54 protein-coding genes (2 of these 54 only partly in view) are annotated in these 57,671 nt (G+C 54.0%); 30 read left to right on the top strand and 24 right to left on the bottom strand.

Translation table 11 applies throughout. From position 1 onward, the window contains the following. A protein-coding gene (msrP, locus tag QNN88_RS15595) for a protein-methionine-sulfoxide reductase catalytic subunit MsrP (protein WP_414241003.1) crosses the window boundary here: on the bottom strand, positions 1–718 show its 5' portion. Its footprint begins 287 nt before the window's first position; only the first 718 of its 1,005 coding nucleotides appear in the window; its start codon is at positions 716–718; the stop codon falls past the left edge of the window. A gap of 105 nt (positions 719–823) precedes the next feature. Beyond that, positions 824–1,798 (bottom strand): MDR family oxidoreductase, encoded by a 975-nt coding sequence (locus QNN88_RS15590; protein ID WP_414241002.1) that lies wholly within the window; start codon positions 1,796–1,798, stop codon positions 824–826. A gap of 205 nt (positions 1,799–2,003) precedes the next feature. Here QNN88_RS15590 and csrD point away from each other — a divergent pair, with 205 nt between their 5' ends. From csrD to tldD, 8 genes are all read left to right on the top strand, one after another. Then, on the top strand, positions 2,004–3,944 hold the full coding sequence (gene csrD / locus QNN88_RS15585; protein ID WP_414241001.1) for an RNase E specificity factor CsrD: 1,941 nt from the start codon (positions 2,004–2,006) through the stop codon (positions 3,942–3,944). A 308-nt stretch (positions 3,945–4,252) separates the two neighbouring features. Next, positions 4,253–5,296 carry a rod shape-determining protein MreB gene (gene mreB, locus QNN88_RS15580; RefSeq protein WP_000913396.1) on the top strand — a complete coding sequence of 348 codons (1,044 nt, stop codon included), beginning with the start codon at positions 4,253–4,255 and terminating at the stop codon, positions 5,294–5,296. Positions 5,297–5,359: 63 nt separating this feature from the next. Next, positions 5,360–6,388 carry a rod shape-determining protein MreC gene (gene mreC / locus QNN88_RS15575; protein ID WP_414241000.1) on the top strand — a complete coding sequence of 343 codons (1,029 nt, stop codon included), beginning with the start codon at positions 5,360–5,362 and terminating at the stop codon, positions 6,386–6,388. After that, a complete protein-coding gene (gene mreD / locus QNN88_RS15570) occupies positions 6,388–6,876 on the top strand; it encodes a rod shape-determining protein MreD (protein ID WP_414240999.1) in 489 nt (162 codons plus the stop codon). Before mreC ends, mreD begins: the two co-directional genes overlap by 1 nt. A gap of 8 nt (positions 6,877–6,884) precedes the next feature. Further along, the gene (locus tag QNN88_RS15565) at positions 6,885–7,478 is read left to right on the top strand and encodes a Maf family protein (RefSeq protein WP_414240998.1); all 594 of its coding nucleotides are present in this window, start codon (positions 6,885–6,887) and stop codon (positions 7,476–7,478) included. Continuing rightward, positions 7,468–8,937: a ribonuclease G gene (gene rng, locus QNN88_RS15560; protein WP_414240997.1), complete on the top strand. Its 1,470-nt coding sequence runs from the start codon at positions 7,468–7,470 to the stop codon at positions 8,935–8,937. Before QNN88_RS15565 ends, rng begins: the two co-directional genes overlap by 11 nt. A gap of 56 nt (positions 8,938–8,993) precedes the next feature. Continuing rightward, positions 8,994–12,797: an AsmA2 domain-containing protein YhdP gene (yhdP, locus tag QNN88_RS15555; protein ID WP_414240996.1), complete on the top strand. Its 3,804-nt coding sequence runs from the start codon at positions 8,994–8,996 to the stop codon at positions 12,795–12,797. Between the two features lie 76 nt (positions 12,798–12,873). Continuing rightward, positions 12,874–14,319, top strand: a complete 1,446-nt coding sequence (gene tldD / locus QNN88_RS15550; protein WP_414240995.1) for a metalloprotease TldD — start codon at positions 12,874–12,876, stop codon at positions 14,317–14,319. Between the two features lie 69 nt (positions 14,320–14,388). Here the strand turns inward: tldD and aaeR are convergent, their stop codons facing one another. Continuing rightward, positions 14,389–15,318: an HTH-type transcriptional activator AaeR gene (aaeR, locus tag QNN88_RS15545; RefSeq protein WP_414240994.1), complete on the bottom strand. Its 930-nt coding sequence runs from the start codon at positions 15,316–15,318 to the stop codon at positions 14,389–14,391. 182 nt (positions 15,319–15,500) lie between these two features. On the opposite strand from aaeR, the gene aaeX reads away from it, so the two are divergent. From aaeX to QNN88_RS15520, 5 genes are all read left to right on the top strand, one after another. Beyond that, positions 15,501–15,704 (top strand): p-hydroxybenzoic acid efflux pump operon protein AaeX, encoded by a 204-nt coding sequence (gene aaeX, locus QNN88_RS15540; RefSeq protein ID WP_214140452.1) that lies wholly within the window; start codon positions 15,501–15,503, stop codon positions 15,702–15,704. A gap of 7 nt (positions 15,705–15,711) precedes the next feature. Then, complete coding sequence (aaeA, locus tag QNN88_RS15535) at positions 15,712–16,644, top strand: p-hydroxybenzoic acid efflux pump subunit AaeA (protein ID WP_414240993.1); 933 nt, start codon at positions 15,712–15,714, stop codon at positions 16,642–16,644. A gap of 5 nt (positions 16,645–16,649) precedes the next feature. Continuing rightward, positions 16,650–18,617, top strand: a complete 1,968-nt coding sequence (aaeB, locus tag QNN88_RS15530) for a p-hydroxybenzoic acid efflux pump subunit AaeB (RefSeq protein ID WP_414240992.1) — start codon at positions 16,650–16,652, stop codon at positions 18,615–18,617. Between the two features lie 90 nt (positions 18,618–18,707). Then, positions 18,708–20,156, top strand: coding sequence for an NAD-dependent succinate-semialdehyde dehydrogenase (locus QNN88_RS15525; RefSeq protein WP_414240991.1), 1,449 nt, complete (start codon positions 18,708–18,710; stop codon positions 20,154–20,156). Between the two features lie 29 nt (positions 20,157–20,185). Beyond that, positions 20,186–20,458 (top strand): hypothetical protein, encoded by a 273-nt coding sequence (locus tag QNN88_RS15520; protein WP_414240990.1) that lies wholly within the window; start codon positions 20,186–20,188, stop codon positions 20,456–20,458. Between the two features lie 59 nt (positions 20,459–20,517). On the opposite strand, the gene yhcN is transcribed toward QNN88_RS15520, so the two are convergent. Both yhcN and argR read right to left on the bottom strand, forming a co-directional pair. Further along, on the bottom strand, positions 20,518–20,781 hold the full coding sequence (gene yhcN / locus QNN88_RS15515) for a peroxide/acid stress response protein YhcN (protein ID WP_042998327.1): 264 nt from the start codon (positions 20,779–20,781) through the stop codon (positions 20,518–20,520). Positions 20,782–21,147: 366 nt separating this feature from the next. Further along, complete coding sequence (argR, locus tag QNN88_RS15510; RefSeq protein WP_042324992.1) at positions 21,148–21,618, bottom strand: transcriptional regulator ArgR; 471 nt, start codon at positions 21,616–21,618, stop codon at positions 21,148–21,150. Positions 21,619–22,033: 415 nt separating this feature from the next. Between argR and mdh the strand changes: the two genes are divergently transcribed. Further along, entirely contained in the window at positions 22,034–22,972 is a 939-nt protein-coding gene (gene mdh / locus QNN88_RS15505) for a malate dehydrogenase (protein WP_414240989.1), read from the top strand. A 74-nt stretch (positions 22,973–23,046) separates the two neighbouring features. On the opposite strand, the gene degS is transcribed toward mdh, so the two are convergent. From degS to zapG, 3 genes are all read right to left on the bottom strand, one after another. After that, positions 23,047–24,114, bottom strand: coding sequence for an outer membrane-stress sensor serine endopeptidase DegS (gene degS, locus QNN88_RS15500; protein WP_414240988.1), 1,068 nt, complete (start codon positions 24,112–24,114; stop codon positions 23,047–23,049). A gap of 90 nt (positions 24,115–24,204) precedes the next feature. After that, a complete protein-coding gene (degQ, locus tag QNN88_RS15495) occupies positions 24,205–25,572 on the bottom strand; it encodes a serine endoprotease DegQ (RefSeq protein WP_414240987.1) in 1,368 nt (455 codons plus the stop codon). Positions 25,573–25,740: 168 nt separating this feature from the next. After that, entirely contained in the window at positions 25,741–26,139 is a 399-nt protein-coding gene (gene zapG / locus QNN88_RS15490) for a Z-ring associated protein ZapG (RefSeq protein WP_042324999.1), read from the bottom strand. Positions 26,140–26,331: 192 nt separating this feature from the next. On the opposite strand from zapG, the gene zapE reads away from it, so the two are divergent. From zapE to rpsI, 3 genes are all read left to right on the top strand, one after another. Further along, positions 26,332–27,456, top strand: coding sequence for a cell division protein ZapE (gene zapE, locus QNN88_RS15485; protein WP_414240986.1), 1,125 nt, complete (start codon positions 26,332–26,334; stop codon positions 27,454–27,456). A 231-nt stretch (positions 27,457–27,687) separates the two neighbouring features. Then, positions 27,688–28,116 carry a 50S ribosomal protein L13 gene (gene rplM / locus QNN88_RS15480; RefSeq protein WP_042325003.1) on the top strand — a complete coding sequence of 143 codons (429 nt, stop codon included), beginning with the start codon at positions 27,688–27,690 and terminating at the stop codon, positions 28,114–28,116. A gap of 15 nt (positions 28,117–28,131) precedes the next feature. After that, the gene (gene rpsI, locus QNN88_RS15475) at positions 28,132–28,524 is read left to right on the top strand and encodes a 30S ribosomal protein S9 (protein WP_000829815.1); all 393 of its coding nucleotides are present in this window, start codon (positions 28,132–28,134) and stop codon (positions 28,522–28,524) included. Here the strand turns inward: rpsI and QNN88_RS15470 are convergent. After that, a complete protein-coding gene (locus QNN88_RS15470; RefSeq protein ID WP_414240985.1) occupies positions 28,521–28,715 on the bottom strand; it encodes a hypothetical protein in 195 nt (64 codons plus the stop codon). The genes rpsI and QNN88_RS15470 overlap by 4 nt on opposite strands. A 113-nt stretch (positions 28,716–28,828) precedes the next feature. Here QNN88_RS15470 and sspA point away from each other — a divergent pair, with 113 nt between their 5' ends. The 8 genes from sspA to nanQ all read left to right on the top strand — a co-directional run bounded on the left by sspA (position 28,829) and on the right by nanQ (position 35,588). Beyond that, positions 28,829–29,467, top strand: coding sequence for a stringent starvation protein SspA (gene sspA / locus QNN88_RS15465; protein ID WP_042998321.1), 639 nt, complete (start codon positions 28,829–28,831; stop codon positions 29,465–29,467). Positions 29,468–29,472: 5 nt separating this feature from the next. Continuing rightward, complete coding sequence (gene sspB / locus QNN88_RS15460; RefSeq protein WP_042998320.1) at positions 29,473–29,973, top strand: ClpXP protease specificity-enhancing factor; 501 nt, start codon at positions 29,473–29,475, stop codon at positions 29,971–29,973. A gap of 111 nt (positions 29,974–30,084) precedes the next feature. After that, complete coding sequence (gene nanR, locus QNN88_RS15455) at positions 30,085–30,876, top strand: transcriptional regulator NanR (protein ID WP_414241033.1); 792 nt, start codon at positions 30,085–30,087, stop codon at positions 30,874–30,876. A gap of 133 nt (positions 30,877–31,009) precedes the next feature. After that, the gene (nanA, locus tag QNN88_RS15450; protein ID WP_414240984.1) at positions 31,010–31,903 is read left to right on the top strand and encodes an N-acetylneuraminate lyase; all 894 of its coding nucleotides are present in this window, start codon (positions 31,010–31,012) and stop codon (positions 31,901–31,903) included. A gap of 122 nt (positions 31,904–32,025) precedes the next feature. Further along, on the top strand, positions 32,026–33,516 hold the full coding sequence (locus QNN88_RS15445) for an MFS transporter (protein WP_414240983.1): 1,491 nt from the start codon (positions 32,026–32,028) through the stop codon (positions 33,514–33,516). Positions 33,517–33,563: 47 nt separating this feature from the next. Then, complete coding sequence (locus QNN88_RS15440; RefSeq protein ID WP_414240982.1) at positions 33,564–34,253, top strand: N-acetylmannosamine-6-phosphate 2-epimerase; 690 nt, start codon at positions 33,564–33,566, stop codon at positions 34,251–34,253. After that, complete coding sequence (gene nanK, locus QNN88_RS15435; protein WP_414240981.1) at positions 34,250–35,134, top strand: N-acetylmannosamine kinase; 885 nt, start codon at positions 34,250–34,252, stop codon at positions 35,132–35,134. Before QNN88_RS15440 ends, nanK begins: the two co-directional genes overlap by 4 nt. Beyond that, positions 35,121–35,588 (top strand): N-acetylneuraminate anomerase, encoded by a 468-nt coding sequence (gene nanQ, locus QNN88_RS15430; RefSeq protein ID WP_414240980.1) that lies wholly within the window; start codon positions 35,121–35,123, stop codon positions 35,586–35,588. The genes nanK and nanQ overlap by 14 nt, the downstream gene beginning before the upstream one ends. Before the next feature lie 56 nt (positions 35,589–35,644). On the opposite strand, the gene QNN88_RS15425 is transcribed toward nanQ, so the two are convergent. From QNN88_RS15425 to gltB, 3 genes are all read right to left on the bottom strand, one after another. After that, positions 35,645–36,745 (bottom strand): PDDEXK nuclease domain-containing protein, encoded by a 1,101-nt coding sequence (locus tag QNN88_RS15425; RefSeq protein WP_414240979.1) that lies wholly within the window; start codon positions 36,743–36,745, stop codon positions 35,645–35,647. A 209-nt stretch (positions 36,746–36,954) separates the two neighbouring features. Next, complete coding sequence (gene gltD, locus QNN88_RS15420) at positions 36,955–38,373, bottom strand: glutamate synthase subunit GltD (RefSeq protein WP_414240978.1); 1,419 nt, start codon at positions 38,371–38,373, stop codon at positions 36,955–36,957. Positions 38,374–38,385: 12 nt separating this feature from the next. Continuing rightward, entirely contained in the window at positions 38,386–42,846 is a 4,461-nt protein-coding gene (gltB, locus tag QNN88_RS15415) for a glutamate synthase large subunit (RefSeq protein ID WP_414240977.1), read from the bottom strand. A gap of 688 nt (positions 42,847–43,534) precedes the next feature. On the opposite strand from gltB, the gene QNN88_RS15410 reads away from it, so the two are divergent. The 4 genes from QNN88_RS15410 (at position 43,535) to mtgA (ending at position 48,491) form a co-directional block, all read left to right on the top strand. Next, positions 43,535–44,464: a TIGR01212 family radical SAM protein gene (locus tag QNN88_RS15410; protein WP_414240976.1), complete on the top strand. Its 930-nt coding sequence runs from the start codon at positions 43,535–43,537 to the stop codon at positions 44,462–44,464. Between the two features lie 93 nt (positions 44,465–44,557). Next, positions 44,558–46,894, top strand: a complete 2,337-nt coding sequence (arcB, locus tag QNN88_RS15405) for an aerobic respiration two-component sensor histidine kinase ArcB (RefSeq protein ID WP_414240975.1) — start codon at positions 44,558–44,560, stop codon at positions 46,892–46,894. Between the two features lie 227 nt (positions 46,895–47,121). Further along, on the top strand, positions 47,122–47,775 hold the full coding sequence (gene elbB / locus QNN88_RS15400; RefSeq protein WP_414240974.1) for an isoprenoid biosynthesis glyoxalase ElbB: 654 nt from the start codon (positions 47,122–47,124) through the stop codon (positions 47,773–47,775). Next, on the top strand, positions 47,772–48,491 hold the full coding sequence (gene mtgA / locus QNN88_RS15395; protein ID WP_414240973.1) for a monofunctional biosynthetic peptidoglycan transglycosylase: 720 nt from the start codon (positions 47,772–47,774) through the stop codon (positions 48,489–48,491). Before elbB ends, mtgA begins: the two co-directional genes overlap by 4 nt. Here the strand turns inward: mtgA and yrbL are convergent. From yrbL to QNN88_RS15335, 12 genes are all read right to left on the bottom strand, one after another. Next, the gene (gene yrbL, locus QNN88_RS15390; protein ID WP_414240972.1) at positions 48,488–49,120 is read right to left on the bottom strand and encodes a PhoP regulatory network protein YrbL; all 633 of its coding nucleotides are present in this window, start codon (positions 49,118–49,120) and stop codon (positions 48,488–48,490) included. The two genes, mtgA and yrbL, sit on opposite strands and share 4 nt — an antisense overlap. A gap of 198 nt (positions 49,121–49,318) precedes the next feature. Continuing rightward, positions 49,319–49,591, bottom strand: a complete 273-nt coding sequence (gene npr, locus QNN88_RS15385; RefSeq protein ID WP_042325034.1) for a PTS phosphocarrier protein NPr — start codon at positions 49,589–49,591, stop codon at positions 49,319–49,321. Next, complete coding sequence (gene rapZ, locus QNN88_RS15380; RefSeq protein ID WP_012908509.1) at positions 49,588–50,442, bottom strand: RNase adapter RapZ; 855 nt, start codon at positions 50,440–50,442, stop codon at positions 49,588–49,590. Before rapZ ends, npr begins: the two co-directional genes overlap by 4 nt. A 33-nt stretch (positions 50,443–50,475) precedes the next feature. Further along, complete coding sequence (gene ptsN, locus QNN88_RS15375) at positions 50,476–50,967, bottom strand: PTS IIA-like nitrogen regulatory protein PtsN (protein WP_042325036.1); 492 nt, start codon at positions 50,965–50,967, stop codon at positions 50,476–50,478. A 115-nt stretch (positions 50,968–51,082) separates the two neighbouring features. Continuing rightward, positions 51,083–51,370 carry a ribosome hibernation promoting factor gene (gene hpf / locus QNN88_RS15370; protein WP_103779762.1) on the bottom strand — a complete coding sequence of 96 codons (288 nt, stop codon included), beginning with the start codon at positions 51,368–51,370 and terminating at the stop codon, positions 51,083–51,085. Between the two features lie 22 nt (positions 51,371–51,392). Then, the gene (gene rpoN / locus QNN88_RS15365; protein WP_414240971.1) at positions 51,393–52,826 is read right to left on the bottom strand and encodes an RNA polymerase factor sigma-54; all 1,434 of its coding nucleotides are present in this window, start codon (positions 52,824–52,826) and stop codon (positions 51,393–51,395) included. 47 nt (positions 52,827–52,873) lie between these two features. Next, a complete protein-coding gene (gene lptB, locus QNN88_RS15360) occupies positions 52,874–53,599 on the bottom strand; it encodes an LPS export ABC transporter ATP-binding protein (protein ID WP_042998305.1) in 726 nt (241 codons plus the stop codon). A 6-nt stretch (positions 53,600–53,605) separates the two neighbouring features. Beyond that, a complete protein-coding gene (gene lptA, locus QNN88_RS15355) occupies positions 53,606–54,154 on the bottom strand; it encodes a lipopolysaccharide ABC transporter substrate-binding protein LptA (protein ID WP_206163192.1) in 549 nt (182 codons plus the stop codon). Next, positions 54,123–54,698: an LPS export ABC transporter periplasmic protein LptC gene (gene lptC, locus QNN88_RS15350; protein ID WP_414240970.1), complete on the bottom strand. Its 576-nt coding sequence runs from the start codon at positions 54,696–54,698 to the stop codon at positions 54,123–54,125. Before lptC ends, lptA begins: the two co-directional genes overlap by 32 nt. Next, the gene (gene kdsC, locus QNN88_RS15345) at positions 54,695–55,261 is read right to left on the bottom strand and encodes a 3-deoxy-manno-octulosonate-8-phosphatase KdsC (RefSeq protein WP_414240969.1); all 567 of its coding nucleotides are present in this window, start codon (positions 55,259–55,261) and stop codon (positions 54,695–54,697) included. The genes lptC and kdsC overlap by 4 nt, the downstream gene beginning before the upstream one ends. Positions 55,262–55,281: 20 nt before the next feature. Then, positions 55,282–56,268: an arabinose-5-phosphate isomerase KdsD gene (gene kdsD, locus QNN88_RS15340; protein WP_414240968.1), complete on the bottom strand. Its 987-nt coding sequence runs from the start codon at positions 56,266–56,268 to the stop codon at positions 55,282–55,284. A gap of 14 nt (positions 56,269–56,282) precedes the next feature. Next, a complete protein-coding gene (locus QNN88_RS15335; protein WP_414240967.1) occupies positions 56,283–57,260 on the bottom strand; it encodes a calcium/sodium antiporter in 978 nt (325 codons plus the stop codon). A 208-nt stretch (positions 57,261–57,468) separates the two neighbouring features. Here QNN88_RS15335 and mlaF point away from each other — a divergent pair, with 208 nt between their 5' ends. Further along, positions 57,469–57,671 carry the start of a phospholipid ABC transporter ATP-binding protein MlaF gene (gene mlaF, locus QNN88_RS15330; RefSeq protein ID WP_414240966.1) on the top strand. It continues 610 nt past the right edge of the window, so only the first 203 of its 813 coding nucleotides appear in the window; the start codon lies at positions 57,469–57,471; its stop codon lies off the right edge, out of view.

Genomic DNA, 57,671 nt, shown 5'->3' with positions numbered 1-57,671 from the left:
TCAGGCGAATGGGTGCGCCGTTTTGTGGCGGCAACGCTTTACCATAAACGCCAACGGTCAGCAGCGTTAGCGGATGCATAGCCTCGTCCAGCCGTAATCCTTCGACGTAGGGATATTTTAATCCGCCGCCAATAAAGCGATCTTTTTGTCCTGGCATATCGTCTGGTGCATAGAGCGTCTCAAACGCCACATATTTTGCATTGCTGGTGGGCTCGACGAGCGCCAGCAGCTTATGTAAAGGAAAACCAATCCACGGCACCACCATCGACCAGGCTTCGACGCAGCGCATCCGGTATATGCGTTCTTCTAAAGGAAAGCGAGTGGTCAGCGCATCGTGATCCAGGGTTAATGGTTTGGCCACTTCGCCGCTGATTTTTAGCGTCCAGGGATCGGTTTTCAGGCTGCCGGCATTGGCGGCAGGATCGGCTTTATCCAGACCAAATTCATAGAAATTGTTATAGCCGGTGACCTTATCTTCTGGGGTTAACGGCAGTGTATTTTGCCACTCCTGCGGTTTGCTGAAGTCCAGTGGTTTTCCGGAGGGGGCGGGGGGACGATCGTTGCCTTTGAACCAGCTCAGGAGATCGGCCTGTGCGGATATCGGCAGCGACAGCGCGGCAGCCCCTATCCCCAGCGCTTTCAGCACCTGGCGGCGATGCATAAAGAAAGCCGATTCAGCAGTGACATCGGCTTCGGTAAGAGGATGTAATTTCTTCATAACAGACTCCCGGCGGACCTATAACGCGTAGTTACTATGGCAGGGAGTCTGTCAGCGCGCAGCGAAATTTCGTTAATTAAGTGTAAATTTCTGCGGCGTCTGCGTTTACTTCACTTTAACCAGCGTACGGCCCTGTATCTGGTTATTGATGATGGCATCGGCAAACTTCGGTGCATCGGCCAGCGAAATTTCCGTCGCCGCCTGCGCGTAGAACGATTCCGGCAAGTCATTCACCAGGCGCTGCCAGGCCTGAGCACGGCGCGCCGGTGGCGTCATGACGGAATCCACCCCTTGCAGGCGAACGTTGCGCAAAATGAATGGCATCACCGTCGTTGGCAGGGCAAAACCGCCCGCCAGGCCACAGGCGGCCACACAGCCACCGTAGTTCATTTGCGCAAGTACTTTTGCCAGCACTTTATCGCCCACGGTATCGATCGCCCCGGCCCACAGCTGTTTTTCCAGTGGACGAGATTCGGCGAACTCATCACGGCCCAGAATCCGGCTTGCGCCCAACTGACGGAGATATTCATGGGTACTTTCGCGTCCTGACACCGCAACAACCTGATAGCCCAGCTTATGTAACAGAGCGACCGCGGTGCTGCCTACGCCGCCGCTGGCGCCGGTGACCACGATTTCACCGTCTTGCGGACGAATGCCGGCCTCTTCAAGCGCCATCACGCACAGCATGGCGGTAAACCCTGCGGTGCCGATCACCATCGCTTTACGGCTGTCCAGCCCTTTTGGCAGCGCAACCAGCCAGTCCGCTTTCACACGTGCCTGTTCTGCCAGACCACCCCAATGATTTTCGCCAACGCCCCAACCGGTCAGCAACACTTCCTGACCTGCATGAAAACGCGGATCTTCGCTGGCCCGGACGGTGCCGGCAAAATCAATTCCAGGAATCATCGGAAAGTTGCGGATGATTTTTCCTTTTCCGGTGATGGCGAGCGCATCTTTATAGTTCAGACTGGACCAGTGGACATCCACCGTGACATTGCCTTCCGGCAACTGACTTTCTTCAAGCGTCTGCACGGATGCCAGGGTTTTACCGTCCTGCTGTTCTAAGATCAAAGCCTGCATAACCTGTCCTCAATTTTGCATGGTGGTTGGAAAATGACTTCTGAAGACTATACTCGCTAATTGAAACATGAAGCCGATGCAACGCAATAAATTGCCAGATACACCTGATTTGGTAGTATGCACTCACTCTTTGCGCAACCGGACGAATTTTGCGTTTGGTTAAGCAGTTTCGTGTCGCAATTCAACCGTCGGAGTTAACTCAAGGATGCGATTAACGACGAAATTCTCAGCTTTTGTCACGCTGCTCACCGGGTTAACAATCTTTGTGACCCTGATTGGCTGCTCGCTGAGCTTTTATAACGCCATCCAGTACAAGATGAACCATCGTGTCCAGGCGGTGGCGACAGCGATTGATACGCATCTTGTCTCACACGATTTCAAGCAGTTATCGTCGAAAATTGACGAGCTGATGGTGTCAGCGGACATCGTGCGCGTCGATTTGCTGCAGGGCGATAAGATCATTTATAGCCAAACCCGCAGCAGCAGCTATCGTCCGGTCGGTACCAGCAATCTGTTTCGCGAGCTCTCGGTTCCGCTGATAAAGCATCCGGGAACGACAATGCATCTGGTCTATCAGGATCCGATGGGCAACTATTTTCATTCACTGATGACCACTGCGCCACTGACGTTGGCCATTGGCTTTATTGTGCTGATGTTGTTTCTGTCGGTACGTTGGCTTCAGCGTCAACTTTCGGGTCAGGAACTGCTGGAGATTCGTTCGACGCGGATTTTGAATGGCGAACGCGGAGCCAGCGTGCGCGGTACTGTCTACGAATGGCCGGCGCGCACCAGTAGTGCGCTGGATATGCTACTGGCTGAAATCCAGAGCGCCCAGGAGCAGCGGAGTCGTCTCGATACGCTGATTCGCTCTTACGCCGCACAGGACACCAAAACCGGCCTTGGCAATCGACTCTTTTTTGATAACCAACTGGCGACGCTGCTGGACGATCAGGAAAAAGTGGGTGCGCATGGTGTGGTGATGATGATTCGTCTGCCGGACTTTAACCTGCTGCGTGACAGCTGGGGGCGTAACCTCGCCGAAGAAGAACTGTTCAGTCTGATTAATTTACTGTCCACCTTTATGATGCGTTATCCGGGGTCACTGCTGGCGCGCTACCATCGTAGTGATTTTGCTGTCCTGCTGCCGCATCGCACCCTGAAAGAGGCAGAAAGCGTGGCTGGACAACTGTTAAAAGCGGTTGATGCGCTTCCGACGAATAAAATCCTCGACCGTGACGATATGATACATATTGGCATTTGCGCCTGGCGTAGCGGGCAGTCGACCGAACAGGTGATGGAACATGCGGAAGCGGCGACCCGCAACGCCGTGCTCCAGGGCGGGAATAGCTGGGCGGTGTATGACGATTCGCTGCCGGAAAAAGGACGTGGCAACGTACGCTGGCGCACACTGATTGAACAGATGCTCAGCCGCGGCGGCCCACGAATTTATCAGAAACCCGCCGTCACCCGGGACGGGCATGTTCATCATCGGGAACTGATGTGTCGCATCTTTGACGGTAATGAAGAGGTCAGTTCGGCGGAATACATGCCGATGGTTTTACAATTCGGTTTATCAGAAGAATATGACCGTTTACAAATAAGCCGTGTCATACCGCTGTTGAACTACTGGCCAGAAGAGAATCTGGCCATGCAGGTGACGGTGGAGTCGCTCATTCGCCCGCGTTTTCAGCGTTGGCTGCGTGATACCTTGATGCAGTGTGAAAAATCGCAACGAAAACGCATAATTATTGAACTTGCAGAGGCGGATGTAGGTCAACACATCAGCCGGTTGCAGCCCGTCATCCGTTTAGTGAATGCATTGGGTGTTCGGGTTGCTGTCGCGCAGGCGGGTTTAACGCTGGTGAGTACCAGCTGGATTAAAGAACTCAATGTGGAACTGATTAAGCTCCATCCGAGCCTGGTCCGGAATATTGAGAAGCGAACGGAAAACCAGTTGCTGGTTCAAAGCCTGGTGGAGGCGTGCTCAGGCACCAGCACCCAGGTTTACGCAACAGGCGTGCGTTCGCGCGGTGAGTGGCAGACGCTGACAGCGCGTGGTGTTTCGGGTGGACAGGGGGATTTTTTTGCAGCCTCCCAGCCGCTGGATACCAATGTGAAAAAATATTCTCAAAGATACTCGGTTTAACCTGCCGTTTGTTCAGTTTTCACGTAGAATAACGCGCGCTGTGCCTTCTTGGGGGTGTGCTTGTCTGCTCGCCATTTTGTAACAGCACGCATGCAGGTGAATGACCTTAAACCGGTTGCAAATGAGGGCGAGGATTGCTGCTGAAGTGCTCAGCCCTGAGGGACTCAGGTAGAGATTTGTAACAGAGGAAACGAACTGCACTAATTTTCACCGTAGCAGATGATTTTTGCGCCTTGTCGCTGCTGCGTGTGGTTGGTAAAGTAAGCGGATTTTGTTTTCCGCCCCAGCTTTCAGGATTATCCCTTAGTATGTTGAAAAAATTTCGTGGCATGTTTTCCAATGACTTGTCCATTGACCTGGGTACCGCGAATACCCTCATTTATGTAAAAGGACAAGGCATCGTATTGAATGAGCCTTCCGTTGTGGCCATTCGTCAGGATCGTGCCGGTTCACCGAAAAGCGTGGCTGCAGTAGGTCATGATGCGAAGCAGATGCTGGGTCGTACGCCGGGCAACATTGCTGCTATTCGCCCAATGAAAGACGGCGTTATCGCTGACTTCTTCGTGACTGAAAAAATGCTTCAGCACTTCATCAAGCAAGTGCACAGCAACAGCTTTATGCGTCCTAGCCCGCGTGTGCTGGTGTGTGTACCGGTTGGTGCCACTCAGGTTGAGCGTCGTGCTATTCGTGAATCCGCACAGGGCGCTGGCGCCCGCGAAGTCTTCCTGATCGAAGAACCGATGGCTGCGGCAATTGGCGCTGGCCTGCCGGTTTCTGAGGCAACCGGTTCGATGGTGGTTGACATCGGTGGCGGTACGACGGAAGTCGCCGTAATCTCCCTGAACGGTGTGGTCTATTCTTCTTCTGTCCGTATCGGCGGCGATCGCTTCGATGAAGCTATCATTAATTATGTGCGCCGTAACTACGGTTCTCTGATCGGTGAAGCCACCGCAGAGCGTATCAAGCATGAAATCGGTTCTGCTTATCCGGGCGACGAAGTGCGTGAAATCGAAGTGCGCGGTCGTAACCTGGCAGAAGGTGTTCCTCGCGGCTTCACCCTGAACTCTAACGAGATTCTGGAAGCCCTGCAGGAGCCGCTGACCGGTATCGTTAGCGCGGTGATGGTTGCACTGGAACAGTGCCCGCCGGAACTGGCGTCTGATATCTCCGAGCGCGGTATGGTGCTCACTGGCGGCGGTGCGCTGTTGCGTAACCTTGATCGTCTGTTAATGGAAGAAACCGGCATTCCAGTTGTTGTGGCTGAAGACCCGCTGACCTGTGTGGCGCGTGGCGGCGGCAAAGCGCTGGAAATGATCGACATGCACGGCGGCGACCTGTTCAGCGAAGAGTAATCGGATACCGGCAGGAGAGCGTCACGCTGTCCTGCCGACTCTGATACGAGAATACGCAAACTTATGAAGCCAATTTTTAGCCGTGGCCCGTCGCTACAGATTCGCCTTATCCTGGCGGTGTTGGTGGCGCTCGGCGTGATTATTGCCGACAGCCGCCTGGGTACGTTCAGCCAGATCCGGACGTACATGGATACCGCCGTCAGTCCTTTCTACTTTATTTCCAATGGTCCACGAGAACTGCTTGATGGCGTCTCGCAAACGCTCGCAACACGCGACCAGCTTGAGCTTGAAAACCGGGCATTGCGCCAGGAACTGCTGCTGAAAAACAGTGAACTGTTGATGCTGGGGCAGTATAAACAGGAGAACGCGCGTCTGCGTGAGCTGCTGGGTTCGCCGCTGCGTCAGGATGAGCAAAAGATGGTGACGCAGGTCATCTCCACGGTTAACGATCCCTACAGCGACCAGGTGGTTATCGACAAAGGCAGCGTAAACGGCGTTTACGAAGGTCAGCCGGTGATCAGCGATAAAGGCGTTGTCGGCCAGGTTGTCGCGGTAGCGAAACTCACCAGCCGTGTTCTGCTGATTTGCGATGCCACTCATGCCTTGCCTATTCAGGTGTTGCGCAATGACATCCGGGTAATTGCGGCGGGTAACGGTTGCACTGACGATCTGCAACTCGAACATCTGCCGGCCAATACCGATATTCGTGTGGGCGACGTGCTGGTGACATCGGGTCTGGGGGGGCGTTTCCCGGAAGGTTATCCGGTTGGCGTGGTCTCTTCTGTTAAGCTGGATACTCAACGTGCTTATACGGTGATTCAGGCGCGTCCGACTGCGGGCTTGCAGCGTCTGCGCTATCTGCTGTTGCTGTGGGGGGCCGACCGTAACGGCGCCAACCCGATGACGCCGGAAGATGTGCATCGTGTGGCGAATGAACGACTGATGCAGATGATGCCGCAAGTGCTGCCATCTCCGGATATGATGGGGCCACCACCGCCTGTGCCTGCACCAGCGACCGGTGTCACATCATCACCTGCCGCTCAGCCAGCGGGCACGACGCCGCCTCCATCGCGTGCGCCGGGAGGCCAGTAGTGGCAAGCTATCGTAGCCAGGGCCGCTGGGTTATCTGGCTTTCGTTCTTTATCGCACTGTTGCTGCAAGTGATGCCCTGGCCGGAAGAGATCATTGTTTTCCGGCCAAACTGGGTACTGCTCATATTACTCTACTGGATCCTCGCTCTGCCTCATCGCGTCAATGTGGGCACAGGTTTCGTGATGGGTGCCATACTGGATCTTATTAGTGGTTCCACGCTTGGCGTGCGGGCGTTGTCGATGAGCATTATCGCCTATCTGGTGGCGCTAAAATTCCAGCTCTTTCGCAATCTGGCGCTCTGGCAGCAGGCGCTGGTGGTGATGTTGCTTTCGCTGGTGGTGGATATTATTGTTTTCTGGTCAGAGTTTTTAGTGATCAACGTCTCTTTCAGACCTGAAGTATTCTGGAGTAGTGTAGTCAACGGTGTGCTCTGGCCGTGGCTTTTCTTGCTGATGCGTAAAATCCGTCAGCAATTTGCCGTGCAATAAAGGTTTCTATGACGTCTCTATACTTAGCTTCCGGTTCGCCGCGCCGCCAGGAACTGCTTACGCAGTTAGGCGTTTCTTTCGAACGTATTGTCACGGGAATAGAAGAAACACGTGGCGAGGGAGAAAGCGCGCAACAGTATGTATCGCGTCTGGCGCGGGAAAAAGCCCAGGCCGGCGTGGCGCAGACGCCAGGCGATCTCCCCGTGCTGGGGGCGGATACCATCGTTATCCTCAACGGTGAAGTGTTAGAGAAACCGCGTGATGCCCATCATGCGGCGTTCATGCTGCGCAAATTGTCCGGCCAAACGCATCAGGTGATGACGGCCGTTGCGTTGGCGGATAGTCAGTATGTGCTCGACTGCCTGGTGATGACGGAGGTGACGTTCAGAGCGCTGACGGATGCGGATATCGCTGACTATATCGCCAGCGGTGAACCGATGGATAAAGCAGGTGCATACGGTATTCAGGGGCAAGGTGGTTGTTTTGTCAGGAAGATAAATGGCAGCTATCATGCCGTGGTCGGCTTACCGCTGGTTGAAACGTATGAGTTGCTGAGCAATTTTAACTCACTGCGTGAGAAAAGGGATAAACATGACGGCTGAATTGTTGGTAAACGTAACGCCATCGGAAACGCGCGTGGCGTACATTGATGGCGGTATTCTGCAGGAAATACATATCGAGCGCGAAGCGCGACGCGGGATCGTAGGCAATATCTACAAAGGTCGGGTCAGTCGCGTACTTCCGGGTATGCAGGCGGCTTTTGTAGATATTGGGCTGGATAAAGCCGCGTTTCTTCATGCTTCCGACATTATGCCGCACACCGAATGCGTGGCGGGCGAAGAGCAGAAGCAGTTTACCGTTCGCGATATTTCAGAGCTGGTGCGCCAGGGGCAAGATCTGATGGTGCAGGTGGTAAAAGATCCGCTGGGCACCAAAGGCGCGCGTCTGACCACCGACATCACCTTACCATCTCGTTATCTGGTCTTTATGCCCGGCGCCTCGCACGTGGGCGTTTCTCAGCGTATCGAAAGTGAAGCCGAGCGTGAGCGTCTGAAGAAAGTGGTCGCCGAGTACTGCGACGAGCAGGGTGGATTTATCATCCGCACGGCGGCAGAAGGGGTCTGTGAAGACGATCTGGCGTCAGATGCTGCGTACCTTAAGCGTGTCTGGACCAAAGTGATGGAGCGCAAAAAGCGCCCGCAGACCCGTTATCAGATGTATGGCGAACTGGCGTTGGCGCAGCGTGTGTTGCGTGATTTTGCGGATGCGCAGTTAGACCGCATCCGCGTGGATTCTCGCCTGACCTATGAAGCTCTGATGGAGTTTACTGCCGAATACATGCCGGAGATGACCAGCAAACTTGAGCATTACAGCGGTCGTCAACCGATCTTCGATCTCTTTGATGTCGAAAACGAAATTCAGCGCGCGCTGGAGCGCAAGGTCGAACTGAAATCCGGCGGCTATCTGGTTATCGATCAAACCGAAGCCATGACCACTGTTGATATCAACACCGGGGCATTTGTTGGCCATCGCAATCTCGATGACACCATCTTCAACACCAATATTGAAGCGACCCAGGCGATCGCCCGCCAGCTTCGACTGCGTAATCTCGGCGGCATCATTATTATCGATTTTATCGACATGAATAATGAGGATCACCGACGCCGGGTTCTGCATTCGCTTGAGCAGGCGCTGAGTAAAGATCGGGTGAAAACCAGTATTAATGGTTTTTCCCAGTTGGGTCTGGTGGAAATGACGCGCAAGCGCACGCGTGAGAGCGTGGAGCATGTGTTATGTAATGAGTGCCCGACCTGTCATGGACGCGGCACGGTGAAGACGGTAGAAACCGTCTGTTATGAGATCATGCGTGAAATTGTTCGCGTGCATCACGCCTACGACTCCGATCGCTTCCTGGTCTATGCTTCTGCGGCCGTCGCGGAAGCCCTGAAAGGGGAAGAATCACACGCTCTGGCGGAAGTGGAGATTTTTGTCGGCAAACAGGTCAAAGTACAAATCGAGCCGCTCTATAACCAGGAGCAGTTTGACGTCGTAATGATGTAAACCGATGCAGTGTCGCATGACCAGCGGCGCTTATTTTGGCAGACAAGGAGAGACGCGTGAGGCGATTGCCGGGGATATTACTGCTCACTGGAGCCGCGCTCGTCGTTGTCGTAGCGCTGCTGGTCAGTGGCTTGCGCCTGGCGTTACCCCATCTCGACAGTTGGCGACCGACGATCCTCAGCAAAATTGAGTCTGCAACGGGATTGCCGGTCAAGGCCAGCCAGATCTCAGCCAACTGGCAAAATTTCGGACCCACCCTCGAGGCGCGTGATATTCACGCTGAACTGAAAGACGGCGGTGAATTTTCGGTTAAACGCGTTACCCTTGCGCTGGATGTCTGGCAAAGTTTGTTGCACATGCGCTGGCAGTTTCGCGATCTCACCTTCTGGCAACTGAATTTCCGTACCAACACGCCGATTGAACGCAGCGAAAGCGGTGACGGGCTGGAAGCCAGCCGAATCAACGATCTTTTCCTGCGCCAGTTCGATCACTTCGATCTCCGCGACAGCCAAATCAGCTTTCTGACGCTTTCCGGCCAGCGCGCCGAACTGGCGATCCCACAACTCACCTGGGTTAACGGTAAAAATCGCCATCGTGCAGAAGGCCAGGTGAGCCTCTCCAGTCTGACCGGTCAACACGGCGTTATGCAGGTGCGTATGGATCTGCGTGACGATGACGGTCTGCTGAATAACGGCCGTGTCTGGCTACAGGCTGACGACATTGACGTCAAACCGTGGCTGGGCAAATGGATGCAGGACAACGTGGCGCTGGAGACTGCGCGCTTTAGCCTCGAAGCCTGGATGACGCTCAGCAAAGGGGACATCGCCGGCGGTGATGTCTGGCTGAAACAGGGCGGAGCGAGCTGGAAAGGCGACAATAACCTCCATACGCTCTCTGTCGACAATCTGACGGCGCATATCAGTCGTGAACAGCCGGGCTGGCAGTTTTCTATTCCCGATACCCGCATCACGATGGACGGCAAGGCCTGGCCGCGCGGGGCGTTACAACTGGCCTGGATCCCCGAGCAGGAAGTCGGCGGCGCAGACGGAAAACGCAGTGATGAACTGCGCATCCGCGCCAGCAATCTGGAATTGTCCGGGCTTGAGGGGCTGCGCCCGATGGCGTCGAAACTTTCGCCTGCGCTGGGTGATATCTGGCGCGCTACCCAGCCGAGTGGAAGTATCGATACCCTGGCGCTTGATATCCCGCTTCAGGCAACAGAGAAGACGCGTTTCGAGGCTTCATGGCGGGATCTGGCGTGGAAACAGTGGAAGCTGTTGCCGGGAGCCGAGCATTTCTCCGGTACGCTCTCCGGTAGCGTGGAAAACGGGTCGCTGACCGCCGCGATGAAAGAGGCAAAAATGCCCTATGAGACGGTTTTCCGCGCGCCGTTAGAAATTGAAGACGGCGTTGCCACACTGAACTGGCTGAAGAATGACAAAGGTTTTCAACTGGATGGCCGCAACATCGATGTGAAAGCGAAGGCCGTTCATGCGCGCGGCGGTTTCCGCTATCTGCAACCGGCTGGTGATGACCCCTGGCTGGGGATTCTGGCGGGCATCAGCACCAACGACGGCTCTCAGGCCTGGCGTTACTTCCCGGAAAACCTGATGGGCAAAGCGCTGGTGGATTATCTCAGCGGTGCGATTCAGGGCGGTGAAGCGGATAACGCGACGCTGGTCTACGGCGGCAATCCGCATTTGTTTCCGTATAAGCACAATGAAGGCCAGTTTGAAGTGCTGGTCCCGCTGCGTAATGCGAAATTTGCCTTCCAGCCGGACTGGCCGGCGCTGACCGATCTGAATATCGAGCTGGATTTTCTTAACGACGGCCTGTGGATGAAAACCGATGGCGTTAATTTGGGGGGCGTGAAGGCCACCAACCTGACGGCCATTATCCCGGATTACTCCAAAGAGAAGTTACTGATCGACGCCGATATTCAGGGACCAGGCAAGGCGGTAGGGCCGTATTTTGACGACACGCCGTTGAAGGATTCGCTGGGTGCCACGCTTGAGCAGCTGCAGATTGACGGCGATGTGAATGCTCGCTTACATCTGGATATTCCGCTGGACGGCGAACAGGTTACCGCCAAAGGCGATGTGTTGTTGCGCGATAACAGCCTGTTTATCAAGCCGCTCGACAGCACCCTGAAAAACCTCACCGGTCAATTCAGCTTCGTTAACGGTAATCTGAAAAGCGAACCGATGACGGCGAACTGGTTTAATCAGCCGCTAAACGTTGATTTCAGCACCACGGAAGGGGCAAAGGCGTATCAGGTGGCGGTGAATCTCAACGGTAACTGGCAGCCAGCCCGTACCGGCGTTTTGCCTGCACAGGTGAATGACGCACTCAAAGGCAGCGTGGCGTGGGATGGCAAAGTCGGTATCGACCTGCCGTATCATTCCGGCACGACCTACAACGTTGAGCTGAACGGCGATCTCCGGAATGTAAGCAGTCACTTACCTTCTCCACTGGATAAAAGAGCGGGTGAGGCATTACCCGTTAAAATTAAAGCCGCGGGCGACCTGCGTAGCTTTACGCTGACCGGCAGTGCCGGGCAGGAAAATCATTTTAACAGCCGCTGGTTACTGAATCAGAAGCTGACGCTGGATCGTGCAATCTGGACGGCGGAAAGCCGGACGACGCCACCTTTGCCGGAACGCGAAGGCATTGAGCTGAATCTGCCTGCGATGGATGGTGCGCAATGGCTGGCATTATTCCAGAAAGGCGCGGCGGACAACGTCGGTGCTAACGCGAATTTCCCACAACATGTCACGCTGCGTACCCCCGCGTTAACGCTGGGAGGACAACAGTGGAACAACCTGAGTCTCGTTTCTGAAGCCGCGTCGAATGGGACAAAAATCGAGGCGCAGGGGCGTGAAATCAACGCCACGCTGGCCATGCGCAATAACGCCCCGTGGCTGGCGAACATAAAATACCTCTATTACAACCCCTCCGCCGCCAAAAAAACAGATAACCGTGAGGCGCCAGCCTCCCCATTCGCATCGGTAGAACGCGTGAGTTTCCGCGGCTGGCCTGACGTGCAGTTGCGCTGTGAAGAGTGCTGGATGTGGGGCCAAAAATACGGACGTATCGATGCGGATGTGGCCATTCAGGGCGACACGCTGAACCTGAGCAACGGCTTGCTGGATACCGGCTTCACCCGACTGACGGCGGACGGACAATGGGTTAACACCCCCGGCAGCGAACGTACTTCCTTAAAAGGGAAACTGCGGGGTAATAAGATTGATGCAGCAGCAGGATTTTTTGGCTTCTCAACTCCTATACGCGATGCCTCGTTTAACGTTGATTACGATCTGCACTGGCGCAACCCGCCGTGGCGGCCGGAGGAAGCCTCGCTGAACGGTATTATCCGTACCCGGCTGGGCAAAGGGGAGATCACCGAGCTAAGCACCGGGCACGCGGGGCAGTTGCTGCGTCTGCTGAGCTTCGACGCGCTGCTGCGTAAACTGCGTTTTGATTTCAGTGATACGTTTAATGAAGGATTTTACTTCGACTCCATTCGCAGCACCGCCTGGATTAAGGACGGCAAGTTGCATACGGACGATACGCTGGTGGACGGACTGGAAGCGGATATTGCCATGAAAGGGTCGGTTAATCTGGTACGCCGCGAACTGAATATCGAAGCGGTTGTGGCACCGGAAATCTCCACCACGGTGGGCGTCGCGGCCGCGTTTGCGGTGAACCCAATTGTGGGTGCGGCGGTCTTTGCCGCCAGTAAAGTGCTTGGGCCGCTGTGGAGTAAAGTCTCGATCCTGCGCTATCGGATCACCGGCCCGATCGACAAACCACAGATTAATGAAGTCCTGCGCCAGCCGCGGAAAGAAAAATCGCAATGATTTGACGGGGGCAAGGAATTGCCCCACTCTCAGTACATAGATCCTCTATCGCAGTCATTAACGAGTAGCAATAACGATGAGTCTGAACCTGGTAAGTGAACAATTGCTAGCGGCGAACGGCCTGAAACATCAGGATCTGTTTGCCATTCTGGGCCAACTGGCCGAACGCCGTCTTGACTACGGCGATCTCTATTTTCAGTCGAGCTATCACGAATCCTGGGTTTTAGAAGACCGCATTATTAAAGATGGTTCTTACAATATCGATCAGGGCGTGGGCGTTCGCGCAGTGAGCGGTGAAAAAACCGGGTTTGCCTATGCTGATCAGATTAGCTTGCAGGCGCTGGAACAGAGCGCACGCGCTGCGCGGACCATCGTGCGTGACAGCGGCGACGGAAAAGTGAAGACTCTCGGTGCCGTGGAGTATCCGGCGCTGTACACCGCTGTCGATCCGCTGCAAAGCATGAGCCGCGAAGAAAAGCTCGATATCCTGCGCCGTGTGGATAAAGTTGCCCGCGAAGCGGATAAACGAGTGCAGGAAGTGTCGGCGAGCCTGACCGGCGTATATGAATTGATCCTCGTTGCGGCTACCGACGGAACGCTGGCCGCTGATGTGCGTCCGCTGGTGCGTTTGTCGGTCAGCGTGCAGGTGGAAGAAGACGGTAAACGTGAACGCGGCGCCAGCGGTGGCGGCGGGCGTTTTGGCTACGATTATTTCCTTGCAGATCTGGATGGTGACGTCCGCGCCGACGCCTGGGCGAAAGAGGCCGTGCGTATGGCACTGGTGAACCTGTCCGCCGTTGCGGCGCCAGCCGGGACGCTGCCCGTGGTATTAGGTGCTGGCTGGCCGGGCGTGCTGCTGCATGAAGCCGTGGGGCATGGTCTGGAAGGAGACTTTAACCGTCGTGGTACGTCAGTATTCAGCGGTCATATGGGCGAACTGGTCGCCTCTGAACTGTGCACCGTGGTGGACGATGGCACGATGGCGGACCGCCGGGGTTCTGTGGCCATTGACGATGAAGGCACGCCGGGTCAGTACAACGTGCTGATCGAAAACGGTATTCTGAAAGGTTATATGCAGGACAAACTGAATGCGCGCCTGATGGGTGTTGCGCCGACCGGAAACGGCCGCCGGGAGTCTTACGCACATCTGCCGATGCCGCGCATGACTAACACCTATATGCTGCCGGGTAAATCCACGCCGCAGGAGATCATTGAGTCCGTAGAGTATGGCATCTACGCGCCAAACTTTGGCGGTGGTCAGGTGGATATCACTTCCGGCAAATTTGTCTTCTCGACCTCGGAAGCCTGGCTTATCGAGAACGGTAAAGTGACAAAGCCGGTGAAAGGGGCGACGCTAATTGGTTCAGGTATCGAAGCGATGCAGCAGATCTCAATGGTGGGCAACGATCTGAAGCTGGATAACGGCGTTGGCGTCTGCGGTAAAGAAGGCCAGAGCTTGCCAGTTGGTGTGGGTCAGCCGACGCTAAAAGTGGATAACCTGACGGTCGGCGGCACGGCCTGATTGTCAGTTGTCGAATGACCACTGATGTATCCGTAGGCCCGGTAAGCGGTAGCGCTACCGGGCAATTTGTTACTTCTCTTTTCCTCGCCCATGCATTCCCTGGAACAACTGCGCCACGTCGATGAAATAGTCGGTCAGATAGTTAATCACCACCTGCACCTTCAGCGGCAGCTTGTCTTTTTCGGTGTACAGCGCATAAACCGGACGCGGATCGGACTGATAACGCGGCAGTAAGATCTCCAGTTCTCCCCGATTGATCTCATTGATGACCCACATCAACGGGACGTAGGCGATACCCGCACCCGCAGTGAGCCAGCGGTTGAGGGTCATGGGATCGTTGGTCACAAACCGTCCCTGCGGGATCAGGCGTGTGGAGATCCCTTCCGGCGCGATCAGTTCGAACTCATTATCCGGGCGCACGCTGTATTCCAGCCATGAGTGGTTGGTAAGATCGGCTGGCTTTTCCGGCATACCGTACTGGGTAAGATAGCTTTTCGCCGCACATACCACCATCGGCATTGCCCCCAGGCGGCGGGAAAACAGACTGGAATCCTGCAGGGCACCCACGCGGATGACCACGTCCAGACCATCCGCGATCAGATCGGGCGCCGGGATGCCGGTGACCAGATTGACCGTCAGGCCAGGGTGTTCTTTGAGCATCTTCGCGGTGATCCCGGCGAGAACATTTTGTGCCATGGTTGAAGAACAGCCAATACGTAGCGTACCGATAGGCGTGTTGTTAAAGGCATAAAGCTGTTCGTGAACATCCTGCACTTCATGCAGCATCCGCCGACAGCCCTGATAATAAATTCTACCGGCTTCGGTCAGCCCGATGCTGCGTGTGCTGCGGTTTAACAGCTTGACCTGTAACTCGTCTTCCAGTTTCGATACCGTCTGACTGATGGACGAAACACTCATTTGTAGCTGGCGGGCGGCGGCGGTGAAGGAACCAAATTCCACCACTTTTGCAAACACCGACATGCGTTTTAGTCGTTCCATTATTCACTCTGGCTTAAAAGTGATTTAGATCACATATTATAGATAACAGCATAACAGTTACGGTAATATATTATTATTCATATAAAGGCCGTGTCGCTCTCGCCTGGCTTTCCTTGCCCTTCATGGCGTCGACACTGGCTGAAAACCGTATCGCCTGCACTCTCTTTATAATCAAGGTCAACATGAGTCTGTTTCCCGTTATCGTGGTGTTTGGTCTCTCCTTCCCACCGATATTCTTTGAATTGCTTCTTTCACTGGCGATTTTCTGGCTGGTACGCCGGGTGCTGGCGCCTACAGGCATCTATGATTTTGTCTGGCATCCGGCTCTGTTTAATACTGCGCTGTATTGCTGTCTCTTTTACTTGATATCGCGCCTGTTCGTTTGAGGTTGAAGTGAAAACACTAACAAGAAAAATCTCCCGTACGGCCATTACCCTCGTTCTGGTCATCCTGGCGTTCATCGCAATCTTCCGCGCCTGGGTCTATTACACCGAATCGCCGTGGACGCGTGACGCCCGCTTTAGCGCCGACGTTGTGGCGATCGCGCCGGATGTCGCTGGGCTTATCACCGACGTTAACGTGCGCGATAACGAACTGGTGAAAAAAGATCAGGTGCTGTTCACCATCGACCAGCCGCGTTACAAAAAAGCGCTGGAAGAGGCCGAAGCTGATGTTGCGTATTACCAGGTGCTGGCGCAAGAAAAACGTCAGGAAGCCGGGCGTCGTAACCGTCTTGGCGTGCAGGCGATGTCCCGCGAAGAGATTGACCAGGCTAATAACGTCCTGCAAACCGTATTGCATCAGCTTGCCAAAGCGCAGGCAACCCGCGATCTCGCAAAGTTGGATCTCGAACGTACCGTTATTCGCGCTCCAGCGGATGGCTGGGTGACCAACCTGAACGTCTATACCGGTGAGTTTATTACGCGCGGCTCTACTGCAGTGGCGTTGGTGAAACAAAATACGTTTTACGTACTGGCCTATATGGAAGAGACCAAACTGGAAGGCGTTCGCCCAGGCTATCGTGCAGAAATTACCCCGCTGGGTAGCAACAAGGTATTAAAAGGGAGGGTCGATAGCATCGCGGCAGGGGTCACTAACGCCAGCAGTACCCGCGACGACAAAGGCATGGCGACGATCGATTCGAATCTGGAGTGGGTACGTCTCGCGCAACGCGTTCCGGTGCGTATCCAGCTTGACGATCAGCGGGAAAATCTGTGGCCTGCCGGTACCACGGCGACGGTAGTGATCACCGGCAAGCAGGATCGTGATGAAAATAACGACTCGTTCTTCCGTAAAATGGCGCACCGTCTGCGCGAGTTTGGTTAATCGCGATGGGCATTTTTTCCATTGCCAACCAGCACATTCGCTTTGCGGTCAAACTGGCCAGTGCGATTGTCCTCGCGCTGTTTGTTGGCTTTCACTTTCAGCTTGAAACACCGCGCTGGGCGGTGCTGACGGCGGCGATAGTCGCGGCAGGCCCGGCTTTTGCGGCGGGGGGCGAACCGTACTCCGGCGCAATCCGCTATCGCGGGATGCTGCGTATTGTTGGCACCTTCATTGGCTGCATTGCGGCGCTGATCATTATCATTGCAATGATTCGCGCACCGCTACTGATGATTCTGGTGTGCTGTATCTGGGCGGGGTTTTGTACCTGGATCTCCTCGCTGGTACGCGTTGAGAATTCCTATGCGTGGGGCTTATCGGGCTATACCGCGTTGATTATCGTCATTACCATTCAGACTGAACCGCTGTTGACGCCGCAATTTGCCGTAGAACGCTGTAGCGAGATTGTCATTGGTATTGTCTGCGCCATTATGGCGGATCTGCTTTTTTCTCCGCGATCGATCAAACAAGAGGTGGATCGCGAACTGGATAGCCTGCTGGTGGCGCAGTACCAACTGATGCAGTTGTGTATTAAACATGGTGATAGTGAAGAAGTGGACAAGGCCTGGGGCGATCTGGTGCGTCGGGCCACGGCGCTGGAAGGAATGCGCAGCAACCTGAACATGGAGTCCTCCCGTTGGGCGCGCGCCAATCGTCGTCTTAAAGCGATCAATACCCTGTCACTGACCATGATTACGCAATCCTGCGAAACCTATCTGATCCAGAACACGCGTCCGGAGTTGATCACTGATACCTTCCGTGAGTTCTTCGCTATGCCGGTTGAAACCGCGCAGGATGTGCATAAACAGCTTAAGCGTCTGCGCCGGGTGATTGCCTGGACCGGCGAGCGTGAAACGCCCGTCACGCTGTATACCTGGGCCGGCGCGGCAACGCGCTATCTACTGCTAAAGCGCGGCGTGATCAGCAATACCAAAATCAGCGCCACGGAAGAAGAGGTGCTGCAGGATGAACCGGTGGTGAAAGTTGAATCCGCCGAGCGCCACCATGCCATGGTGAATTTCTGGCGCACCACGATCTCTTGTGTGCTGGGGGCGCTGTTCTGGCTGTGGACCGGCTGGACTTCCGGCAACGGCGCGATGGTGATGATTGCGGTGGTCACCTCTCTGGCGATGCGTCTGCCGAACCCACGCATGGTCGCTATCGACTTTATCTACGGTACGCTTGCCGCGCTGCCGCTGGGAGCGCTCTATTTTCTGGTGATCCTCCCCAATACCCAGCAGAGTATGCTGTTGCTCTGTCTGAGCCTTGCGGTGCTTGGGTTCTTTCTGGGGATCGAAGTACAGAAGCGGCGACTGGGCTCTATGGGGGCGCTGGCCAGTACCATTAACATTATCGTGCTGGATAACCCGATGACCTTCCACTTCAGCCAGTTTCTGGATAGTGCATTAGGGCAGATTGTAGGTTGTATGCTGGCTTTCCTGGTTATCGTCACCGTGCGCGATAATTCACGCGATCGTACGGGGCGCGTGCTGCTCAATCAGTTTGTCTCGGCGGCCGTCTCGGCGATGACCACCAATGTGGTGCGGCGTAAAGAAAACCATCTTCCCGCGCTTTATCAGCAATTGTTCCTGTTGATGAACAAATTCCCCGGTGATTTGCCGAAGTTCCGCCTGGCGCTGACGATGATCATCGCACACCAGCGTCTTCGGGATGCGCCGATTCCGGTTAACCACGACCTCTCCGCGTTCCACCAGCAGTTGCGTCGTACGGCGGACCATGTCATTTCAGCCGTGAATGACGACAAGCGCCGGCGTTACTTTGGTCAGCTACTGGATGAGCTGGACGTGTATCAGGAAAAGCTGCGGGTCTGGGAAGCGCCACCACAGGTCACCGAACCGGTGAAACGGTTGACCGGCATGCTGCACAAGTACCAGCATGCGCTGACCGATAGCTAACCTTGAGAAACCGATGCCAAAAGCGTCGGTTTTTTTATGGCTATACTTATTCGATGTGCGCAACTCAGGACATCAGAAGGAGAAAACACCATGCAAACGCTTCAGGACAACGAACTTTTTCAGACAGGATATCTGGTTGATGGGCTGTGGAAAACGCTGGACACCACATTTGATGTGCTGAATCCGGCGACCGGTGAAACGATCGCAAAGGTAGCAAAAGCAGGAAAACAACAGACGGAAGACGCCATTGCGGCGGCGAGTAAAGCGTTTCCTGCGTGGCGGGCGAAAACGGCAAAAGAGCGTTCGGCGATCTTGTACCGCTGGTATGAACTGATTATCGAAAACAAAAGCTGGCTGGGAAGGCTAATGACCGCCGAACAGGGAAAGCCGCTGAAAGAAGCCGAGGGAGAAGTCGAGTACGCTGCCAGCTTTATTCAATGGTTTGCCGAACAGGCGAAACGCGCCAACGGTGAAATCATCCCCCCGATCAAACCCGGCTCCCGCATTCTGGCTACCCGTGAACCGATAGGCGTGGTGGCGGCAATCACGCCGTGGAATTTCCCGATGGCGATGTTGACGCGTAAGCTTGGTCCGGCACTGGCAGCAGGCTGTACCGGGGTGATAAAACCGGCCAACAACACGCCGCTGAGTGCCTTTGCGCTGCTCACGCTGGCGAAGAAGGCGGGGGTGCCCGATGGCGTGCTCAACGCCGTAGCGGGTAATACGCAGGAAATCAGCGACGCCATCATGGCAAGCCATGCGGTGCGAAAAATTTCATTCACTGGTTCAACGGCGGTGGGTAAAACGTTGGTGCGCAACGCCGCAGAAACCATGAAGAAAGTGTCGATGGAACTGGGTGGTAATGCCCCTTATATCGTATTTGACGATGCTGACATCGATGCGGCGGTAAAAGGCGCTATTGCCAATAAGTTCCGAAATGCCGGACAGGTCTGCGTCAGTGTGAACCGGTTTTATATTCATGAGTCCGTTTATGACGATTTCACTTACAAACTGGCAGAGGCGGTTCAGGCGCTGAAAGTCGGGAATGGTATGGAGGATGGTGTCGTCGTCGGGCCGCTGATTGAGCCTTCTGCGGTCGATAAAGTGCGTGAGCATGTTGAAGATGCCGTTGCGAAAGGGGCGAAAGTGCTGGCTGGCGGGAAACCGCACGCGCTCGGTGGGAACTTCTGGCAGCCTACGGTGCTGGGGGAATGCAGCGACGGCATGAAACTGGCGAGTGAGGAGACATTCGGGCCTGTGGCGGCGTGCTTCCGCTTTACCAGCGAAGAAGAGGTGATTCAGCGCGCGAACAACACACCGTTTGGCCTGGCTGCTTACTTCTATACGCAAAACCTACAGAGGGTATTCCGTGTCTCCCAGGCCATTGAAAGCGGCATGATTGGGATAAACGAATGCGCGGTATCCACCGAACTGGGACCGTTTGGCGGGGTGAAAGAGTCTGGACTGGGCCGTGAGGGATCCGTGCTGGGGTTAGACGAATTTCTGGAAGTGAAAACCCTACATCTTGGCGGCCTGTAGCCAGCCCGGTACCGGGAAGGTGGCGATAGATGAATATCTATACATTTGATTTTGATGAAATTGAGGATCAGGACGACTTCTACCGTGAGTTTGCACGGATGTTCAGTCTGGCTAAAGAGCAAGTGAGTGATCTCGATTCCCTGTGGGACATCATCATGAAGGACGTGTTGCCGCTACCGCTGGAGATCGAGTTTGTACATTTACCCGACAAGTCACGCCGACGCTATGGCGCATTGATTTTATTGTTTGAGGAGGCGGAGGAAGAACTGGAAGGTCAACTGCGTTTTAATGTCCGTCATTGAGAGATAAAAAAAAGCCCCCGACAGTCGGGGGCAATGTCGTCGGACTAGACGACGAGGGTTTATTTGTACAATTCGGCAGTGGCATGCCAGGTGTCACCGCTACGGGCTTCGGTGATCTGATACGCTGATGCGCCTTTTTCCTGGGCTTTTTTGTTCAGCATTTCATGCATGTCCATTGGGCTTGAGCCGATTGCACTTACGGAGACAGAGCCAATCGCTTCGCGATTTTGCGCTTGTTCTGCGTTGATAGAATCTGCGGCGAATGCGCCGAAAGAAAGAACAGAAAGAACGCTTAACGCAGCAACAGTTGTTTTGATTTTCATGATAAGTACCTCGTCGAATTTATTATTGGGGGTCTTCGTTTCGTGACCCTCATCACAAAATCAAGTATACACTAATAACGCTATAAATTAATACCACGCTAATTGTTTCTGATGGTTTTAGGGACTAAAAAAATTTTTTTTATTCAGTTCAGGAATTAAAAATCAAGGTTTTTTATTTTATTATCATTAAAATCATAAAGTTATAGGTTTTTGCGATTTGTGCGGTTTTAGCTTTGGTTATTCACCATGTGAATGTTTTTTGGCAGATAAACGCACTAATTGTTAAAGGATAAGCAGTGATATTCACGGCGAATGCGCGAAAAGGCAGGGTTATCCCCCGCCACGTTTGCGGCGGGGTGGAAGGGGTCAGAGCTCTTGTTCGAACAGTTCCAGAATAGCTTCGTAGAGATCTTTCACCGTAAAGCCATTAGCTGGGGTCGTAAAGATGGTGTCATCTCCGGCGATGGTGCCGAGAATACCTTCTGCTTTACCCAGGGAGTCCAGCAGGCGAGCGATCAATTGTGCTGCACCTGGGCTTGTGTGGATAACCACCACCGCATCATTAAAGTCGATATCAAGAACCAGGTTCTTCAGCGGGCTGGAGGTGGTGGGAACGCCCAGTTCAGCCGGAAGGCAGTAGACCATCTCCATTTTCGCGTTGCGGGTACGGACGGCACCAAACTTTGTCAGCATGCGTGAGACTTTGGACTGATTGATGTTATCAAAACCCTGATCCTGCAATGCGAGGACAATTTCGCCCTGAGAGCTGAATTTTTCTTCTTTAAGTAGCGCTTTGAACGCCTTTACTAATTCTTCTTGCTTAGCTGAGCTTCGCATAAGTCACCCGTAATATGAGAGCGGAAACAACATTATTATGCATACAGATGAATTTTTATGCAAATAGTCTGCCCAAATGAAGGCTGAAATAATGTTATGAAAGAGCGGAATTTTATCAAATTTCGTTATCAAGAAACATGCCTGTGTCACGCCTCGCAAATAAGCTTAAAAGTAAATTAATTGTTATCAAATTGATGTTGTTTTGGGCCGACAGTAGGGTATATTGTCACCACCTGTTGGAAAGTTGCTCTACTGCACAGACATCTTCGTATTACGTCAATTAAATGCATAAAAGCTAAATTCGCGTGACAACACAGAAATGAATACGCGTGATTGTATTCATAGAAATTGTGGTTTAACGTCGCCGCCGCGGAGCAACAAACACTTAGTTTATCAATATAATAAGGAGTTTAGGATGAAAGTCGCAGTCCTCGGCGCTGCTGGCGGTATCGGCCAGGCGCTTGCACTACTGTTAAAAACCCAACTGCCTTCAGGTTCAGAACTCTCCCTGTACGACATCGCTCCAGTGACTCCCGGTGTGGCCGTTGATCTGAGCCATATCCCAACTGCTGTGAAAATCAAAGGCTTCTCCGGTGAAGACGCGACCCCGGCACTGCACGGTGCTGACGTGGTGCTGATCTCCGCGGGCGTGGCGCGTAAACCGGGTATGGACCGTTCCGATCTGTTTAATGTCAACGCAGGTATCGTGAAGAACCTGGTACAGCAGATCGCGACGACCTGTCCGAAAGCCTGCATCGGTATCATCACCAACCCGGTGAACACCACCGTCGCCATTGCAGCAGAAGTACTGAAAAAAGCCGGCGTTTACGACAAAAATAAACTGTTTGGCGTGACCACGCTGGACATCATCCGCTCCAACACCTTTGTGGCGGAACTGAAAGGTAAACTGCCGACTGACGTTGAAGTGCCGGTTATTGGCGGACACTCTGGCGTGACTATTCTGCCACTGCTGTCGCAGATCCCGGGCGTGAGCTTCACTGACCAGGAAGTGGCTGACCTGACCAAACGTATCCAGAATGCGGGTACCGAAGTGGTTGAAGCGAAGGCGGGTGGCGGATCCGCAACCCTGTCTATGGGCCAGGCGGCTGCACGTTTTGGTCTTTCACTGGTTCGCGCACTGCAGGGCGAAAAAGGCGTTGTAGAATGTGCCTACGTTGAAGGCGACGGCCAGTACGCACGTTTCTTCTCGCAGCCGCTGCTGTTGGGTAAAAACGGCGTGGAAGAGCGTCAGTCTATCGGCAAACTGAGTGCATTCGAGCAGAACGCGCTGGAAGGCATGCTGGATACCCTGAAGAAAGATATCCAACTGGGTGAAGAGTTCGTTAACAAGTAAGCGAACCGTGAAGCCGTAAAAAAACCGGAGCCAGTTCATCTGCCTCCGGTTTTTTATTGTCTGGCTACCGAAAACTAGTTAGTTGCCGGGTATTCCTGAATGGTAACCTGCAGTGTCAGCTGCTTATCATCACGCATGACAATCACCGGAATTACCGAGCCAGGTCGAATCTCAGCCACCTGGTCCATCGTTTCCAGCGCGGAGACGGCGGGTTTGCTGTTCACAGAGATAATCAGGTCGTTAACCTGAATACCTGCCTGCGCAGCAGGGCCATCTGGTGCCACTTCATTCACGACGATCCCCTGGATTTGGTCCATGCCGCCACCCTGGGCGTGCAGCGGCGCGATTTCACGACCGCCAATCCCAATGTAACCACGGATGACACGACCATCGCGGATGAGCTTATCCATAATTTTGGTCGCCAACTGGAACGGAATGGCAAAGCCGATCCCTTCTGGCGTTTCACCGTCATTGCTTTTATCAAACGACAGAGTGTTGATACCCATGAGCTCGCCCAGCGAGTTCACCAGCGCACCGCCGGAGTTACCGTGGTTGATAGAGGCATCTGTTTGCAGAAAGTTCTGCCGTCCGGTTGGGTTCAACCCGATACGCCCCGTGGCGCTGATAATACCCTGAGTGATGGTCTGTCCGAGGTTATAGGGGTTACCGATCGCCAGCACCACGTCGCCGATATGCGGAGAACGCTTGTTATTGATCGGAATCGTGGGCAGACCGCTGGTGGCGTTAATTTTCAGAACGGCCAGATCGGTCAACGTATCGGAGCCAACCAGCAGCGCTTCAAAGACACGCCCGTCCTGCAAGGCAACGATAATCTGATCGGCATCGTTGATTACATGCTTGTTGGTAATGATATAACCGCGTTGATCCATAATTACGCCGGAACCCAGGGTGCGGATTTCCAGTTGATTATGCGCGGTGCTGTTCATACTGCGGTTATAGACGTTGACCACAGCAGGGGCCGCGCGACGTACTGCAGAGTTATAGCTGGCGGGCGTCTCGTCGGCACTGTCATATTGCGGTGCAGAAAGCGTGTTGATTTTGCGAAGCGAAGGCATGGCAGCCAGAAGAATGGCGCCAACAATCAAACCTATTGCAACCGAACGTAAGAGCTTCACTAACATGATGGAGGCGTCATTAATAAAGGGAACGGCAGCAGCATATCACGAGTTAACCGGACATCACACGCGAGGCTGATGTCCGGGATCCTGGATTTAGCGCAGGAGCAAATAAATGCTCTCGTTTCCGCGAATAATTTGTAACGCGATAATGGACGGTTTGGCTTCCAGCACTTTACGCATTTCGGCGATAGAGTTTACCCGGTCACGGTTAACCCCGATGATCACATCATCCTTCTGCAGGCCAGCCTGTGCGGCAGGACTGCTCTTTTCAACGCTGTCAATTTTGATGCCTTTGCTGCCGTCTTTGAGCTGACCGTCGCTCAGCGTCGCTCCTTGCAATGCCGGCGCAATCATCTCTGCGCTGGCAGAAGAGGAGGTGCTGGTATCGAGCGTGACTTCCACTTCCTGTGGTTTGCCGTTACGTAACAGACCCAGCTTCACTTTGGTGCCAGGTTCTGTGGTGGCGATACGGGAGCGTAGCTCAGCAAAACTATTGAGCGGTTTACCGTTGAGGCTGGTGATCACATCGCCGGACTTAATACCCGCTTTGGCGGAACCGGAGTTTGGCAGCACTTCGCTGACAAAGGCACCGCGCTGCACGTCCATTTTGAACGCTTTGGCGATGTCGGCGGTCATTTCGGTCCCTTTAATGCCCAGAAGGCCGCGCTTGATTTCACCAAACTGAATCAACTGCTGTGCCAGAATGCGGGCCATATTGCTGGGGATAGCAAAACCGATCCCGACGCTACCGCCGCCAGGCGCCAGGATGGCGGTGTTAATACCGATCAACTCACCGTTGAGGTTAAGCAGCGCGCCGCCGGAATTCCCGCGGTTAATTGAGGCATCGGTTTGAATAAAGTTTTCCAGCCCTTCCAGGTTCAACCCGCTGCGTCCCAGCGCCGAGACGATACCTGAGGTGGCCGTTTGCCCCAGGCCAAACGGGTTACCGACCGCCACAGCGAAATCACCCACGCGCAGTTTATCCGAGTCGGCGATGGCGATTTGCGTAAGCTTGCTGGCGTTTTGAATTTGCAGCAGGGCGATGTCGCTTTGATCGTCGCTGCCAATCAGTTTGGCCTCAAATTCACGCCCGTCATTCAACTGAACGCTGATCTTTTGCGCCTGATTAATCACGTGGTTATTGGTCAGCACATAGCCTTTTGCGGCATCGATAATGACCCCGGAACCCAGCCCTTCAAACGGTTGTGCCTGTTGATCCGGCAGGTCATCGCCGAAGAATTTTTTAAATTCTTCGGGGACTTTCTGTGTCTGAGTGGCGGTGCCTTCAACCTTCACGCTGACAACGGCAGGTAGCACTTTTTCGAGCATTGGGGCAAGACTGGGAAGCGCGGGTTGGCCAGGGACCTGGCCGGGAATCGACGCAATGGCCTGAAACGGCGCCGAGAGAGTTAACCCGACACTTAACGCTAATGCACTCAACAGCTGGGTTTGTATTTTCATTGATCCTGCTCTCGTACCTTGAGTAAAGGGAAAGACGATTCAAAACAGTTTGATGTTATTGAATTTTCAATCAGCTAACAATGCGGATAATGATTAAATGATAGTCGGGACGGGAGAGAAGAGGTGGGCGCAATCGCTGCGCCCAGAAAAAATATTAACGGTGTGCGGTTAGTCGCGCTTTGCGCCACTGCGCAGTAGGCCGGAGGCGCCTTCGGAATAGTCACGCGGCATTTGTACCGGCGCCTGATCGTTGCTGGCTTCAGACTCGGCCAGACGGTTACGGAACGGGTTAGATTCGGCTGACAGTTCCGGCAGCAGGCTGCTGGAGCTTTTCGCCATGTGCTGATACAGCTGGCGGTAATCGTGGGCCATGGTGTCCAGCAACTCGGCGCTGCGGGCAAAATGGCTGACCAACTCTTCGCGGTACTCTTCCAGCTCTGCTTTGTTCTTTTCCAGCTCGTATTGCAACGCCTGTTGCTGACGTAACTTCCGGTTGCCAAAACGCATGGCTACAGCACCGACGATGATGCCGACGACTAACCCAATTAGCGCGTATTCCCAGGTCATGAACATCTCCCGTTGTCTTGTGTTTCCGTAGGGTGTTGGCTTGAGGCTTCATGCCTTCGCCTGATACTGCCACTATAACCGCTAATCCCGCAGAAGTGGAATCCCGTCTTTATATCGCGTAGTGTAGAACAGCCTTTTTTTCGTCAACCGTGAACGACGGCACATCGATTTTCAAGGAATAACAAGAACATCATGCAGAGCTTTACCCCCACATCGCGTTATCTGAAAGCCATTAACGATGGCACTCACCAACCCGACGACGTGCAAAAAGAGGCGGTCAATCGTCTGGAGAAGATTTACCAGGCGTTGATATCGGATAAAACCTCTGCCGCTGAAACAAAAGGGTTTATGGCCCGCGTTGGTAAGCTACTGGGAAAAAAAGAAGACGCGCACAGCGTTCCGGTACGTGGCTTATATATGTGGGGAGGCGTAGGGCGGGGGAAAACCTGGCTCATGGATCTGTTCTACCACAGCCTGCCCGGCGTTCGTAAGCAGCGTCTGCATTTTCATCGCTTTATGCTGCGTGTGCATGAGGAGTTGACCGCATTGCAGGGGCAGACCGACCCGCTTGAAACTCTGGCGGACCGCTTTAAGGCCGAAACGGATGTGCTGTGCTTTGACGAGTTTTTTGTGTCTGATATTACCGATGCCATGCTGCTCGGCGGCCTGATGAAGGCGCTCTTTGCGCGCGGCATCACGCTGGTGGCGACCTCGAATATTCCCCCTGATGAGCTGTATCGCAACGGTTTACAGCGTGCGCGTTTTCTTCCTGCTATCGATGCGATTAAACAACATTGCGACATCATGAACGTAGATGCCGGCGTGGATTATCGTCTGCGGACGTTGACCCAGGCGCATTTGTGGCTCTCACCGCTGAACATTGAAACGCAGCAGCAGATGGACAACCTCTGGCTGGCGCTGGCGGGTGTCAAACGTGAACAGGGCCCGGTTCTGGAGATTAATCACCGGCCCCTTCCCACGCTTGGCGTGGAAAACCAGACGCTGGCAGTCTCATTCCACACGCTGTGCGTTGATGCCCGCAGCCAGCATGACTATATTGCGTTGTCGCGTCTCTACCACACGGTCATGCTGTTTGATGTACCCGTGATGACGCCGCTGATGGAAAGCGAAGCGCGCCGTTTCATCGCACTGGTGGATGAATTTTATGAACGTCACGTCAAGCTGGTGGTCAGCGCTGCCGTGCCTTTATATGAGGTGTATCAGGGGGAGCGACTGAAGTTCGAATTCCAGCGCTGCCTGTCGCGTTTGCAGGAGATGCAGAGCGAGGAATATCTCAAGCAAGAACACATGCCCTGACCGCGGCCAATAAACTGTTGTGCAAATCACATAAAGGGGTCGATCTTTGACCCCGACTTCTCTATAATCTTGCGACCCCACGTTACAAGAAAGTTTTTTTCCCAAAACTTTTTGTGTGCTGGCATTGGCTATTCGAAGGGGTAGGTTTGCCGGACTTTGTCGTGTGAACCTCAACTGACATAACGTTTGGGTGTTCACCAACGTGTAACTTATTTATTGGGTAAGCTTTTAATGAAAACTTTTACAGCTAAACCAGAAACCGTAAAACGCGACTGGTACGTTGTTGACGCGACCGGTAAAACTCTGGGCCGTCTGGCTACTGAACTGGCTCGTCGCCTGCGCGGTAAGCATAAAGCGGAATACACTCCGCACGTAGATACCGGTGATTACATCATCGTTCTGAACGCTGACAAAGTTGCTGTAACCGGCAACAAGCGTACTGACAAAGTGTACTATCACCACACCGGTCACATCGGTGGTATCAAAGAAGCGACCTTTGAAGAGATGATTGCTCGCCGTCCTGAGCGTGTGATTGAAATCGCGGTTAAAGGCATGCTGCCAAAAGGCCCGCTGGGTCGTGCTATGTTCCGTAAACTGAAAGTTTACGCTGGTAACGAGCACAACCACGCGGCACAGCAACCGCAAGTTCTTGACATCTAATCGGGATTATAGGCAATGGCTGAAAATCAATACTACGGCACTGGTCGCCGCAAAAGTTCCGCAGCTCGCGTTTTCATCAAACCGGGCAACGGCAAAATCGTTATCAACCAACGTTCTCTGGAACAGTACTTCGGTCGTGAAACTGCCCGCATGGTAGTTCGTCAGCCGCTGGAACTGGTCGACATGGTTGAGAAACTGGATCTGTACATCACTGTTAAAGGTGGTGGTATCTCTGGTCAGGCTGGTGCGATCCGTCACGGTATCACCCGCGCTCTGATGGAGTACGATGAGTCCCTGCGTGGCGAACTGCGTAAAGCAGGCTTCGTTACTCGTGATGCTCGTCAGGTTGAACGTAAGAAAGTCGGTCTGCGTAAAGCACGTCGTCGTCCGCAGTTCTCCAAACGTTAATTGTTTTCTGCCTCTGGCAGATTACTGTTGGCGAAAAAACCCGCTTCGGCGGGTTTTTTTATGGATAAATCTGGCGTAATCCTCTGACAAAACCCTCTTTTTCCCCATTTCCAGAATCGACTCACCACAAAGGTCACAAAATCTGGTAAACTATCATCCAATTTTCTGCCCAAATATCGGGTATTGCTCATTTTTTGTTTGCTTTTTGAACGATGATGACATTTCCGAAGCGGGTGACATCACTTCTGACTGGCCATGCGATGGCCGGTAGCAGTAAAAATTCTGAATATACCTGGAGGTTTTCATGGCTGTCGCTGCCAACAAACGTTCGGTAATGACGCTGTTTTCTGGTCCTACTGACATCTATAGCCATCAGGTCCGCATTGTGCTGGCTGAGAAAGGTGTAAGTTTTGAGATCGAGCATGTGGAAAAGGACAATCCGCCTCAGGATCTGATTGACCTCAACCCGAATCAGAGCGTCCCGACACTGGTGGATCGTGAGCTGACCCTATGGGAATCTCGCATCATTATGGAATACCTGGATGAGCGTTTCCCACATCCACCGCTGATGCCGGTTTATCCGGTTGCTCGTGGCGAAAGCCGCCTGTACATGCACCGTATCGAAAAAGACTGGTACACGCTGATGAACGTCATCGTGAACGGGTCTGCTTCAGAAGCTGACGTTGCCCGCAAACAGCTGCGTGAAGAACTGCAAGCTATTGCGCCGGTATTCGGTCAGAAACCGTATTTCCTGAGCGATGAATTCAGCCTGGTAGATTGCTACCTGGCGCCGCTGCTGTGGCGTCTGCCGCAACTGGGTATTGAGTTCAGCGGTGCGGGAGCGAAAGAGCTGAAAGGGTATATGACTCGCGTCTTCGAGCGTGATTCTTTCCTGGCGTCCTTAACCGAAGCTGAACGCGAAATGCGTCTTGGCCGGGGATAATAAGGATGGATTTGTCACAGCTAACACCGCGCCGTCCTTATCTGCTGCGTGCTTTCTATGAGTGGTTGCTCGACAACCAGCTCACGCCGCACCTGGTGGTGGATGTGACGTTGCCTGGCGTGCATGTTCCAATGGAATATGCCCGTGACGGGCAAATTGTCCTGAACATTGCACCGCGTGCGGTAGGGAATCTGGAGCTGGCTAACGACGAAGTGCGTTTTAACGCGCGTTTCGGCGGCGTTCCGCGCCAGGTTTCTGTGCCGTTAGCGGCGGTGCTGGCGATTTATGCACGTGAAAACGGTGCCGGAACGATGTTCGAACCGGAAGCCGCTTATGACGAAGATGTGGCTAGTCTCAATGATGATGACGCGACCTCAGGCGCAGAGAGCGAAACCGTTATGTCAGTTATTGACGGTGATAAGCCGGATCATGACGATGACAACAATCCGGATGACGATCCGCCGCCGCCACGCGGTGGACGACCAGCATTACGTGTTGTTAAATAGATAAAAACAGGCCCCACAGGGCCTGTTTTTGATCGCGCCGACCGTGGTTTCACCCTCCTTCCGATCCTGTGTTACGATGAGCCTGCTGTTGTTTGTCACCGTGACTCGCAAATAGGTCCTATGAACACATTCGATCCGCAAGCAGAAGATTCTCCAGCAACCATTGGGCGTAGCCTTCGTCGTCGTCCGTTGGCACGTAAAAAGCTGTCGGAAATGGTTGAAGAAGAATTAGAGCAGATGATCCGTCGCCGTGAGTTTGGCGAGGGGGAACAGTTGCCATCCGAACGGGAGCTGATGGCTTTTTTCAACGTTGGTCGCCCCTCCGTGCGTGAAGCGCTGGCGGCGCTGAAGCGTAAAGGTCTGGTGCAAATCAATAACGGTGAACGCGCCCGCGTTTCGCGCCCTTCGGCGGACACCATCATTGGCGAGCTCTCCGGCATGGCGAAAGATTTCCTCGCGCATCCCGGCGGCATTGCTCATTTTGAGCAGCTACGCCTGTTCTTTGAATCCAGCCTTGTGCGCTATGCGGCGGAGAACGCCACGGATGAACAAATCGATCGACTGGCAAAAGCGCTAGAGATCAACAGCCAGTCGCTGGATGACAATACCCTGTTTATCCGCTCGGACGTGGATTTCCACCGCGTACTGGCGGAGATCCCTGGCAATCCTATCTTTATGGCGATCCACGTCGCGCTGCTGGACTGGCTGATCGCCGCACGCCCGACCGTGCCGGATCGCGAGCTTTACGAGCATAATAACGTGAGTTATCAGCAGCATATTGCCATTGTGGAGGCCATCCGCCAGCACGATCCCGACGAGGCCGATCGCGCCCTGCAATCTCATCTCAACAGCGTTTCCGCCACCTGGCACGCTCTCGGGAAACATTCAAAAATGCGCAAGTGATCGCGATCCTGACGATCGTTTAGTGAAGCAGATCGCACTATAAGCGTTCTGTATTGTATTGCTGCTTATTTGATCTGGTATAACAGGTATAAAGGTATGCAGTCAGATAACACTAATCAAGACAGAGGTCGTTATGGCAAAAGATTTACGAGGCGTAATGCCAGCGTTGTTAACCCCTTTCGATAACCAACAGAAACTGGATATTGAGAGCCTGCGCCGACTGGTGCGTTTCAATATCGCGCAGGGAATCGATGGGTTGTACGTGGGCGGCTCCACCGGTGAAGCCTTTGTGCAGAGCTGTGCGGAAAGGGAGCAGGTGCTGGAAGTGGTCGCGGAAGAGGCGAAGGGCAAGGTCACGCTGATCGCTCATGTTGGAACAGTCAGCACCCACGAGAGCCAGCAGCTCGCCCGTGCAGCGCATCGTTGCGGTTTTGACGCCGTCTCAGCGGTGACGCCGTTCTACTATCCGTTCAGCTTTGAAGAGCACTGCGATCATTACCGGGCCATTATTGATTCGGCGGATGGTTTGCCGATGGTGGTCTATAACATTCCGGCGTTAAGCGGCGTGAAGTTAACGCTGGATCAGATCAACACGCTGGTGACGTTGCCTGGCGTAGGCGCACTGAAGCAAACATCGGGCGATCTGTTCCAGATGGAGCAGATCCGTCGCGAGCATCCGGATCTGGTGCTTTATAACGGTTATGACGAAATTTTCGCTTCAGGCCTGTTGGCGGGAGCAGATGGCGGTATCGGCAGCACTTACAACATCATGGGCTGGCGCTATCTGGGAATTGTGAAAGCGCTCAAAGAAGGTGACATCCGGACTGCGCAAAAGCTGCAAACAGAGTGCAATAAGGTTATCGATCTCCTCATTAAGGCTGGCGTGTTCCGCGGGCTGAAAACGGTTCTGCACTATATGGACGTGGTTTCTGTCCCGCTGTGCCGCAAACCGTTTGCCCCCGTGGATGAAAAATACGTGCCTGCATTGAAAGCACTGGCGGAACAATTGCTGGCGGAACGTTCCTGACGGGGTGCCGGATGGCGCTGACGCTTATCCGGCCAACAAAACACAACAGAATACGATACGTAGGCCGGATAAGGCGAAGCCGCCATCCGGCAATACAATAAAGAAATCGTCGGGAGAGTAAAATGAGTATTTCTACCCAAAGCATCCCGTGGTATCGCCATCTCAACCGGGCTCAATGGCGGGCATTTTCTGCCGCATGGCTGGGATATTTGTTGGATGGTTTTGATTTTGTGTTGATTGCTCTTGTGCTGACGGAAGTGCAAGGAGAGTTCGGGCTGACGACGGTTCAGGCGGCGAGCCTGATTTCGGCAGCCTTTATTTCCCGCTGGTTTGGCGGGTTAATGCTGGGCGCAATGGGCGACCGTTATGGGCGTCGACTGGCGATGGTCACCAGTATTATTCTGTTCTCCATGGGGACGCTGGCCTGTGGTTTTGCGCCGGGTTACACCACCATGTTTATCGCCCGACTGGTGATTGGCATGGGGATGGCAGGCGAATACGGCTCCAGTGCGACCTATGTTATTGAAAGCTGGCCGAAACACCTGCGCAATAAAGCCAGTGGTTTTCTGATCTCAGGCTTCTCCGTTGGCGCCGTCATCGCAGCTCAGGTGTACAGCCTGGTGGTGCCGGTCTGGGGCTGGCGCGCGCTGTTCTTCATTGGCATTCTGCCGATTATTTTTGCCCTCTGGCTGCGCAAAAACATACCAGAAGCTGAGGACTGGAAAGAGAAGCATGCAGGCAAAGCGCCGGTACGTACGATGGTCGATATTCTTTACCGGGGTGATCATCGCGTCGTCAATATTCTGATGACGATGGCGGCCGCGACGGCACTGTGGTTCTGCTTTGCCGGTGACCTGCAAAATGCAGCGATTGTCGCGGTGCTGGGTTTGTTGTGTGCGGTGATCTTTATCAGCTTTATGGTGCAAAGCAGCGGCAAGCGCTGGCCAACGGGCGTGATGCTCATGATCGTTGTCCTGTTCGCTTTCCTCTACTCGTGGCCGATTCAGGCATTGCTGCCTACTTATCTGAAAACGGAACTGGCATACGATCCTTCCACCGTGGCGCGGGTGCTGTTCTTTAGCGGTTTTGGCGCGGCGGTCGGCTGCTGCGTGGGGGGCTTCCTCGGTGACTGGCTGGGGACCCGCAAAGCTTATGTATGTAGCCTGCTGGCCTCGCAGGTGCTAATCATTCCGGTGTTTGCGATTGGCGGTACCAACGTCTGGGTACTTGGTTTGCTTCTGTTTTTCCAGCAGATGTTGGGGCAAGGGATTTCGGGGATTTTACCGAAACTGATTGGCGGTTATTTCGATACCGATCAACGTGCCGCCGGTCTGGGCTTCACCTATAACGTCGGGGCGCTCGGCGGAGCGCTGGCACCGATTCTGGGGGCGCTGATTGCCCAGCGACTGGATCTGGGTACTGCGCTGGGCTCGCTCTCTTTCAGCCTGACCTTTGTGGTTATCCTGTTGATTGGTCTGGATATGCCGTCCCGCGTCCAGCGCTGGCTGCGACCAGAGGCGCTGCGTACGCATGATGCTATCGACGGTAAACCGTTTAGCGGCGCCATCCCATTTGGCGGTGATAAAAGCCCCTTAGTCAAAAGCAAAAGTTAATCCATTTGCCCGGTCATGCACCGGGCAATATACGTAAGGGAAGAAGCATGTCGTTACTTACACAACTGGATAAAAGCATTGCCGCGCGTGGTGGTCTGATAGTTTCCTGCCAGCCGGTTCCCGGCAGCCCGCTGGATAAACCTAAGATTGTGGCGGCGATGGCGCTGGCAGCTGAGCAGGCGGGGGCCGTCGCGTTACGTATTGAAGGCGTTGAGAATCTTAAGGCGACGCGTGCCGTGGTTTCCGTACCGATAATCGGCATTCTCAAGCGCGATCTCGCGGATTCACCGGTGCGCATCACCGCGTTTCTGGAAGATGTCGATGCCCTGGCGCAGGCCGGCGCTGACATTATCGCAATAGATGGCACCGACCGCGTGCGCCCGGTTCCGGTAGCGTCGCTGCTGGCCCGTATCCATCATCACCAGCTGTTGGCAATGGCCGATTGCTCGACGCGGGAGGACGGCCTGGCCTGTCAGGCACTCGGTGCGGAAATTATTGGCACCACGCTTTCGGGTTACACCACGGCAGAAACGCCTGAAGAGCCGGATCTGGCGCTGGTGAAAGCGCTGAGCGAAGCGGGTTGTCGCGTGATTGCTGAAGGCCGCTACAACACCCCGACGCAGGCTGGCGAAGCGATGCGCCACGGTGCCTGGGCGGTGACGGTGGGATCTGCGATTACCCGTCTGGAGCACATTTGTGAGTGGTATAACACGGCGCTGAAAAAGGCGGTTTTATGACGACGCTGGCCATTGATATTGGCGGTACGAAGCTTGCCGCCGCACTGGTGGGGGAAGATTTGCAGATTCGCGAACGTCGCGAGCTGTCTACGCCCGCCAGTAAAACGTCGCAGGCGCTGAGGGAGGCGCTGAAAACGCTGGTGGAACCGTTGCAGTCGCAAGCGCATCGGGTGGCGATAGCCTCGACGGGGATTATCCGCGAAGGCAACCTGTTGGCGATAAACCCGAGAAATTTGGGCGGGTTGCTTCACTTTCCGCTGGTGCAAACGTTAGAAGATCTCACCGGTTTGCCAACGCTGGCAATCAATGATGCTCAGGCTGCGGCATGGGCGGAATACCACGCACTGAACGAGGATACGCGGGATATGGTGTTTATCACCGTTTCAACTGGCGTAGGCGGCGGTGTGGTCAGCGACGGTAAGCTCGTCACCGGTATGGGGGGTCTGGCCGGACACTTGGGTCATACCCTCGCGGACCCAAATGGGCCGGTGTGTGGCTGTGGACGAGTAGGATGCGTCGAGGCTATCGCATCGGGACGCGGTATTGCTGCTGCGGCGCAAGGTTCGCTTGCCGGATGCGATGCAAAAACCATTTTTTCCCACGCGGCAGAGGGTGATGAACAGGCCAGTCGCCTGATCGCTGACTCCGCACAGGTGCTGGCGCGGCTGATTGCCGATACGAAAGCGATCACGGATTGCCAGCGGGTGGTTGTTGGCGGCAGCGTTGGGCTGGCGCAGGGGTATCTCGCGCAAGTCCGCGCCTGTCTCGAACGCATGCCCCCGGTTTATCACGTAGAATTAAGCACAGCATACTACCGCCACGACGCGGGACTGCTGGGCGCGGCATTGTTAGCGCAAGGAGAGAAGGATGATATTAGGTGAAGTTCGTTCGTTGTCTGCTGCCGGTTTACATCCCGTGCTGGAAGAGGCGCTGACGCTGGCGTTAACCGCCAGACCCCAGGAGCAAGCCCCTGGTCGCGTTGAGCTACGTGGGGACGATATCTTTATGAATGTCATGCAGTTTGCCACGCAATCGGCCACAGAGAAAAAGGCCGAACTGCACGAGCAATACATCGATATCCAGCTACTGCTGGCTGGAGAGGAGCGCATTCAGTTCGGCGTGGCGGACTCCGCGCGCCAGTGTGAAAAGTGTCATGTTGAGGAGGATTATCAACTTTGCCGTGAGATTGCTGGCCGTCAGAGCATTACCCTACAACCAGGCATGTTCGCGGTGTTTATGCCAGGTGAGCCGCACAAACCGGGATGCAGTGTGGGAGAACCGAAAGAGATTAAGAAAGTAGTCGTCAAGGTTCGCGCCAGCCTGTTAGTCGCATGATAATGCCGGATGGTTTTTACCATCCGGTCTTACGCTTTACACATCTATCCCGTTCATTATTTCGTCAACGATGTTTCTGGGGATTCAGCTTTTCGCGCTGTCAGGGCCAATTGCGAACGAATGAGTTCATCTGCCAGTAATTTTTCGTCAGGCAATTGCACTTTGTATTCGCTTGCCATCACGGTATTCGGTAAACCGTTCAATGCGTAGTGTGCTTCTCCAGCCCCTTTTCCCGCGCACAGGATTAGCCCAACCGGCGGATTTTCGCCCGGCATAGTCCAGTGCTCTTTGGCGTAGTTCAGGTACATGTTCATTTGTCCTGCATCGGCATAGCTGAATTTGCCCACTTTCAGATCAACAACTAACAGACAGCGCAAGCGGCGATGGAAGAAAAGCAGGTCGACGCGAAACCAGCTGTCGTCAATGCGTAACCGGCGCTGTCGGCTGACAAACGCAAAATCGTCTCCGAGTTCAAGCATAAACTCCATCAGATGGTTAATTAGCGCTTCTTCCAGATCGGATTCCGAATACTCATCTTTCAGATCGAGGAATTCGAGAATAAAGGGATCGCGTATTGCGTGTTCTGGTAAGACTTCGGGCGCGGTGGGCGCAGCCTGTTGCAGCAAGGCGGGTTTATCATGAGAAAGCAGTGTCCGTTCGTAAAACTGAGACGCGATTTGCCGATCGAGTTGTCGTACCGACCAACCGTTGCGTAATGTCTCTTTCTCGTAAAAGGTGCGGGCATCGGGTTTTTTAACTGACAGGAGACGGACATAAGCTGACCAGGGCAGCGGGAATATCCTGGCGAGTTGTTTGAGATTTAAAGATTCGCCAGACAGTGTCTGGTGAATTTCAATATACTGAAAATAAAGATAAAAAGCTCTAATTTGCCGCAGATTTCCGGTTGAGAATCCACGTTTATAGCGCCGGGTTAAATCTACGGACAGTTGCTCAATCAGTTGAGCACCATAAGCTGCCCGCGCTTCACCGCCCTGCTCAAACTCGACAATGCGTCGGCCAATTTCCCAGTACGTTGCCGTCATAATCGCGTTGATGTTGCGGACGGTCTCTGTCCTTGCAGTATCCAGAAGATAGATTATGCCGTCGTGGATTTGCTGATAATCGCCTGCGTGTTGTGCTGATGTTGTTGCCATCATATTATCCCTGACATGATAGTTACAGATTGAAAATATATCGCTATCAGTACACTTAAGTGGATATACGGTCAATTCTTCTCAGCCCATTACATTTACTTACGGCGAAATTTGCGAGCCGCTTTCGAAGAATGAAGGTGGGATAGTGCGAAGAGTAAGAGTGACTCCCCTCTCTGATCGCGTACTCAGAGCAGGGGAGTCAGAAAGGTTTATTACACTTCCAGCCAGTTCATAATCCCGTCGGCGGCTTTGCGACCTTCGGCAATGGCGGTAACTACCAGATCTGAACCACGCACAATGTCACCACCGGCGAAGATTTTCGGGTTGCTGGTCTGGAAGGCGTTATCGCTGCCTTCCGGGGCGATAATGCGCCCCTGAGAGTCCAGCTCGACGCTGTGTTTTGCCAGCCACTCCATGCTGTGAGGGCGGAAACCAAATGCCATCACCACGGCATCCGCCGGAACGATATGCTCGGAACCCGGGACGATTTCCGCACGACGGCGGCCTTTTGCATCCGGCGCGCCCATTTCGGTACGGGCCATTTTCACACCGCTGACTTTACCATTCGCATTGATTTCAATACCCAGCGGCTGCACGTTGAACTGGAACTCCACACCTTCTTCACGCGCGTTTTTCACTTCGCGTCGGGAACCCGGCATGTTTTCTTCGTCACGGCGATAGGCACAGGTGACGTGCGTTGCGCCCTGGCGAACGGAGGTCCGCACGCAGTCCATAGCGGTATCGCCACCGCCCAGCACCACTACGCGTTTACCTTCCATATTGACGTACGGTTCGTCGGTCGTTTCACCAAAGCCCATGATCTGCTTCGTATTGGCGATCAGGAACGGCAGGGCATCGAATACGCCATCTGCGTCTTCGTTTTCCAGCCCGCCGCGCATGGACTGATAGGTACCTACGCCGAGGAATACCGCATCGTAATCTTTCAGCAGGTCGTCGAGCTGGACGTCACGTCCCACTTCCACATTCAGTTTGAACTCGATTCCCATGCCGGTGAAAATTTCACGGCGGCGGGTCATCACCTCTTTTTCCAGCTTGAAGGCCGGAATGCCAAAGGTCAGCAGGCCGCCAATCTCCGGGTGACGGTCAAACACCACAGCCTTCACGCCATTGCGGGTCAACACGTCGGCACAAGCCAGCCCGGCTGGACCGGCACCGATGATCGCGACCCGCTTGTCAGTCTGGCGAACGCCGGTCATATCCGGACGCCAGCCCATTTCGAACGCTTTATCATTGATATAACGCTCGATGTTGCCGATGGTCACGGCGCCGAACTCATCGTTTAGCGTGCAGGAACCTTCGCACAGACGATCCTGCGGGCACACGCGGCCGCACACTTCCGGCAGCGTATTGGTCTGGTGAGACAGTTCCGCGGCTTCAAAAATGCGCCCTTCGTTGGCGAGCTTTAGCCAGTTCGGAATGTAGTTATGAACCGGGCATTTCCACTCACAGTACGGGTTGCCGCAGGAAAGACAACGGTCCGCCTGCGCTTTTGCCTGACCTTCCGAAAACGGTTCGTAGATTTCAATAAACTCGATTTTGCGGATCTTCAGCGGTTTCTTCGGCGGATCAACACGCTGCAGGTCGATAAATTGGTATACGTTCTGACTCATTGCTGCTACCCCTTACTGCGCCTGCACGCGCAGCTCTGCTGCGCTACGACTACGGTGACCCAACAGTGCTTTTACATCACTGGACTTCGGTTTAACCAGTGCGAATTTGTTAGCGAAGGCTGACCAGTTAGCCAGAATCTCTTCCCCGCGCTGTGAACCGGTATGCTGCACGTGTTCGGTGATCAGGCCACGCAGATGCTCTTCGTGGATAGCCAGTTCGTCAACGCCCAGCACTTCGACCAGTTCCGGGTTTACGCGTTTACGGAACTCACCATCTTCGTCCAGCACATAGGCGAACCCGCCCGTCATACCCGCGCCGAAGTTCACCCCGGTTTTGCCGAGGATACAGACGATCCCGCCGGTCATGTATTCACACCCGTTGTCGCCAATCCCTTCTACCACGGTAATTGCGCCAGAGTTACGCACGGCAAAACGTTCGCCCGCCCGCCCTGCGGCATACAGACGACCACCGGTCGCGCCATACAGGCAGGTGTTACCGATGATGCTGGCTTCATGGCTGCGGAAAGCGGAACCGACCGGTGGACGCACCGCCAGCAAACCACCCGCCATGCCTTTACCGACATAGTCGTTAGCATCGCCGGTCAGGTACAGCTCCACGCCGCCCGCGTTCCAGACGCCAAAGCTCTGGCCTGCCGTGCCGTTGAAGTACGCTTTAATCGGGTCAGAGGCCAGCCCCTGGTCACCATGTGTCTGGGCAATGTACCCAGAGAGCGACGCGCCAACGGAACGATCGGTGTTGCGAATATCGAACCAGAAGGTTTTGCTCTGGCGCTCATCGACATACGGTTTCGCCTGTTGCAGTAACTGCGCGTTCAGCACGCCATTATCAAACGGCGGATTGTTTTCGGTGCAGTGCAACGCTTTGCCGGGGTGCGGCTCCGCGGTTTCCAGCAGTCGGGACAGTTCCAGCTTTTGCTGTTTGGCGGTAAACCCGTCCAGCTCTTTGAGCAGGTCGGTACGGCCAATCAGGTCCACAAGACGCGTCACGCCAAGCTGCGCCATCAGTTCGCGCGTTTCGCGAGCGATAAACTCAAAGTAGTTGGTCACTTTGAACGGCAGACCGTGATAATGGTTCTTGCGCAGTTTGTCGTCCTGGGTTGCCACACCGGTTGCACAGTTGTTGAGATGGCAAATACGCAGGTATTTACAGCCCAGCGCCACCATCGGGCCGGTACCGAAGCCGAAGCTTTCAGCACCGAGGATCGCCGCTTTGATGATATCTACGCCGGTTTTCAGACCACCATCGACCTGCAAACGAATCTTATGACGCAGGCCGTTGGCGACCAGCGCCTGCTGAGTTTCCACCAGCCCCAGTTCCCACGGACAACCCGCGTATTTCACCGAGGAGAGCGGACTTGCGCCCGTACCGCCGTCATAACCGGCGATGGTGATCAGGTCAGCGTAGGCTTTCGCCACGCCGGTAGCGATGGTACCGACGCCCGGTTCGGACACCAGCTTCACGGAGATCATCGCCTTCGGGTTCACCTGTTTCAGGTCGAAAATGAGCTGCGCTAAATCCTCGATAGAGTAGATATCGTGGTGCGGCGGCGGGGAGATCAGCGTCACGCCCGGCACCGAGTAGCGCAGTTTGGCGATGTACGGCGTGACTTTATCACCCGGTAGCTGACCGCCTTCGCCCGGTTTCGCGCCCTGCGCGACTTTAATCTGAATCACGTCGGCGTTGACCAGATATGCTGGCGTTACGCCAAAGCGACCGGAAGCCACCTGTTTGATGCGGGAGACTTTGTTGGTGCCGTAGCGTGCCGGGTCTTCGCCGCCTTCGCCGGAGTTTGAGTTCCCGCCGATACTGTTCATCGCTTCCGCCAGCGCTTCGTGCGCTTCCGGGCTCAGTGCGCCGATAGACATCGCCGCGGTATCGAACCGTTTGAACAGTTCGCTCGCCGGTTCAACGTCATCAATGCTGACCGCGTTGTCGCCAGGATTAATCGCCAGCAGATCGCGCAGTGTTGTCGCGGGACGTTCATTGACCAGTTTTGCGTATTCCTGATAGTCGCTGTACTCACCGCTCTGTACCGCCTGTTGCAGCGTGCGTACCACGTCCGGGTTGTAAGCGTGGTATTCACCGCCGTGCACATACTTCAGCAGTCCGCCCTGGGGAATCGGTTTACGCGCCAGCCACGCGCGTTTGGACAGGTTCAGCAGGTCCTGCTGGAAGTCAGCAAAGCCCGCGCCGCCGATGCGACTGACCACGCCCTGGAAGCAGAGATTCACGACATCATCATGCAGGCCCACCGCTTCAAACAGTTTGGAGCAACGATAGGAAGCGATGGTCGAAATGCCCATTTTGGACATGATTTTGTACAACCCTTTATTGATGCCGTTACGGTAGTTCAGCATCACAGTACGGTAGTTTTTGGCGATCGCCTGGGTGTCGATCAGACGGCCCAGCGTCTCGTACGCGAGGTACGGGTAGATAGCCGTCGCGCCAAAGCCCAGCAGTACGGCGAAGTGGTGCGGGTCACGGGCGCTGGCGGTTTCGACGATGATGTTGGCATCGCAGCGCAGGCTCTGTTCTACCAGCCGCGTCTGTACCGCCCCGACCGCCATTGGGGCCGGGACCGGCAGACGATTTTTGCCGATATTACGATCCGTCAACACCAACAGAACGGTGCCGCTGCGTACCATCTGCTCGGCGGTATCGCACAGTGCTTTGACCGTCTCTTCCAGCGTGGTTTGCGTCGCATCGAAGGTGATATCCAGCCGGTCAGCACGATAGTGCTCTTCTTTCATCGTGGTGAGCTGTTGGAAATCGGAGTACAGCAGAATCGGTGATTTAAAGCTCAGACGGTGCGCCTGACCTTCCGCCTCGCAGAAGACGTTCATCTCGCGACCGATGCTGGTGGCCAGCGACATGACATGCGCTTCACGCAGCGGATCGATAGGGGGGTTCGTCACCTGGGCAAACTGCTGACGGAAGTAGTCGTAAATGATGCGCGGCTGGCTGGAAAGTACGGCAAACGGAGTATCGTCACCCATTGAACCGACCGCTTCCTGACCGTTTTCGCCGAGCACGCGGAGAACGGAATCCAGCTCTTCGGCGCTGTAGTTAAACTGTTTCTGGTAGCTGGCGAGTGTATCGTCATCCAGCTCCCGCTGGCCCACCTGATCGTCAGCCAGATCTTCAAACGGCACCAGGCGGCGGACGTTTTTCTCCATCCACTCTTTATATGGATGGCGGCTTTTCAGGTCGTCATCCGTTTCGGCGGAATGCAGAATGCAACCGCCGCGGGTGTCGATAACCATCAGTTCGCCAGGGCCGACGCGGCCTTTTTCGACGACTTCGTCAGGCTGGTAGTCCCAGATCCCCACTTCAGACGCGCAGGTGATCAGCTTGTCTTTAGTGATGACATAGCGCGCCGGACGCAGACCATTACGGTCGAGGTTACAGGCTGCGAAACGCCCGTCGGACATGACGATACCGGCCGGGCCGTCCCACGGCTCCATATGCATGGAGTTAAAGTCGAAGAAGGCGCGCAGATCCGGGTCCATATCCGGGTTGTTCTGCCAGGCGGGCGGCACCAGCAGACGCATGGCGCGGATGATGTCCATCCCGCCCGCCAGCAGCAGTTCCAGCATGTTATCCATAGAACTGGAGTCGGAGCCGGTTTCGTTAACGAACGGCGCGGCGTCGTGCAGATCCGGGATTAGCGGGGTCTGGAATTTATAAGTACGGGCGCGAGCCCACTGGCGGTTACCGGTAATGGTGTTGATTTCGCCGTTGTGCGCCAGATAGCGGAACGGCTGTGCCAGCGGCCAGCGCGGCACGGTGTTCGTGGAGAAGCGCTGGTGAAACAGGCAAATGGCTGATTCCAGACGCAGATCCGCGAGGTCCAGGTAAAAGCGCGGCAGATCCGCCGGCATACACAGACCTTTATAGATGTTGACCAGGTTTGACAGGCTACAGACGTAGAAGTCTTTGTCTTCCTGCAGGCGTTTTTCAATACGGCGGCGGGCGATGAACAGACGACGTTCCATATCACGTGGACGCCAGCCCGCAGGCGCATTCACAAAAATTTGTTCAATACGCGGCAGGGAGGAGAGGGCGATTTCGCCCAGTACGCCTTCGTTGGTCGGCACATCGCGCCAGCCAACAATCGACAGAGTTTCTTGCTGAAGCTCTTCTTCGACAATACGGCGAGATGCTGCGGCCAGTTCAGGATCTTTGTTCAGGAAGATCATGCCGACCGCGTAGTTTTTGGCTAAACGCCAGCCGCGCTCTTGCGCAACGATGCGGAAGAAGCGGTCAGGTTTTTGCAGCAGCAGACCACAACCGTCGCCGGTTTTACCATCAGCGAGGATTGCGCCACGGTGCTGCATACGGGCCAGTGCGTGTATGGCGGTACGCACCACCTTGTGGCTAGGTTCGCCTTCTATGTGGGCGATCAGGCCGAAACCACAGTTATCCTTCTCAAGGGATTTATCGTACAACATATCAGTGAACCTCCCCAGGCTCTGCGTGACCCCTTCCGATACCGTTTGCGCACGGGCACACCAAGAGCATGGCGACGGGGTTTGCGTGTCATACGCTTACCTCGCATTCGCCCTCTTTATCATCCATTGCGCTTAGGTCAAACAAGTTTGAGGACTTGCTGTCAGAGGGAATCTCAATTACTGCATAAATATGATGAGCACACCGCTCATCCAGAAAGCTTCCAGCGGATTTCCAACTTATCGGGAATCCACACACAGGTCAAATGGCAATCTTATTTATCAAATAATGTGCTATAGAGCATGTATATTGATGAAAATATTAAAGATATTATCATTTTGACATTGAATTAACGTTCTGGAAACGAGACGAGGAGTGTGATCTGTCTCACTGTCATAACCGCTTGTTAGCTCATGTCTTCGCTTTATTCATCGTCAGATGCAGTGTTTTATGCTGGTTTGTTGTGGTATGGCGTTTCATGATACTGTTTTTGCGCAATCGACGTCAGAAGATAAAAAAAATGGCCGGGGATAAGGAAAAGTAATTGGCTGGGTTGTGAATGAAATATCGTTTATTTCGAATATATATGCAAATGATAAAAGCCTGCCGGGGCGATTGATCCAGGTCATCGCCGACAAGGGCTAAAAATGGCAGGCTTTGGCCTCTTTTCAAGGCGCGGTCTATCAGATTATGCAGTTACAGAAATTAGTCAATATGTTTGGTGGGGATCTTTCTCGTCGTTATGGGCAAAAGGTGCATAAACTGACGCTTCACGGCGGATTCAGCTGTCCGAATCGCGATGGCACCATCGGACGCGGCGGCTGTACTTTCTGTAATGTTGCCTCTTTTGCGGATGAAGCGCAGCAGCATCATTCGATCGCCGAACAACTCGCACATCAGGCGCATCTGGTTAATCGCGCGAAACGCTATCTGGCCTATTTTCAGGCCTATACCAGTACCTTTGCTGAAGTACAGGTGTTGCGCTCGATGTACCAGCAGGCCGTCAGCCAGGCCAGTATCGTCGGGTTGTGCGTGGGAACACGCCCCGACTGCGTACCGGATGCGGTGCTCGATCTGCTTTGCGAATATAAAGACCAGGGCTACGAAGTGTGGCTGGAACTGGGGTTGCAGACCGCGCATGACAAAACCCTGCACCGCATCAATCGCGGCCATGATTTTGCCTGTTACCAACGCACGACCCGCCTTGCCCGTGAGCGCGGTCTGAAAGTTTGTTCGCACCTTATAGTCGGCCTGCCGGGAGAAGGGCAAGCGGAATGCCTGCAAACGCTCGAACGGGTGGTTGACACCGGAGTGGATGGCATCAAACTGCATCCGTTACATATCGTGAAGGGCAGCATTATGGCAAAAGCCTGGGAAGCAGGGCGTCTGAACGGGATCGAACTGGATGACTACACGCAAACCGCAGGCGAAATGATCCGGCATACGCCGCCAGAAGTGATTTATCATCGCATTTCTGCCAGTGCACGACGCCCCACGTTACTGGCACCATTGTGGTGCGAAAACCGCTGGACCGGAATGGTCGAGTTGGATCGTTATCTGAATACGCACGGCGTGCAGGGTTCTGCGCTCGGACGGGCATGGGTTCCGCCCGGAACCTGAAGTATGACGGGCATTCGCATTTCTTGCACATTCTCTAACGTCTTGCCCAGAATTGAGTATTATTGTGCCAGGTTGTCGTAAAGGAAATCCCTGATGAAGCAAATTCGTATGCTGGCGCAGTACTATGTGGACCTGATGATGAAATTGGGTCTGGTGCGCTTTTCGCTGCTGTTGGCGTTAGCGCTCGTTGTGCTGGCAATTGTGGTGCAGATGGCGGTCACCATGGTGCTGCATGGTCGGGTCGAACAGATCGATGTCATCCGCTCTATTTTCTTTGGTTTGTTAATCACCCCCTGGGCGGTCTATTTTTTGTCGGTGGTGGTGGAGCAACTGGAGGAGTCTCGTCAGCGGTTATCCCGGCTGGTGCAGAAGCTGGAGGAGATGCGTGAGCGCGACCTTAAGCTCAACGTCCAACTGAAAGATAATATTTCGCAGCTGAATCAGGAGATTGCCGACCGCGAAAAGGCAGAGGCGGAACGCCAGTCAACGTTTGAGCAGCTCAAAGTTGAGATCAAAGAACGCGAAGAAGCGCAGATTCAGCTTGAACAACAATCCTCCTTCCTGCGTTCCTTTTTGGACGCCTCGCCGGATCTGGTTTTTTATCGCAATGAAGATAAAGAGTTTTCCGGCTGTAACCGGGCGATGGAACTGCTCACTGGCAAAAGCGAAAAGCAGTTAGTGCATTTAAAGCCTGCTGACGTGTACTCGCCGGAGGCGGCCGAAAAGGTCATTGAGACCGACGAAAAAGTCTTCCGCCATAATGTGTCGCTGACCTATGAGCAATGGCTTGATTATCCGGACGGGCGTAAAGCCTGTTTTGAAATCCGCAAAGTCCCTTATTACGATCGCGTCGGTAAACGTCATGGCCTGATGGGTTTTGGTCGCGATATTACCGAGCGCAAGCGCTATCAGGATGCGCTTGAGCGCGCCAGCCGCGATAAAACCACTTTTATTTCCACCATCAGCCACGAACTGCGTACGCCGCTGAACGGAATTGTCGGCCTGAGCCGCATTCTGCTGGATACCGATCTGACGGCCGAACAGGAAAAATACCTGAAAACGATCCATGTCTCCGCCGTGACGTTGGGGAATATCTTCAACGATATCATTGATATGGATAAGATGGAGCGGCGTAAGGTTCAACTGGATAATCAGCCGGTGGATTTCACGAGCTTTATGGCCGATCTGGAAAACCTCTCCGGCCTGCAGGCGCAACAGAAAGGATTGCGTTTTGTGCTCGAACCGACCTTACCGCTGCCGCATAAAGTGGTGACTGACGGCACGCGTTTGCGCCAGATACTGTGGAACCTGATCAGCAACGCGGTGAAATTTACCCAGCAGGGCCAGGTGACCGTGCGCGTACGTTATGACGCAGGCAGCATTCTGCATTTTGAAGTAGAAGACTCCGGTATTGGCATTCCACAGGACGAGCAGGACAAAATTTTCGCCATGTATTATCAGGTCAAAGACAGCCACGGCGGAAAACCGGCGACCGGTACGGGTATCGGTCTGGCGGTCTCGCGTCGTCTGGCGAAAAACATGGGTGGGGATATCACCGTGGCAAGCCAGCCAGGCAAAGGCTCTGTCTTTACCCTGACAGTGAATGCGCCAGCAGTGGCAGAAGAAGTCGAAGATGCGTTTGACGATGACGATTTGCCACTGCCGGCGTTGAACGTTCTGCTGGTGGAAGATATCGAACTGAACGTCATTGTGGCGCGCTCGGTGCTGGAAAAACTGGGCAATAGCGTAGATGTCGCTATGACCGGGAAAGCGGCGCTGGAGATGTTCACGCCAGGCGAATATGACCTGGTGTTGCTGGATATTCAGTTGCCGGATATGACCGGCCTCGATATCTCACGAGAACTGACTCAGCGTTACGCGCGTGAAGATCTGCCACCGCTGGTGGCGCTTACGGCAAACGTCCTGAAAGATAAAAAAGAGTATCTGGATGCGGGTATGGATGACGTGCTGAGCAAGCCGCTGTCAGTACCGGCATTAACCGCCATGATTAAGAAGTACTGGGATACCCGAGACGAGGAGGAGTGCACGGTGAAATCTGAAGAGAGCAGTAAATCGCAAGCGCTATTAGATATTCCGATGCTGGAACAGTACATAGAGCTGGTGGGGCCGAAGCTAATTACCGATGGCCTGGCGGTGTTCGAGAAGATGATGCCGGGCTATTTAAGCGTTCTGGAGTCCAATCTGACCGCGCGTGACAAAAAAGGCGTGGTGGAAGAAGGGCACAAAATTAAAGGCGCTGCCGGTTCCGTTGGTCTTCGTTATCTGCAACAACTGGGGCAGCAGATCCAGTCACCCGATCTTCCTGCGTGGGAAGATAACGTGGGCGAATGGATTGAAGAGATGAAGCAGGAGTGGCAACACGACGTTGCAGTATTGAAGGCCTGGGTGGCAAACGCTGGAAAAAAATGACCCCGGCTAGACCGGGGTGCGCGAATACTGCGCCAACACCAGGGAAATCGTGGCTGCGCCGTAAGTGTTAATTGTGATTTAAAGGCGCAGCACTCAAATTCGGGCCGCACGCATTTAAGATAGCAAATCTTAAATGCTTTGTTACATGAATCAGTTAAATGTGTGAAGCGTAGCATTTTAATCACAATTATTAATGTGCTGCTGATCGTAACGAAAAGGACATTTGAATGAAAAAAATAGGCGTAGTTCTTAGTGGATGCGGCGTGTATGACGGTGCTGAAATTCATGAGGCCGTACTGACGTTGCTGGCCATTGCCCGCAGTGGCGCGCAGGCCGTCTGCTTTGCGCCTGACAAAGCGCAGGCCGATGTGATTAATCATCTGACGGGCGAACCGATGGCGGAAACCCGTAATGTACTGATCGAAGCGGCTCGCATTACACGCGGCAATATTTGTCCGCTTTCTCAGGCAGTCTCAGCGGATCTGGATGCGCTGATTGTTCCCGGTGGTTTTGGCGCGGCTAAAAATTTAAGCAACTTTGCAAGCCTGGGCAGCGAATGCAGGGTTGATCCGGATTTAGCCGCGCTTGCTCTGGCGATGCATCAGTCGGGCAAGCCGCTGGGTTTTATGTGCATCGCACCGGCCATGCTGCCGAAAATTTTCGACTTTCCGCTGCGTCTGACAATCGGAACTGATATCGATACGGCAGAAGTGCTGGAAGAGATGGGGGCGGAGCATGTGCCGTGCCCGGTCGACGATATCGTTGTTGATGAAGACAATAAAATCGTCACTACGCCTGCCTATATGCTGGCGCAGGATATCGCTCAGGCGGCAATGGGTATCGAAAAACTGGTATCACGCGTGCTGGTTCTGGCGGAATGAAGAAAGGGGTTTTCGCCTTTCTGAGGCGAGTGATATTGCGCGTCGTGATTATCCTCGCCGTGTTTTGGGGCGGTGGCATTGCGCTGTTTAGCGTGGTGCCTGTGCCTTTTTCGGCGGTAATGGCCGAGCGGCAGATCGGCGCCTGGCTACAGGGTGACTTTGGCTATGTTGCTCATTCCGACTGGGTGAGCATGGATGAGATCTCTCCGTGGATGGGGTTAGCGGTAATTGCCGCAGAAGACCAGACCTTCCCGGACCACTGGGGTTTTGACGTTGCTGCCATCGAAAAAGCGCTGTCACATAATGAACGCCATGAAAGCCGTATTCGCGGTGCCTCAACGTTGTCACAGCAAACTGTTAAAAATCTCTTTCTTTGGGATGGTCGCAGTTGGCTGCGTAAAGGGCTGGAAGCCGGGCTTACGGTCGGTGTTGAAACTGTCTGGAGCAAAAAGAGGATCCTGACGGTATATCTGAATATTGCGGAATTTGGTGAGGGTGTATTTGGCGTGGAAGCCGCAGCTCAGCGCTATTTTGGTAAACCGGCCAGCCGATTGACTCAGTCCGAAGCGGCGCTGTTGGCTGCCGTATTACCCAATCCCTTGCGCTTTAAGGCCGCAGCGCCCTCAGGCTATGTGCGTAGCCGTCAGGCGTGGATACTGCGTCAAATGCGGCAGTTGGGCGGCGAGTCGTTTATGACCCGCCATGCACTGGATTAAGCTTCTCGCGAAGAGAGAGACAGCCCGGCGTGTTCTTTGGGTTGGGGAGCTTTTTCCAGCGCGACGGCCAGTACCGGTTGCGCGATAAAACGCTGCCACAATCTTTCCTGCTTACGTTGGCAGAACCATTTTGACCATGTCGCCAGCGGAATCAATGTCCCTTCACCAATGTTATCGCAAACCACCGGCACCACTTCCGATTCGCTGATTCGGTGGCAGAGAACGTTCTGCGGTTTTAGCGTCATGGTCACGATGTGGTTATCACGCAGATAGCGTTTTAGCTTCTTCAGCAACTTACGCAACTCGGCAAAATCGTCTTCGTAACGACATTGTTTGGCAAATTCGGTAAGGGTGATGGATGGCTTGCCATCATAATCGGCAATCACATCGTAAACGTAACCTGTTCCGCAGTCAGTCTCTACCGTGCCGTAATAACGCGGGATACCACTCCAGTCTTTCAGATAGCGAGAGAGATGCGCATAGTACTTCAGTTCGCGCTGTGTCTCTCTGTCGCCGCCCTGACCACTGTTGTAAACGATCTTAATACAACGCTGGGCATCATCCGGATGCGCATAACATTTACGATGTCGTCCGGTGCCCAGGGGAGTCTCTGCTGATAAACGAATCATAAGTGATATCCTGGAAATATTTACTGACAATAATCCAGTATGAACGCTCAAGTTAAATGAAACCTAAACGACTTGCCTTAAGGTTTTCTTAAGGTATGTCTTAAGTGAAAAAGCGCACGTTTTGTACAGGTATGAGGCAAAAAAATAAAAAAACGCCGGGTGGCGTTTTCTGTGAAGATATTCGTCGGGCGTGAAAATTTAGTCTTCGTCGAAACCCGAATTGAAAAGGGCGATGACGGCAGCCAGCGCTTCGACCTCTTGCGGACCGGAGGCTTCAATCTCAATTTGTCGGCCTTTGGCAGAGTCCAGCATCAGCAGCGCAATAACGCTGTTGGCTTCCGCTTCGGTGCCTTCATCATTTCGTAGCAGGACCTCCGCATCAAATCCCTGCATTAACTCAAAAAGTTTCATTGCTGGGCGAGCATGCATGCCCAGCTTGTTCGTGATTTCAACAGTTTGCTTCACGGTCATGTTTTGCGTTTTTCCAGCGTACGATGGCGTGACTGTACGTTTTTACCGCGTGAGCGGAAGTAGTCTGCCAGCTGTTCTGCAATATACACCGAACGGTGTTTCCCGCCGGTACAACCGATAGCCACAGTTAGATAGCTACGGTTGTTGGTCTCCAGCATGGGTAACCATAGCTCAAGATAGCTGCGAGTCTGGTAGATAAAATTGTGTACTTCTGTGTGCCTGTCGAGGAAGGCGGCGACGGGCTTGTCGAGACCGGTCATCGGACGCAGTTTCGGGTCCCAGTGGGGGTTCGGCAGAAAGCGGACGTCGAAGACGTAATCGGCATCGATGGGGATCCCGTGCTTAAAGCCGAAGGACTCAAACACCATCGTCAGTTCACGCTCACGTTTACCCAACAGGCGGGTCCGCAGCATTTCCGCCAGTTCATGCACCGACATTTCTGAGGTATCGACAATCAGGTCGGCGCGAGAACGCAGCGGTTCCAGTAAGTCACTTTCCTGATCGATGGCGCTTTCCAGCGACAGATTCTTGCTGGAAAGGGGGTGTAGACGACGGGTATCGCTGTAGCGACGAATCAATGTGTTGCGATCGGCATCAAGGAACAGCAGTTGCGGCGAGAACGCCTCAGGCAGGTTGTTCATCGCCTGCTCAAAAATTTCCGGCGACTCCGGCATATTGCGTACATCAATGCTGACGGCTGCCGAAATCTGGCGTTCGGCAAGCGTGCGAGCCAGATCGGGTAACAGCACCACGGGAAGGTTATCCACGCAGTAAAAACCCATATCTTCAAGCGCGCGCAGGGCGACAGATTTACCTGACCCTGAACGACCGCTGACGATCATCAGTACCATGTACTGTTTCTCCTCACCACGACAAAAGGGGAGTTATGCTTCATCCTGACCGCCTTCGGTGTCAGTGATGATTTGATACAACTCTTCATCGCTCTGCGCGGCGCGCAGTCGACGGCAGATCGTTTTATCTGCCAGACGCTTAGCCACCAGCGATAATGTATGCAGGTGCGTTTTGGTTTGATCCGCTGGTACCAGCAGGGCAAAAAGCAGATCAACGGGTTGATTATCAATCGCGTCGAAGGCGATGGGTGTTTCCAGTTGCACAAACACGCCGACGGCGCGCAGGGTATCTTCTTCAAGCTTACCGTGCGGAATGGCGATCCCATTGCCGATGCCGGTACTGCCCATTTTTTCGCGCGTCAGGATCGCTTCAAAAACGACCTGCGGCGGTAAACTGAGCTGTTTTGCCGCCAGTTCACTGATGATTTCCAGCGCGCGTTTTTTGCTCTGGCAGTGAACGGCACTGCGCGTACATTCCTGGTTAAGTACACTGCTCAGTTGTAGAGTCGTATCGTTATTTATCATAATTTCACCTAAGAATTTGCCCCGCCGCGGCGAGACAAATTCGGAGCGCTAACTGTACAAATGGCCTGTTGTTGTGCACAACAGGCCGTCCTGCACCCGCTAACTGCCCGGACAATTAGTGTTGTTTCAGTTTATCTTTATGCTTTGTGAGCTGTCTTGCCAGCTTATCGATTAAGCCATCAATGGCCGCGTACATATCCTGACCTTCCGCGCTGGCGTGAATTTCGCCACCGTTTACATGCAGTGTTGCATCCGAGATGTGGGTGACCTTCTCCACCTTTAACACAATATAGACCTGATTGATTCTGTCAAAATAGTGTTCGAGTTTGGCGAACTTGGTATTAACAAAGTCACGCAGGGCTTCTGTTATCTCGACGTTGTTTCCAGTGATGTTGAGCTGCATAGTGTCTTCCTTATCGGTTGGGTCAAACCAGTTGTTTGCGCTGGTTTGACGGCGGAATGGATAAAGACTCTCGGTACTTCGCAACGGTGCGGCGCGCCACCATGATGCCTTGTTCCGACAGCATCGATGTTAGCTTGCTGTCGCTCAGGGGCTTCGCAGGGTTTTCCGCCGCAATCAACTTCTTCACCAGTGCGCGGATCGCGGTGGAGGAAGCTTCGCCACCCCCCTCGGTATTCACATGGCTGGAGAAAAAATACTTCAGTTCAAAAATGCCGCGTGGACTGTGCAGATACTTCTGCGTCGTCACACGAGAAATGGTCGATTCGTGCATCTCGACGGCCTGAGCGATATCCGCCAACACCATCGGTTTCATAAATTCTTCGCCTTGCTCAAAGAAGGCTTGCTGCTGCTCAACGATACAACGGCTGACGCGCAGCAGGGTATCGTTGCGGCTCTCCAGACTCTTAATCAGCCACTTCGCGTCCTGCAAATTACTGCGGATGTACTGACTGTCGGCGTCATTACGCCCACCGTTGCACATCGCGGCGTAGTGCTGATTGATCTGCAGGCGAGGGAGGCTGTCTCCGTTGAGCTCGACCATCCAGTGGCCGTTATGCTTACGCACCAGCACGTCAGGGATCACGTATTCCGGTTCACCAGTCTGGATCGACTGCCCGGGGCGTGGATCGAGCGATTGGATCAGATTGACCGCTTCTTTGAGCACCTCTTCTTTGAGACGTGTGACGCGCATCAGAGTACGGAAGTCGTGGTTCGCCAGCAGATCGAGATGATCGCTGATGATCAACCGGGCTTCTTCAAGGAAAGGGGTCGCCTTGTCGAACTGCGAAAGCTGGATCAGCAGGCAATCACGCAGATCTTTTGCCGCCACGCCTACGGGATCAAACCGCTGAATACGTTTGAGAACGGCTTCAACTTCATCAAGACCGACCTCTTCATTGCCCATGCTTTCGAGGATGTCGTCCAGCGAAACGGTGAGGTAACCGGTGTCGTCAACCGCATCCACAATCGACGTGGCGATGGCGCGGTCGGTATCGGAGAACGGGGTGAGTTCCACCTGCCACATCAGGTAATCCTGTAGGGTCTGCGTGGTTTCACCCTGATAAACGGGTAGCTCATCGTCAATGTAGTCACCGCTGGTGCCTGAAGGCGTACCGGCGGTGTAGATCTCATCCCAGCTGGCGTCGAGCGGCAACTCTTCCGGCATCTCTTTTTGTTCGAGGGCGTCGGCGGTATCCAGCGTTTCGCTGTCCTGGGTTTCGTGGGTATCAACTTCGTCGTGAAGATCGGTTTGCTCCAGCAGTGGATTGCTCTCCAGCGCTTGCTGGAGTTCCTGCTGCAGTTCCAGCGTGGACAACTGCAGCAGACGAATTGCCTGCTGTAGCTGCGGCGTCATCGCCAGTTGTTGGCTCAGCCTGAGTTGCAAACCTTGCTTCATGTTCAGAGTTGTTTTCTCCCGCTATGACGTCGCAAACTTCTACCCTATCAGAGTCTGAAGTCTTCCCCAAGGTATACGCGTTTCACGTGTTCGTCCTGCAGGATTTCTGTTGGCGTACCGTGCGCGATCAGGTGTCCCTGGCTCACGATATAGGCCCGCTCACACACGGCCAGCGTTTCGCGAACGTTATGGTCGGTAATCAATACGCCAAGACCGCTGTCACGCAGATGTTCAATAATGCGTTTGATATCGATAACAGATATGGGGTCAACGCCGGCAAACGGTTCGTCCAGCAGGATAAATTTAGGGTTGGCGGCCAGCGCACGGGCGATTTCCACACGGCGACGTTCCCCCCCGGAGAGCGACTGCCCCATGTTGTCGCGCAGATGCTCAATGTGGAACTCTTCCATCAGCTCGTTAGCGCGGTCTTCACGCTGTTCGCTGGAGAGATCGTCACGAATTTGCAGAACTGCCATCAGGTTATCGTACACGCTCAGGCGACGAAAAATCGACGCTTCCTGCGGCAGATAGCCAATTCCGCGGCGCGCGCGGGCGTGCAGCGGCAGCAGACTGATGTCTTCATCATCAATGATGATGTTACCGGCATCACGCGGCACAATGCCGACGACCATGTAGAAGGTGGTGGTTTTACCCGCACCGTTCGGCCCAAGCAGACCGACAATCTCGCCCGAGTTGACGGTCAGGCTGACATCTTCCACGACGCGGCGGCCTTTGTAGGCCTTCGCCAGATTCTTTGCAGTTAATGTTGCCATAGCGAATTAGTTACTCTTCTTCTGAGCCGGGGTCTGGTTTTTATCCTGCAACTGCGACGGCACCAGAACGGTGGTCACACGCTTGCCTTTCTCACTGAAGGCCTGCATTTTCTGCTCTTTCACCAGATAGGTAATTTTGTCCCCGGTGATGTTGCTGTCGAGCTGTTCCAGGTATGCATTGCCGGTGAGCACGACAAAATCTTTCGCCAGTTCATAATGCATTTTCGACGCGTGACCTTTTACCGGCTTACCGTTGTCCTGCATTTGATAGAACGTGGCCGGGTTGCCGAAGCCGTCAATGACCTCTTTACCCTCTTCACCGCCAGGGCGGGTCACGACCACTTTATCGGCGTTAATTTTGATAGTGCCCTGGGTCACAATGACATTACCGGTGAAGGTCACAACGTTGCCCTGCATATCCAGAGACTGCTGGTCCGATTCGATGTGGATCGGCTGTTCGGTATCGCCGGTGACGGCGAACGCCGGAATGCTGGCGGCCAGAAGTGAGCTGGCAAGCACAAGATTAAGGCTGAGTTTGTTTGTTTTGAATTTCATAGGAGGTTCTAACCTTTTCAATCAGCTCGGCGTTCTTGCTGCGTAAGTTGCCGCGCATTTTCAGTCCGCTGGAGTTAAAAGTTGTTCCGTATAACGTGACGAGGTCTTCAGAGGTAACATCCTGCGTCACCAGATTGATCTGTGCGTTATCGGTGGTAATTTTTCGAAGTTGAGCGTCAGGCACCAGCGCGTTGACTTCAACGTGACCATAAAGATACAGCATCCGATCCTCGGTCAGCCTGGCTTTATCCGCTTTGATTGACCACGTCGGGATCTTGTCCTTATCAAACGTCGTTAATACGGGTTGTGTGAACCACGAAACGGCCTGATCGGAATAATATTCAACATGTTGGGCGATCAAACGATAGCTCAGCGCGCCTTCCGGACTGTAGACCATGGTGTCCGTATGCTCGCTCTTATAGGTCGGATCGCTTGTATTCACGACCACCTGCGCCGTGTCGTCTTTATCGGCCAGGTTAATCCCAATCAGCACCAGCACGGCCAATGACAGGAGAATGATAACCCAACGTCTGGCTTTACTCATATCGATTGCCCTTTGGCCTCATCAAGCTTACCCTGCGCCAGTAATAATAAATCACAGACTTCTCGTACCGCGCCGCGCCCGCCCGCGATCTTCGTGACATAATCCGCGCGCGGAAGCAGTAACGGATGCGCATCCGCAACGGCAATGCTCAGGCCAATTTTTTCCATTACCGGCCAGTCAATCAGATCGTCACCGACGTAGGCTACGTTTTCCGGTGCAATCTCAAGCTTTGCCAGCAGATCGTAAAAGGCGACCAGCTTGTCCGACTGCCCCTGATACAGGTGCGTGATACCCAGTGTGGTACACCTTTCTTCTACTAGTTTAGCCTTTCGTCCGGTAATGATGGCGACGTCAATATCAGACGTCAGCGCACAACGGATCCCGTAACCGTCACGGACGTTAAAAGCCTTCAGTTCTTCACCGTTGTTGCCCATATAAATCAGGCCATCCGACAGCACGCCATCGACATCAAGAATCAGCAGACGGATATTCTCTGCCTTGGCGATGACGTCCGCGCTGACGGGTCCATAACAGGTCGCAAGCGACGCACCTGCTTTGCTCATTTCTCGTTATCCTTGAATTTCTACACAACGCCTGCACGCAGGAGATCATGCATATGTAACACACCCAGTAACTGGTCGCCATCGGCAACCATCACGGAGGTGATATGGCGGGACTGCATTAAGTTCAGGGCATCGACCGCCAGAATTCCTGGACGCACACGAATGCCCCCAGGCGTCATCACGTCGGCAATACCGAGCTGGCGCACGTCAACGCCCATATCAAAGACGCGACGTAAATCACCGTCGGTGAAGATACCGTCGATCTTCATCGCTTCATCGCAAATCACGGTCATGCCGAGGTTCTTGCGGGTGATTTCCAGCAGCGCATCGCGCAGGCTGGCTTCTTTGGTGACATGCGGGATCTCATCACCCGTATGCATAATATCGTTCACGCGTAGCAGCAGTTTACGCCCCAAGGCGCCGCCCGGATGCGATAACGCGAAATCCTCCGCGGTAAATCCGCGCGCCTTTAACAACGCCACCGCCAGCGCATCGCCCATCACTAATGTGGCGGTGGTGCTGCTGGTCGGAGCCAGTCCAAGCGGACAGGCTTCTTGCGGTACTTTAACACACAGATGGACATCCGCAGCACGCGCCATGCTGCTTTCTGGTCGACCGGTGATGCAGATGAGCTGAACCTGCAGTCGCTTAAGAACCGGAATCAGGGCCGCGATCTCGCTGGATTCCCCGGAGTTGGAGATGGCAATCACGACATCCTGCGAGGTCACCATTCCCAGATCGCCGTGGGCGGCTTCGCCAGGATGAACGAAGAATGACGAGGTTCCGGTGCTGGCAAAGGTCGCGGCCATTTTGCGGCCTATATGCCCCGATTTCCCCATGCCCATCACCACCACTTTGCCGGTGCAGTTGAACATTTTTTCACAAGCGAGCGTGAAATCCTGGTTGATGTACTGATCGAGCTCCGCCAAGCCTTCACGTTCAATTGCCAGAACTTCTTTGCCGGCTTGCTGAAAGTCAAAACCCGGTTGTAACGCTAAGTGCGACATATGTCTGTTTCCAGTTATCCAACGAGAAGTGGCGATAGCCAATACAACATCGCCAGCCATACGATAAAACCGCCGGTCAACAGCGCGCCCGCGCCGCGACCGGACTGGCGGGGACGCCGCCAGCAGAGTAATGCAAAGATGATGCTCACCAGCAGCATCACGCTGTAGTCACGGCTGAACGCCAGCGGGTTGACATCACCCGGCGTAATCAGAGCGGGAAGGCCGAGGACAATGGTGAGGTTAAAAATGTTCGCGCCGATGATATTGCCCACCGCGATATCGTTCTCACCTTTGCGCACGCCAGCAATAGCGGTAGCCAGTTCAGGCAGGCTGGTGCCAATTGCGATTACCGTCAGACCAATTGTCAGTTCGCTCATCGCGAAATAATTGGCAATCACCGTGGCGTTATCCACCACCATTCGGGTGGCCATTGGCATGATAATCAGCGCAATGCCCAGCCATAAAAACGCCACCGGTAGCCCGCCTTCGCGCGGCAACTCGGCAACCTGTTCCCGGGTGAGGCTGTCATTGCCCTGACGCTCAGCGAGACGGGCGATTTTAACAATGAACAGCAGCCATAACACGGCCAACAGTAAAAGAAAGATACCATCGCTGCGGCTGAGTTGTCCGTCAAAGAGTACGGATCCGGCTACCACGCTAACCAGCAACATTAGCGGTAATTCGCGACGCAGAATATCGGAATGCACGGTAAAAGGGTGGATCAACGCGGCAAGGCCAAGGATCAATAAAATGTTGGTAATGTTAGAGCCGAGCGCGGCGCCGACAGCTAAATCTAACTGCCCGTGCAGAGAGGCGGCGACAGAAACAATAATTTCAGGCAGAGATGTGCCTATACTGACTACCGTCATACCGATAATCAGCGGCGGGATCCCGAACGTTCGGCACAGGATTGACGCGGCAAATACCAGGCGGTCGGCGCCGTAGACGACCAATAATAAACCAATGATTAACAGCGCCGTTGCTAAAAGCATCTAAAGTCCTTTCTTCAGGTATACTCGCCGGTCCACCGGGATCGTCTGGAAACCGTAACGAAGTCTTAATTTTGACTTTATGCAGCTAAAAAGTAAAACAAATGCCAGCTTTCGCTAACCAGGGCAGGTAATATTCTGTAAATATGATGGGTTCATGGTCAAATTCAGCGCCATGCTCAGATCAACAAGCAACACGAAGGATGAATCAATGGGTGAGTCTGTGGCGAATTTAGTCGATATGCGCGATGTCAGCTTTACGCGTGGCGATCGCTGCATTTTCGATAATATCTCCCTGACCGTGCCGCGTGGAAAGATCACCGCGATCATGGGGCCATCAGGCATCGGTAAAACGACGCTGTTGCGCCTGATTGGCGGACAAATTCCGCCTGATAAAGGAGAGATCCTGTTTGA

Origin of the sequence: Citrobacter sp. ANG330, from assembly GCF_047467925.1 — a bacterium.
Lineage (GTDB): Bacteria > Pseudomonadota > Gammaproteobacteria > Enterobacterales > Enterobacteriaceae > Citrobacter_A > Citrobacter_A amalonaticus_G.
This window is presented reverse-complemented; position numbering and strand designations above follow the sequence as displayed.

Bases quoted from the DNA above. Each gene is read 5' to 3' on its own strand.
- QNN88_RS15590 (WP_414241002.1), bottom strand. From the start codon at position 1,798: ATGCAGGCTTTGATCTTAGAACAGCAGGACGGTAAAACCCTGGCATCC.
- csrD (WP_414241001.1), top strand. From the start codon at position 2,004: ATGCGATTAACGACGAAATTCTCAGCTTTTGTCACGCTGCTCACCGGG.
- mreB (WP_000913396.1), top strand. From the start codon at position 4,253: ATGTTGAAAAAATTTCGTGGCATGTTTTCCAATGACTTGTCCATTGAC.
- mreC (WP_414241000.1), top strand. From the start codon at position 5,360: ATGAAGCCAATTTTTAGCCGTGGCCCGTCGCTACAGATTCGCCTTATC.
- QNN88_RS15565 (WP_414240998.1), top strand. From the start codon at position 6,885: ATGACGTCTCTATACTTAGCTTCCGGTTCGCCGCGCCGCCAGGAACTG.
- rng (WP_414240997.1), top strand. From the start codon at position 7,468: ATGACGGCTGAATTGTTGGTAAACGTAACGCCATCGGAAACGCGCGTG.
- tldD (WP_414240995.1), top strand. From the start codon at position 12,874: ATGAGTCTGAACCTGGTAAGTGAACAATTGCTAGCGGCGAACGGCCTG.
- aaeR (WP_414240994.1), bottom strand. From the start codon at position 15,318: ATGGAACGACTAAAACGCATGTCGGTGTTTGCAAAAGTGGTGGAATTT.
- aaeX (WP_214140452.1), top strand. From the start codon at position 15,501: ATGAGTCTGTTTCCCGTTATCGTGGTGTTTGGTCTCTCCTTCCCACCG.
- aaeB (WP_414240992.1), top strand. From the start codon at position 16,650: ATGGGCATTTTTTCCATTGCCAACCAGCACATTCGCTTTGCGGTCAAA.
- QNN88_RS15525 (WP_414240991.1), top strand. From the start codon at position 18,708: ATGCAAACGCTTCAGGACAACGAACTTTTTCAGACAGGATATCTGGTT.
- QNN88_RS15520 (WP_414240990.1), top strand. From the start codon at position 20,186: ATGAATATCTATACATTTGATTTTGATGAAATTGAGGATCAGGACGAC.
- yhcN (WP_042998327.1), bottom strand. From the start codon at position 20,781: ATGAAAATCAAAACAACTGTTGCTGCGTTAAGCGTTCTTTCTGTTCTT.
- argR (WP_042324992.1), bottom strand. From the start codon at position 21,618: ATGCGAAGCTCAGCTAAGCAAGAAGAATTAGTAAAGGCGTTCAAAGCG.
- mdh (WP_414240989.1), top strand. From the start codon at position 22,034: ATGAAAGTCGCAGTCCTCGGCGCTGCTGGCGGTATCGGCCAGGCGCTT.
- degS (WP_414240988.1), bottom strand. From the start codon at position 24,114: ATGTTAGTGAAGCTCTTACGTTCGGTTGCAATAGGTTTGATTGTTGGC.
- degQ (WP_414240987.1), bottom strand. From the start codon at position 25,572: ATGAAAATACAAACCCAGCTGTTGAGTGCATTAGCGTTAAGTGTCGGG.
- zapG (WP_042324999.1), bottom strand. From the start codon at position 26,139: ATGACCTGGGAATACGCGCTAATTGGGTTAGTCGTCGGCATCATCGTC.
- zapE (WP_414240986.1), top strand. From the start codon at position 26,332: ATGCAGAGCTTTACCCCCACATCGCGTTATCTGAAAGCCATTAACGAT.
- rplM (WP_042325003.1), top strand. From the start codon at position 27,688: ATGAAAACTTTTACAGCTAAACCAGAAACCGTAAAACGCGACTGGTAC.
- rpsI (WP_000829815.1), top strand. From the start codon at position 28,132: ATGGCTGAAAATCAATACTACGGCACTGGTCGCCGCAAAAGTTCCGCA.
- QNN88_RS15470 (WP_414240985.1), bottom strand. From the start codon at position 28,715: ATGAGCAATACCCGATATTTGGGCAGAAAATTGGATGATAGTTTACCA.
- sspA (WP_042998321.1), top strand. From the start codon at position 28,829: ATGGCTGTCGCTGCCAACAAACGTTCGGTAATGACGCTGTTTTCTGGT.
- sspB (WP_042998320.1), top strand. From the start codon at position 29,473: ATGGATTTGTCACAGCTAACACCGCGCCGTCCTTATCTGCTGCGTGCT.
- nanA (WP_414240984.1), top strand. From the start codon at position 31,010: ATGGCAAAAGATTTACGAGGCGTAATGCCAGCGTTGTTAACCCCTTTC.
- QNN88_RS15445 (WP_414240983.1), top strand. From the start codon at position 32,026: ATGAGTATTTCTACCCAAAGCATCCCGTGGTATCGCCATCTCAACCGG.
- QNN88_RS15440 (WP_414240982.1), top strand. From the start codon at position 33,564: ATGTCGTTACTTACACAACTGGATAAAAGCATTGCCGCGCGTGGTGGT.
- nanK (WP_414240981.1), top strand. From the start codon at position 34,250: ATGACGACGCTGGCCATTGATATTGGCGGTACGAAGCTTGCCGCCGCA.
- nanQ (WP_414240980.1), top strand. From the start codon at position 35,121: ATGATATTAGGTGAAGTTCGTTCGTTGTCTGCTGCCGGTTTACATCCC.
- QNN88_RS15425 (WP_414240979.1), bottom strand. From the start codon at position 36,745: ATGATGGCAACAACATCAGCACAACACGCAGGCGATTATCAGCAAATC.
- gltD (WP_414240978.1), bottom strand. From the start codon at position 38,373: ATGAGTCAGAACGTATACCAATTTATCGACCTGCAGCGTGTTGATCCG.
- gltB (WP_414240977.1), bottom strand. From the start codon at position 42,846: ATGTTGTACGATAAATCCCTTGAGAAGGATAACTGTGGTTTCGGCCTG.
- QNN88_RS15410 (WP_414240976.1), top strand. From the start codon at position 43,535: ATGCAGTTACAGAAATTAGTCAATATGTTTGGTGGGGATCTTTCTCGT.
- arcB (WP_414240975.1), top strand. From the start codon at position 44,558: ATGAAGCAAATTCGTATGCTGGCGCAGTACTATGTGGACCTGATGATG.
- elbB (WP_414240974.1), top strand. From the start codon at position 47,122: ATGAAAAAAATAGGCGTAGTTCTTAGTGGATGCGGCGTGTATGACGGT.
- mtgA (WP_414240973.1), top strand. From the start codon at position 47,772: ATGAAGAAAGGGGTTTTCGCCTTTCTGAGGCGAGTGATATTGCGCGTC.
- yrbL (WP_414240972.1), bottom strand. From the start codon at position 49,120: ATGATTCGTTTATCAGCAGAGACTCCCCTGGGCACCGGACGACATCGT.
- npr (WP_042325034.1), bottom strand. From the start codon at position 49,591: ATGACCGTGAAGCAAACTGTTGAAATCACGAACAAGCTGGGCATGCAT.
- rapZ (WP_012908509.1), bottom strand. From the start codon at position 50,442: ATGGTACTGATGATCGTCAGCGGTCGTTCAGGGTCAGGTAAATCTGTC.
- ptsN (WP_042325036.1), bottom strand. From the start codon at position 50,967: ATGATAAATAACGATACGACTCTACAACTGAGCAGTGTACTTAACCAG.
- hpf (WP_103779762.1), bottom strand. From the start codon at position 51,370: ATGCAGCTCAACATCACTGGAAACAACGTCGAGATAACAGAAGCCCTG.
- rpoN (WP_414240971.1), bottom strand. From the start codon at position 52,826: ATGAAGCAAGGTTTGCAACTCAGGCTGAGCCAACAACTGGCGATGACG.
- lptB (WP_042998305.1), bottom strand. From the start codon at position 53,599: ATGGCAACATTAACTGCAAAGAATCTGGCGAAGGCCTACAAAGGCCGC.
- lptA (WP_206163192.1), bottom strand. From the start codon at position 54,154: ATGAAATTCAAAACAAACAAACTCAGCCTTAATCTTGTGCTTGCCAGC.
- lptC (WP_414240970.1), bottom strand. From the start codon at position 54,698: ATGAGTAAAGCCAGACGTTGGGTTATCATTCTCCTGTCATTGGCCGTG.
- kdsC (WP_414240969.1), bottom strand. From the start codon at position 55,261: ATGAGCAAAGCAGGTGCGTCGCTTGCGACCTGTTATGGACCCGTCAGC.
- kdsD (WP_414240968.1), bottom strand. From the start codon at position 56,268: ATGTCGCACTTAGCGTTACAACCGGGTTTTGACTTTCAGCAAGCCGGC.
- QNN88_RS15335 (WP_414240967.1), bottom strand. From the start codon at position 57,260: ATGCTTTTAGCAACGGCGCTGTTAATCATTGGTTTATTATTGGTCGTC.